Source organism: Salinivibrio sp. PR6 (assembly GCF_001995955.1).
Classification (GTDB): Bacteria; Pseudomonadota; Gammaproteobacteria; order Enterobacterales; family Vibrionaceae; genus Salinivibrio; species Salinivibrio siamensis.
In genome coordinates this window covers 1-45,881 of record NZ_MUFA01000023.1, presented here as the reverse complement: position 1 = coordinate 45,881, position 45,881 = coordinate 1, and the positions used below count along the sequence as shown (strand labels likewise).

Below are 45,881 nucleotides of genomic sequence, written 5' to 3'. Positions count from 1 at the left end.
GTATCGGTGAAGACCATTTGCAGAGAGCCTGTTAATGCGGCGGGCACCTTGATGCCTTCTAACGAATTAGGCACTGCAACCGCGCAATGTCATCAGGGCCATGACGTGAGTCAGTAAAAGGCCGAATGTAGAGCGGCAGTCCAAACCAAACTCAATACGCTTCGCGGATGCTTGACGAACGGGGGAATCCATGTAGCCCTGTTAAGGTGTGAGCAACGCAATATCAAAGCCGCCGCATGCCACATTAAACACATAAGCCAACGCATAGTAAAAACGCCACGCGTTGCGAATCACTCTTAAACAGCTTGTTAAGCTGAACCACTCTCGGAGAAGTAATTTAAGACTCCATCTCGAATAGCCTTGTGTTTGTTAGCTGATATATCAAGAAATGTACATAACGGCGGACTATCGAGACGATAGTTCAAAGACTTGTTTCGCTGTGTTATCCAATTAACCGAGATTCGCCACTCTTTTGTGTCAGCTTCGCTTGAGAAACGCTCTCGGCTTATACCATCAGCGACAATCACTGTTTCTGTGACAATCCCGATTGCAATTATACCTTTACCTTTCGCAAATAAAAAAACTATATCACCAATACGAGCTCTGGACATATGCTCAGGGTAATTAAAAGTTTCCCACGCCATTGCCACACCCAAAGAGAGCATTAATTCTTCGTGTAAATACCCACCATCAGATGTTCTTGTACCATTTCTTCGATCGCTGTTACATATAAAAAAATTTCTAGAGCCATTATCCAAACCCGTTAGATGGGATGATGATAAATCCGACATAACCGAGTTTAGGTGATTGTCTAATACCCTTACTTTGTTCTTAATACTAGATAGTTCAGATTCAATTTCATTTATTCCGTGAGATAATGAATCAAGTAACTCAGCTGTAAGTGGAGATGCTTTATTCCAAATAGACTCGAACCAGTCTTGCAATTTAGCAGGTTCTTTCCCGTCGAGAAAAAACCCAACCTCAATATTATTATTAATACCGTTATGGGTTAAGTTTGCGGAAGAAACAATAGCCTTTTCCCTATCGGCAATATAAACCTTAGCATGAAATTTAGGATAGCTAGGTAAAACTCGAATATCTATCCTTTTGCTACGTAACCAACGCAATGCTTCAAGACTTGTAGAACCGGAAATCAGATCAGCACTAGCAACTGACGTTAACAATCTCACTTTTAAATTATTAGCTAGAGCGAGAATTTTTGTATCGGTAAGATAAGCAGTAGCCACATCTACCGTTACTTCAGCATTCGATACGAGCTGTTCTAGTTCTAAATCATGCTTTCTTGGAGAACTATAATCCTCCGCAATAACTTTCATCATAATACCTCTCGAATTTGATGTGCAGCTTAACGCCGCGCTCTGCGGCAAATTTGGAGCGCAGCGTAAAATTTGTCCGACAGTAGCGCTTTGTTAGCATTATTTTAGTAGATACAAGTACGCAAAGCCGGCCGCACTCATCAAAACAGCATAAATACTAAGCATGGTAGCCATTCGTACGTAGCGATAATACTTTCTCTGTGTATAAAGGGCTCTTTCCAACTCAATTGTAATTTCTTCGAAATCGGCATATTCATGCCTAAGTTCATCTAAATCCTCTTCGAACGGACGCCGACCTGAAATATTACTAATGATATGAGGACCTAAAGTTATGGTGTAAATGGACGCCCAAAGTATTGCTGAGAAACTTAGCAAAATATTACTAGATGATTCGTCTCTAGGAAGAAAAACAGCACTCGAAATCATTAAGACGAACATGCCTATCGACGTTAAACGAAATTCTCTCAGGAGCCCCTCATACCGCTTTATAGTTGCATGGGCAGCCGTCCATTTCCATTGCAATGACCTTATTCTTTCTTCGTAATTCATTTCTTAGAGCCTCCTTTTTTAAGCAAAAGAGAGGCGGCAAAAACTGACAAGGAAACCCCGATAACACCAGAAAGCGATGCTGATTCAATATTGTTTTGAGAAAAATATGATCCAGCTATACCGATAGCGATACTTCCGAGCGAGAAAAATACCGTACTTAATATCGAATTTTGAGCTCTGTTAGATAGATAGTCATTTTCTTTTTCAAGTGAAGATTTGGTCTTTTCAAGAGCAGCACATCTAGAATCCGATTCTTTTAATGATTTTTTAAGATCGGTATTTTCTGCTTTCAAGTGCTCTACTTCCTTATTCAGGTGATCGCTTTGCAGGTAAACTTGGCTGACCCTGGCTATAAAAAGTGCTGACTCAGGACCCTGCTTAATAACATCCTTTATATTCAAGCCAGTGACCGATGAAGGATCTAAGCCCAAATCCTTTGCCATAAGCTCAATTGGCGACAAAGCCTGAGATGTTACTGATTTATTTTCTTCTTCTGACATGTCATCTCCATTGGATGGAATGCTAACATTGTATTAGCGCACACGCTCACTTCCCCAAAACCGTTATACGCGCCTTTTCTTTATTAACTTACTGTTATTACTGGAATTTATCGCTTTTACTGGCTGTTTTTTTTCCCCGCGAAAGTGTGCGTGCCGCCTATCACGGCTGGTGCATTCACACTATCCCCAAACCTAGTAATGTAACTCATTGATGAATATATTCTTTTATTTTACTGAACTGAGAAAGCGTGAATGGTTGATGAGAAAGCGTGCATCCTATTCGACTTGCTAACCGATAAGCTGGTTAACTATCCAGCCTTTCCCACGCTACCGCCCGCCGGTTTTGGGCACCCGATAGGCCATTTCCCTTTTTGTAGTAAGGATTAGCCTAACAGAGGCGTGATAACGTTTTCATTCCCTAATGTCCAAAATGTTAGCTAGCGCTAATTCTGTGAGATTGCTTCGAGGATTTGGCCAAGATCTTGCGGGCGTGTTGGTTGGGTCTAAAAAGCCAGTCGAGGCTGCCATTTTTTGTGGATGCTTCCAAAAAACGTGCAACTGGTGTTTTTTTACGCAAAATTAATCTTTATTTCACTAAATTTGTACAACAAAGTGTGATTAAGGTTGGTATAATTTTCACCACATTAATCCCCTGCACGCTCTGTCGGACATTTGTGCTGTGAATATAGACGTCAATAACCTCCTGCTCCAAAACGATATTTTACTCCTTTTTGTGGTTCTCGCCCTCGGCCTCGCAGTCGGAAAGATCAAAATTGGTAGTGTGCAACTCGGCGGATCCATCGGCGTGTTGTTCACCGCGATCATTTTTGGTAACGCGGGGTTCACCTTCTCGCCTGATACCCTCAGCATCGGCTTTATGCTGTTTATCTATTGCGTGGGCATTGAGGCGGGGCCTAACTTTTTTGGCGTCTTTTTCCGTGACGGAAAATCATACCTATTGCTTGCCTTGGCGGTGTTACTCAGTGCCATTGGCTTAACCCTGTTCTTCCAAAACCATTTGGGGCTGGATATCAGCATTGCCACCGGCATGATGGCCGGCGCGCTCACTGCCACCCCGGTATTGGTGGGCGCGAAAGATGCGCTTAACTCCGGCTTAACCGGCGCGGAAGGCGAACAGCTGGGGATGATGATTGATAACCTCAGTGTCGGCTATGCCATGGCCTACCTCACCGGCCTAGTGAGCTTGATTGTGCTGGCGAAATTGATGCCGAAGTTGCAGCGCCATAATCTTGAGCACTCCGCCCAACAGATTGCGATTGAGCGCGGCTTGGGCAGCGAATCACAGCGTAAGGTCTATTTACCCATTATTCGTGCGTATCGGGTCGGGCCTGAATTGATCGACTGGATTGATGGCCGCAACCTGCGTGAGCTGGGTATTTATCGCCAAACCGGCTGTTATATCGAGCGTATTCGCCGTAACGGCATTTTGGCTAACCCCGATGGGGATGCCATTTTGCAGCAAGGCGACGAGATTGCCTTGGTGGGCTATCCCGACAGCCATGCGCGGCTGGACCCCAGCTTCCGTAACGGTAAAGAAGTGTTTGACCGCGATTTGCTCGACTTGCGCATTGTCGAGGAAGAAATCGTGGTGAAAAACGACAGCGTGGCGCAGAAAAAGCTGTCGGATTTAAACCTGTCTGAATACGGCTGCTTTTTAAACCGAGTGGTGCGCGCTCAGGTTGAGATGCCGATGGACCAAGGAATTATCCTCAACAAAGGCGATGTGCTGCAAATCAGTGGTGAGAAAAGCCGCGTAAAAGGCTTGGCCGACCGCATCGGCTTTATTTCGATTCATAGTCAGATGTCGGATTTGCTCGCCTTTTGCTGCTTCTTTATTTTGGGGCTGGGCTTGGGGATGATCACCCTCACCTTCGGCCAAGTGACCTTTGGCCTGGGTAATGCCGCTGGCTTGCTGTTGGCGGGGATCAGCCTCGGCTTTTTACGTGCCAACCACCCCACTTTCGGCTATGTGCCCCAAGGGGCGCTGAATATGGTGAAAGATCTTGGCCTCATGACCTTTATGGCTGGCATTGGACTGAGTGCCGGTAGCCGGCTATTTGATTACATCGCAGACATGGGCTTTTCGGTGATCTTGGCCAGCATTGTGATCAGTGTTATTCCAGTGATTGTCGCCTATTTGATTGGCGCGTATGTGCTGAAAATGAACCGCGCGCTCTTGTTTGGCGCGATCATCGGGGCAAGAACCTGTGCGCCGGCGATGGATATGATCAACGAGCATGCTCGCAGCACTATTCCTGCCTTGGGCTACGCGGGCACTTATGCGATTGCCAACGTTATTTTGACCTTAGCCGGCACCTTGATGATTATTTTGGTGTAACGTCACGCTGGAGACGGTCGCTGAGTCAGCCAAAATTCAGTTTATTAAACCTATAATAAAGGCGTCCACCTCGGACGCTTTTTTGTTTTACAGGGGCTTTTATGCAGGTTCTTATTATTGAAGATGACTCGATTTTAAGTCATCACCTGAACACCGAACTCAGTGAACTCGGCCACCATGTTCGCTGTGCCAGCACTGCCAGCGAAGGGCTTTATTACGCTGACCAATACCCCAATGATATTGCCATTGTTGACCTCGGTTTGCCCGATCAAGATGGGATTAGCCTAATTCGTGATATTCGCGCCAAAGGGCTGCGCCTGCCGATTTTGGTGCTCACGGCGCGCGCCAATTGGCAAGATAAAGTCACGGGGTTAGATGCTGGTGCCGATGACTATTTGGTAAAGCCGTTTCAAAAGCCGGAACTGGTGGCGCGACTAAACGCATTGGTGCGTCGCAGTGCCGGTTTTGTGAAGCCCACTATCACCGCTGGCGATATCGAGTTAGATTTGTTGGCGAAATCGGTCACCGTCAACGGGCAAGCGCTAGAGCTCACCGCCTTTGAGTATGATTTGTTTGAGTACCTGATTCGTCACAGTCGCGAAGTGATCTCGAAGCAACGCTTGCTCGATGTGCTGTATCATGACCAAGATGGCGACCCTAACACCATTGAGGTGATGATCAGTCGTCTACGTAAAAAGCTGATCCAAACCGGACACGACAACCCCATCTCGACCGTGCGTGGCCAAGGCTACCTGTTCGAGATCCAAGCTGAGTAAACCATGAAATTAGGCCAATTTACCCTTTGCCAATGTCGCCCCCGACTGCGCACCCGCGTACTCGCCACCTCCATTGGCATTATTCTCCTTTTCTCGATTGCGCTCGCGGCCTTGATTAATAAGCTGTATCAGCAAAATTCAATGGCGGCTTACTCGCGCGATCTGGCCTCACAAATTCCGATGGTGATGGCGCAGCTCAGTAAAGACGGGCTGATCCGCGCTGACCAGCTGACAGCTTGGATTCAATCGCTTGACCCGTCCAGCAGCGATTATATGTCGGTGCTATGTACACCCGATAACCACACGCTGTGGACCTCACGCGATGTGCAAGCGTTTAATATCGACGATATCTGCACACATATTCCTAACGAAGCGAAAAAGCCGCAGTACCTTTCCATTGCTGGCTTTAACGTGGTGGCGCAACGGCTTTCATCAGAAAAACAACCCGGTGATAGCGAAAATCGGCTGTTTGTGCTGCGCAACGTCGACAAACAAAAACAACAGTTAGCCGATTTAGAAGCAGAGACCTGGTTTTACATCAGCCTGCTGTTTGTCTCGGCGTCGGCACTCGTGGTCGCCGCCTGTCATTGGAGCTTTTCTCCACTGCGCCGCTTGGCCAGAGAGCTGATCGCGATTACTGAATCACGCCAGCAAACACTGGATAACGATTACCCTGATGAGCTGCAAGATGTCACCCAAGCGCTTAACCGGATGATCACCCAGCGGGAAAAGCAAAAATCCCGTTATCGCCACGCCATGGATGATTTGGCACACAGCTTAAAAACGCGTTTATCCGCCACCAATGCCCTGCTCGATGATAATCATCTGTCGCGCGAGCAGCTGAATAAGCGGATTTTGGAGCAGGTCAGCCAGATGGATGACATGGTGCAATATCAGCTCAAACGCGCATTGGTGGGCCAATGTGGACTGAAACGCGAAGATAGCCCACTGACCGCACCGATTGATAGCCTGACCGGCATGTTAGATAAAGCCTATCGCGATAAACCCGTGAAAGTAGTGCGAGCGTTTGATGAAAGTGCCTCTTTACCGGTGCACCGCAGTGATTTGATGGAGTTACTCGGTAACTTGCTGGAAAACGCCTATCGGTTTTGCCTTGAAACGGTGCAAATCCGGCTCGACGATCACGGCGAAGTGTGGCAATTGGCGATTGAAGACGATGGCCCCGGGGTGCCAGAGCAATATCGGGAAAGCATATTCCAGCGCGGAGTACGCGCCGATCAGCTCAATCCTGGCACTGGCATCGGGTTAGCGGTGTGCGATGAAATCATTGCCAGTTACGATGGCAACATCCACGCCAGCGACTCCCCGCTGCAAGGGGCGGCCTTTGTGCTGACCATTCCTAAGCGCTAAGCCAGACGTCAGCTTAAGCGCGACGCCAATAAACCGGCCGGTGCTTTCGCACTGCCACCAGCAGCAAACAAAAAACGCAGCCCAAATCGTGGCTGCGTTTTTATGAGTAGGTAACAGGCGTGAATGCGTTTGCTCAGTGCCCGGTTTATTCTTCTTCCGGGTCGGCGAGCAAGTCGTCTTTGGCCGCCATCATGTACTGATACATCGACCAATAGGTCAGGCCTGCGGCGGCGTACAGCGCAATGTAACCTAACCATTCAATCCAAGGCGCGCCATGCCAAAGCAGCATGGTCAATGCAAACATTTGCGAGCCGGTTTTAAATTTACCCACCCATGAGACCGCGACGCTGGCACGTTTGCCGATTTCTGCCATCCACTCGCGCAGGGCTGAAATAATCACCTCACGCGCAATCATGGTTGCCGCCGGAATCGTGATCCAAATAGAGGCGTAGTGCTCAACAATCAGCACCATGGCAATCGCCACCATCACTTTGTCGGCGACGGGATCGAGAAAGGCACCAAAACGGGTCGATTGCTTTAAGCGACGCGCTAAATAGCCATCCAGCCAATCGGTGGCGCCAGCAATCACAAAAATCAATGCTGCCGCAAATGGCGCCCAAGCATAAGGTAGATAGTAGGCAACAACAAAGACCGGAATAAGCGCAATGCGCAAAAAGGTCAAAATGGTAGGTATATTTAGACGCATGCTCAGCTTTTTATTTTAGGATTAACTGGGTTATGGTGCCCCATTGCCACTAACCTTGCAATGAGGAATGAATTTTCTCTGCCAATGTGGCGCTGATCCCGGGCACCTTGGCGATTTCTTCAACACTGGCGTTTTTCAGCTCTTGAATACCGCCCAAGTATTTCAGCAAGGCCTGGCGACGTTTAGGGCCTACGCCATCAATTTGGGTGAGCACACTTTGCTTGCGCGCTTTGCCCCGTGCCGCGCGGTGTCCGGCAATGGCATGATCGTGGCTTTCATCTCGAATATGTTGGATAAGGTGCAATGCCGGTGAGTCGGCGGGCAGCGAAAACTCCTCGCCCGAGACCTTAATCAAGGTTTCAAGCCCCGGCTTACGGCTGGTACCTTTGGCCACCCCTAAAATGAGCGGGTTAACCGGCCAATCAGCAATCAGCGGCTCGAGCACCTCCCAAGCACGGCTAAGCTGGCCCTTACCCCCATCAATCACGATGATATCGGGGATTTTTTCTGGCTCGACTTGCTTGCTATAACGGCGCGTCAGTACCTGTGCCATCGCGGCATAATCATCACCACCGGTGATCCCTTCAATGTTGTAACGGCGATACTCTTTTTTCAGCGGCCCGTCTTGGTTGAACACCACGCAGGAGGCGACTGTTTTCTCGCCCATGGTGTGGCTGATATCAAAGCACTCCATCCGCTTAACCGGCTCTAAGCCCAGGGTTTCTTGCAGCGCTTGATAACGATTCTGGATGGTCATCCGATGGTTGATCTTGCTGGTCAAAGCGGTACGCGCATTGGTGTTGGCCAGCTTCAAAAAGCGAGCTCTGGCCCCGCGCGGGCGGCTTTGTAGGCGCACATTGCGACCGGCTATTTCACTCAAGGTATTCGATAGCCAACCCAGATCATCACCGATATCGTCAGAAATCAGAATATGGCTGGGGATGGTGCGCCCTTCCGCTTGCGCCAGGTAAAACTGGCTGACAAAACTTGAGACCACTTCACCAGGGTCGGTTTCTGCCGGCATCTTAGGAAAGTGGCTTCGACTGCCCAGCACTTTGCCTTGGCGCAGGAAGAGCACATGAATGCACGCCACCCCGTTTTCTAATGCAAAGCCGATAACGTCGATATCATCATCGCTGTCTTGCGAGACAAACTGCTGCTCTTGTACGCGGCGCAACGCTTGGATTTGGTCGCGGTATTCCGCCGCCTTTTCAAATTGCAGCTGTTGGCTGGCGGTTTCCATTTTGGCGACCAAGCTGTCGATCACTTCGCGGTCTTTGCCTTGTAAAAACATACGGGCAAAATTGACTTGCTCGGCGTAGTCATCATCACTAATCAGCCCTGGCACACAAGGGCCAGAGCAGCGACCAATTTGATACATCAAGCAAGGCCGGCTGCGGTTGGCATACACCGAGTCTTCACACTGGCGAACCGGGAATATTTTCTGCAATAGGTGCAGGCTTTTGCGCACTGCATTGGCATCAGGAAAGGGACCAAAGTATTCGCCCTTTTTCTTTTTCGCGCCGCGGTGGATCGCTAGCCGCGGATGCTCGTGAGCACTGAGGTAGATATAGGGATAAGATTTATCGTCTCGCAGCAATACATTGTATTTGGGGCGATGCTGCTTGATCAGGTTGTGCTCAAGGATCAGCGCTTCGGTTTCGGTGTGGGTCACCGTCACCTCTACATCGGCGATGTTACGCACCAAGGCTTTGGTTTTCTCACTGGAAACCTGAACCCGAAAGTAGCTGGCTAGGCGTTTGCTGAGATCTTTGGCCTTACCCACATAGATAATGTCACCCGCGGCGTTCATCATGCGATAAACGCCGGGCTGGTGAGGAACGGTTTTCAGAAAACTTTTGGCATCGAAGGTGTTCGGCACTGCGCGGTCTCGTACTACATTACTTCGCGTTACAAGGTTTCGGTATCTAACATACCGTGCCTGATGGCAAGGTGGGTCAATTCCACATCACCATTAATGCCCAACTTGCTGAATAAGCGATAACGGTAGCTGTTCACCGTTTTCGGGCTCAGGCTAAGCTGCTCGGATATGTCGGTGACTTTTTGTCCTTTGGTGATCATTAGCATGATCTGCAATTCACGCTCTGACAGCTCTTTGAAAGGATTATCTGAAGAGGCAGAGAACTGACTAAGCGCCATTTGCTGGGCAATGTCCGGTGAGATATAACGCTGGCCACTGTTGACCATGCGGATCGCGTTCACCACTTCATCGGCACCGGCGCCTTTGGTCAAATAACCCGCGGCTCCCGCTTGCATGACCTTGGTGGGGAACGGGTTTTCTGTATGGATCGTGAGCACGATAATCTTGGCGTCCGGCGAGTAACGAAGCAACTTGCGTGTCGCTTCCAACCCACCGATGCCTGGCATATTCATGTCCATTAGGACAATATCGGCGTGATTTTGCCGGCACCACTTGAGTGCAGCTTCACCGCTGTCGGCTTCCCCTACCACTTTTATGCCACGAACGTCTTCTAAAAGACGTCGAATCCCTGTGCGAACCAGCTCGTGATCATCTACAAGGAACACATTGATCAATCTTGTATCTCCACTTGGTTTGGTTCGCCAACATGCTGCCACAAGGCAACGGTTGGACTTCTCTTACGCATAGTACTTGAGTTTTACCACGGATGAAAAGCCAACAACAGAGCGGATGTAGGCAAATGCAAATATTCATACACTAAGCCGCCAAAAAACAGTCAACCTGACTGAATTATCACCAATTTGGTGACGTTCGAGGCAAGTTGACTGCAATAAACAGCGTAAAACCCGCTTTACGTGTCAGTAATTTTTAACACTTAGCGGTTTAAGCCGTTCAGGTTATGACAGACCCAAACACAAGTACTTCATTTCTAGGTATTCATCGAGTCCCCAGTGTGAGCCCTCACGGCCAAGACCCGATTGCTTCACCCCACCAAAGGGCGCGACCGCGGTCGAAATCAAGCCAGTGTTGATCCCTACCATGCCGTATTCCAGTGCTTCGGCCACACGGTGCACCCGGCTAATGTCTTTGGCATAAAAGTAAGACGCTAACCCAAATTCGGTGTCATTGGCCATGGCGATGGCGTCCGCTTCTTCTTCAAAAGAAAACAGCGGTGCCACGGGGCCGAAGGTCTCTTCTTTGGCTATCCGCATCGCTGGGGTCGCGTATTTAATCACCGCCGGTTGGGTGTAGTTTTCTCCCAGCTCAGGGCACGCGCCACCCAGCTCAATCGCCGCGCCTTTTTGCTTGGCATCGTCCAGGTGGGCATTCACTTTGTCCATTGCTCCCTTATTGATGAGTGGGCCGATGTCCACGCCGTCGTCGGTGCCTTTACCCACCTGCAATTGACTCACCGCCTGGATAAACTTTTCTGCAAAGGCTTCATACACGCCCGATTGCACGTAGATGCGGTTCACACAGACACAGGTTTGCCCTGCGTTACGAAACTTCGCCGCAATGGCCCCTTCAACCGCGGCATCAATATCGGCGTCATTAAACACAATGAAAGGCGCATTGCCGCCCAGCTCCAGCGAGAGCTTTTTAATGGTTGGGGCGCATTTTTCCATCAACTGTGCGCCGATTTCGGTCGAGCCGGTAAACGAGAGCTTACGGACACGTCTGTCAGCACATAAGGTATCACCGATGGGGCCCGACGCCCCGGTCACCACACTGATCACCCCAGCTGGCAGACCGGCTCGTAACGCGAGCTCACCGAGGGCCAGGGCCGATAGCGGCGTGTCACTGGCAGGCTTCACCACCATGGTACAACCCGCCGCCAATGCTGCGGCCGCTTTACGGGTAATCATCGCCGCTGGAAAGTTCCACGGGGTAATCGCCGCGGTCACGCCAATCGGCTGCTTGATCACTGAAATGCGTTTATCCGCTTGCTCCGCGGGAATGGTCGCGCCATACACTCGCTTCGCTTCTTCTGCAAACCACTGTAAAAACGAGGCCGCGTATTGGATCTCGCCCGCGGCTTCTTTTAGCGGCTTGCCTTGCTCAGCCGTCATGATTGCAGCTAAATCATCCTTGTGCTCGAGCATCAGCTCGTACCAGCGATAAAGCACGTCTGCCCGCGCTTTGGCGGTTAAATCTCGCCATTCGGGTAGCGCAGCATCCGCGGCATCAATGGCGCGGCTAGTTTCCTCCGCCCCCATATTAGGTACCGTCGCCAAGTGCTCTCCGTTCGCAGGATTGGTCACTGCGCGGGTTTGTTGGCTGTCGGCATCGACCCACTTCCCATTGATCAGTGCCTGTGTTTTTAAAAGCTCAGGATCCTGCAAATGCATAGTGGCTCCTTATTGGTTGAGGAAAAGATAATCTTTGAGGAAAAAGATGGTCATAGCGTGATAATGGCACCTTGCCAGCTAAGACACAGTACGACAAGATAAGGCGCAATACTGTTAATAATAAGCCAGTAAAGCCATCTTGCCTACGTGATTAGTCAGTGGCGAGCTTGTCAGTGAAGACAATGAGTGACTCGGTTCGTTGCTAATCAGACAGTCACGCTCGGTTTTACAACATAAGGCTTACCTTCAGGTGCAAACACAGCTGGCCTCTCAAACCGATAAAGGATGCTCTATGCGTATTTTTAGCCAGTTCGACAACGGGAATATTCGCGTTGTTAACGATGACGACATCAACAACATTCAACTTGCCATTCACCACGACAATCAGTCTGAGTTTTATCAGTGGTTCCACTTTCGCTTAGAGGCGCAAGTGAATCAGGCTCACACACTGCATATTCAGCAACTGGCAGGCTCGGCCTACCCTGAAGGCTGGAAAGATTATCAGGCGGTCGCCTCTTACGATCGCGATACCTGGTTCCGCGTCCCCACCGAATTTGACGGCGATACACTGACCATTAACGTAACGCCGCAACATGGCTCGATGTATTTCGCCTACTTCGCGCCGTATAGCTATGAGCGCCACCTGGATTTAATTCACCAAGCGCAGACCTATCCACAATGTCAGCTAGAAACCCTCGGCCAAACCTTAGATGGGCGCGATATTAGCCTACTGAAAATTCGCGCTGATTTAGGGGAATCCGTCCAACCGAAAACACCGATTTGGCTGATTGCTCGCCAACACCCAGGCGAAACCATGGCGGAATGGTTTATCGAGGGGCTGCTCGACCGATTGCTTGACGACACCGACACCACTGCCCGTGCGCTGTTGGAAAAGGCCGACGTTTACGTGGTGCCCAATATGAACCCCGACGGCAGCGTGCGCGGCCACTTGCGTACCAATGCGGTGGGCGCCAACTTGAACCGAGAATGGCAAGCCCCTACGCTTGAGCGCAGCCCCGAGGTGTATCATGTTCGTGCGCGTATGGAGCAAACAGGGGTGAAAATGTGCCTCGATATCCACGGTGATGAGGCCATCCCATATAACTTTGTTGCCGGTTGCGAGGGGATCCCTTCTTACGATGCGCGTATGGCGGATTTAGAGGACAGGTTTAAGCGTGCCCTGCTCACCGTGACGCCAGAATTCCAAGACGAGCACGGCTATGACAAAGACGCACCTGGCAAGGCCAATCTGACCGTGGGCTCAAACTGGATTGGTGAGCGCTTTAAATGCTTGTCGTACACAGTTGAAATGCCATTTAAAGATCATAACGACCAACCGGACCCGGATTTTGGTTGGTCACCTGCGCGCAGCCAAGCCTTCGGTCGCGATATGCTCAGTGCCATCCTCAATGTGGTGGATGCACTCTAGCGCGCACTGAATCAATAACACCTCATGAAAGCCGGTGCCGTGTCATCGGCTTTTTCTATTTGAGTGATTGATAAATTCAACTTGGGCGAGCGACGTCACCCGCTTATATTAGACACAAATAATTCAACGAGGAAACCCAATGACAACCTTGACCTCACGCTGCCCTCACTGCCAAGCCATGAACCGTATTCCAAGCGAGCGGGTGAATGACGCGCCCAAATGCGGCAAGTGTCAGTCTGATGTGCTGGACGGTAAACCGATTGAGGGCACCAGCGAAAACTTTAACGCGTTGCTAAATAGCGATGTGCCTGTCGTGGTCGATTTTTGGGCCCCGTGGTGTGGCCCATGCCAAAGCTTCGCGCCTGCCTTTGCAGCAGTGGCCGAGCAAGAAGAAGGCCGCGCACGTTTTGTTAAAATCGATACCGAAGCGCAGCAAGCATTGGCGGCGCAATATCGAATTCGTAGCATTCCGACGCTAATGGTATTTAAAAACGGCGAGCGCGTTGACGTACTCAACGGTGCCCTGCCACAAAATGCCTTTAGCGACTGGTTGAGCCAGCACCTTAGCTAATCGCTATTCGCTATCCGCTAACCGCTAACCACTATTTCACATTAATAGCGCGGCGCTACACTTTTAGCGCCGCGCCTTGTTTTACCGCGCGGATCGCCACATTGGTATTGATGTCTTTGACCATCGCCAAGGTTTGTAGCTGGCGCATAAAGGCTTCATAGTGCGGTAAATCTCGCGTCACCACTTCCAATAAATAGTCATAAGTACCTGAGATCACGTGGCCGTTGATGACTTCATCCATTTCCACCAATGCGTGCTCGAAGGTAACAATCGCCTCTTCTCGGTGATTGCTCAAACTCACGTTGACAAAAAAGGTCATGTTAAGCCCAATTCGCTGGCGATCGAGCGTAACCTGATAGGACGCTATCACCCCATCGGCTTCCAGCTTTTTGATTCGTCTTGCACAAGGCGAAAACGACAACCCAACGGCATCAGCGATTTCCGCCGTGGTGCGGCGCGCATCGTCTTGTAACAGCGCCAGAATGGCTTTGTCTTTACTGTCCAAACCCTCTCCTTGGTAATTTTAATCAATTATTCACTAATAGCCGATGATAACCACCAATAGAGGATGAAACTACCCATTAATTTGCCACCAATCCCTCCCTTGACGCTGCCACACTAACTGCATCCATTATCAAGGAAGTGATCAACCATGCCTGCCACCTCTCAACGTTTATTAGGCCTCGCCGCCATGCTTGTCACCGTGACCATTTGGGCGAGCCTGTTTATCTCCTTGCGTCAGGCCAGCCAGTCGGTGTTAACCAGTGGCGATATTGCCCTACTGCGCTTTTTGCCTGCGGCCCTGCTATTTGGTTGGCTGAGCCGTCATCGTGTGCGCCATATTTTTGCCGTGCCCAAACGTTATCTGTTTGCGATTGCCTTCGGGGCGGGTTTACCGTTTTATCTGCTCGCCGCCACAGGTATGCAGTTTGCCCCTGTCGCCGATGGCGCCTCGTTAATTCCTGGGATCTTGCCACTGTTTGTCTCCGCCATTGCTTGGAGCGTTTATGGCGAGTCGCTCTCGGTGGGACGACGATTAGGGATTGGATTGATCGTGATCGGCATTGGCGCATTTTTGTGGCATTCGCTGTTCTTCTCACCGTGGAGCGTCACCCAAGGCCATTTGATTTTGCTCGCAGCCAGCATCAGTTGGGCGTGGTTTACCATTGGCGTACGTGTCACGGGCTTAAATGCCGCAGAAGCCGGAGCGGTATTAGCGATGTCAGCCGTCTTGCTGCTGCCCGTAGGCGCGATGAGCGGGCTTATCTCATTTAATCTGCTTCAAGCGCCTTTCGGTGAGCTGGGCTACCATGTACTGGCGCAAGGCTTGGGCGTGGGGATCATTGCCAATTACAGCTATGCGTTTGCGATTCGCCGTTTGGGCGCAGAAATGAGTGCCGCAATAGGCGCATTCACGCCTGTGGTGGCGGCGCTGATCGCGATCCCCGTCTTCTCAGAAACCGTCAGTGCGCTTACCGTGGTAGCGATGGCGTTGATTGTATTGGGTGCGGTGCTCGCCAGTGAGGGGATAAAGTGGCGTCGCACACAAACAAAAAGCGGCCCGCAGGCCGCTTAATCGATGACTCGGCGTAAACGCTATCCGATTATAGATAGTCGCCACGACGCAAGGCATCGATACGTTTTTCTAGCGGTGGGTGAGTCATAAATAGCTCACTCAGCGTTTTCTTACCGTTGATGCCAAATGCCATCATTGAGCCTTCTAGTTTCGGCTCGTGGCTGACTTTCAAACGCTCCAGCGCAGCAATCATTTTCTGCTTGCCTACCAGCTGCGCCGAGCCTGCATCCGCGCGGAACTCGCGATGACGGCTAAACCACATGGTCAGGATGCTGGCCAGGATACCAAACACGATTTCTAGCACTGACGAGACGAGGAAATACATCATCCAGTTGCCGCCACCTTCGCCTTCTTCGTCACTGTTCATGCCACTCACCGCACCGGCGATAACGCGGGCAATAAAGATCACGAAGGTGTTCACTACCCCTTGCATCAAGGTCATGGTGACCATGTCGCCATTGGCAATGTGGCTGATTTCGTGCGCCAGCACGGCTTCGGCCTCATCACGGGTCATGTTTTGCAGCAGGCCACTTGATACCGCCACCACAGAGTCGTTGCGTTTCGCCCCCGTCGCAAAGGCGTTGATGTCAGGCGAGTTATATACCGCCACGGTTGGCATACCAATGCCAGCGCGCTGCGCCTGTTGACTGACAGTATTCATTAGCCAGTGCTCGGTTTCATTGCGTGGATGCTCAATCACTTGCGCCCCCACCGAGCGCAATGCCATTGATTTTGACATCAGCAACGATATAAACGAGCCGCCAAAACCAAATACCGCTGCCAGTACCAGCAACCCAGATAAGCTCCCCGGTTGCATGCCTGTCACGGCATAAATGATATTCAGCACAATGCTAAATACGACCAGTACCGCAAGGTTGGTAGCGAGAAATAATCCTAAGCGTTTCATGGTGTGTCTCCGTCGCTTAAACCCAGTGTTTAGCGCTTATTTGTTGTAATGATAAAAATAGTATGGGCATTAATGATAAAAACAATCCTTTGATGCAATTTGTTACGAATAAATCCCAGTCGTCGCTTGTGGCGCCCGTACCATCCAGCTCTCTGCACCGACCAGTTAGTGTGGCACGTTATTTCGATCTGATCTAAACAAATTGTGATATCGCGCAACTCTTAATTTTTAACAATCCATTCAAACATTTAACAAGCATCGAGGCAGAAAAGCCCAATAAAAAAGACAAAAACAACCCAATATAGACTTTGGTCGAGTTGTCATCGCGGTTTACTCAGGCTAATTTATGCGCAGCTGTTTAAAACTATGACGCTGATGCACTGCGTAAGACAATAAAGTAATGGGCAGTCGGCGGTCATATCAACCATTAAGTTTATAACCACCCAGTGTGGACAACCTAACCTTAACAACGCAACGCGTTATCAATGGAGTGAGACCATGGCAGAGCAAGAAAACTACCGAGTCGCTATCGACATCTTAACCTGTCATCTCGGCATGAGCTTCGATGAAGCCTGCTCAGAGCTTGGGTTAGCGTCGGATGACGCGACAGCGGCGCGCCAAATGGCCGAGGTTCAGCAAAGCCTAATGGGTGTTCGAGACGACCAGAAGTAATTGTCTACCCGCATTGACTACCTGAATAGACAAAAAGCCAGCACAGCGCTGGCTTTTTTGATCGCTACATTCTCGCAATATGTTTACAACGGCTCAATATCTAAATGGCTCGCGCATTGTGCTGGCGAGGCATCGGCAGCAAACGGCAAGTGCCCCAGACAGGGTGCATCTAAATGCGCATCAAGATAACGCACCATTTCGTCACTGTTCTGCGCCTTGGGATCAACGGCGTTTGCCACCCATCCGGCTAACCTAAGCCCGCGTGCGCGAATGGCCTCTGCGGTGAGTAAAGCATGGTTTAAACAGCCAAGTTTAATCCCCACCACCATGATCACTGGCAGTTGGTGGGCAACCACCCAATCGGCCAGCGTTTCAGTCTCACTGAGTGGCACTTGCCAGCCTCCAGCCCCTTCGACCAATACCGGACTAGCCTGCTGTTTTAAATGCGAGAGCCCATCGCTCAGCACCTGGGTGTCGATGGGCTTGTTGGCTAACACCGCCGCCCAGTGCGGCGAGCACGGCGTTTCTAACAACACTGGATTGATAGCGGCATACGGCAATGCGATCGCACTGGCGCGCTGTAAAGTGACAGCGTCACTATTTAGTTGGTGATCAGGCGCTAAATCGGCACCAGCAGCGACAGGCTTGTAGCCCACCGCTTGATAACCTTGTTTGATAAAAGCGTGCAACAGCGCCGCCGTGGTATAGGTTTTCCCCACTTCCGTGTCGGTGCCGGTAATAAAATAACTGTCATGCATGGTGGTTAATCACTATGTAGCCAATCTGATAGGTCGCCGGTAAGGTGTTGGCGGCGAGTGCAAAACGCTGATACGCCTTTTCTACCGCGCTAAACTGCGCTCTTGTCGCCAGCCCTTGTTGCCCCGCACCTTGGGGGCGATAAGTGGCGCCAATGCCTTTTAAGCTTTTCATCACCGCATGGGCATTAGCAAAGGTGAGCTGTTCGCTTTCTTGCAACACGGTTGCGTGCCTAAGCCCGGCGCGTTGGGTCGCCTGTTGTAATCCAGATAACGTGATAAAGCGGTTCACCCGTGACGTGCCGCATGCTTGTTGCCACGCGCTGTCGAGTTCACACAGTGATCCGGTGAGCAGTGTCGAAACAAGGATTTTCCCGCCGGGTTTAACAACCCGACGCAGCTCCGCCAATGGCACATGCAAATCGTCACACCATTGCAGCGCTAACGAGCTAAAGGCCAGATCGACACTGTTATCGGCCAGCGGCAAATGCTCCGCATCAGCTTGTACGCCTAGCATGGCATCGCCGCAGCGCGCTTTTGCCGTCGCAAGCATAGGGGCGCTGAGATCCAGTCCAATCACTGTCTTGGCGTGAGTCATCCACTGCTGAGTGAAATAGCCGGTGCCACAGCCGACATCTAAGACGGTGCCATGTCGGATAGCCTTCTGCTCTGACTCAGCCAATGCCATCAACCGATGGCCGACACGGCGCTGCAGCGTTGCACTGTCATCATAATGGGGCGCGGCTCGGCCAAACGCTCTGGCAATCGCTTGTTTATCGGCGACGGTCATGCTGTCACCCCACACGCTTTGTGGCTCGCTAATACCGGCTTAAGTGCCTCGATCAGTGCGGTGATATCTGTTTTTTGATGCTGTGCCGACAAGCTGATCCGCAGACGTGCAGTGTTGGCAGGTACAGTCGGTGGCCGAATTGCTCCCACCCGAATGTGCGCCTTCATCAAAGCCTGATTTACCTGCTGTAACGCTGCCAAATCGCCGATAATCAGCGGCTTGATCGGGCTAGGCGTCGCGAGCAGTTGCGGGAAGGGCTGCCTATTACCAGCGGGCGGTTCGAAAGCAGACGTCGTCTCTAACCAGTCGTGGAGGCCTTGCGCTAGCTGTTCAGCATGAGCGCTGAGTGTTTCTCGTCGCCAGTGCTCTGTTCGTACCAGCCTAATCGCATCTTCAATGAGTGCCGCTTGCGCAGGTGGCATGGCGGTCGAATACACATAATGGCGCGCAAACTGACGCAAATAATCAATAATGGTGGGAGAAGCCAGCACTGCCGCCCCAGCGATGCCCAGGGCTTTTCCAAATGTCACGATTAAAATATCCGGCCGTGCGCCACGACTGATACTGCCCTCACCTTCTTGCCCTAACACGCCAATCCCATGCGCATCATCCAGTACCCAGAGCGCCCCCGATTGGTTGGCAATCGCGGCAAGGCTTTCGGTTGGCGATACATCACCATCCATGCTGAATACCCCTTCCGAGACAATCAGCGATGCGGAAGGCTGGATTTGCTTTGCGAGCAGTTGGCGAAGGTGTGCCATGTCGTTATGACGAAAACGGCGCTGTTTGGCAGGGCTCAATACGCCAGCCTCCATCAAGGAGGCATGGTTGAGTTTGTCTTGAAACAAGACATCGTCTTTACCTAGCAGCGTAAAGAGCAAGGCTTGGTTGGCGGCAAAACCACTGTTAAACAATATCGCTTGCGGGTAACCGAGCCAGTCACACAGCTGATCACAAAGGGATTGATGCGCCGCGGTAAAACCAGATACCACCGGCGAGGCCGTTGCACCCACACCCCAGCGTTCAAGGTGCTGCTGCGCCCTTTTCACCAGTCGCGGGTCTTGCGCAAGGCCCAAGTAATCATTTCCCGCAAAGTTGCGCCATGACTCGGCGACGGCATTGTCACCACTTTGCCGCCATAAGCCTTGTTGCTGGCGTGCGGCCAGCTCGCCTTGGTAACGACGGGTCAGCGCTGATGTTGTATCAGTCATGGGGACTTAGACACTGGCGTCGTAGAACAAATCGCCCTCTTGCGGGCGCGCTGCCACTCGCTCGGCCACTTGCTCAAGTAAGTCGTGCTCAGTGACTTGATCGGGTTTTTGGCTGACCGCTTCGCGATTAATACCCAGCTTTTTAAATAGCTGCATATCCGCGTCTTCATCCGGGTTTGGTGTGGTCAACAGCTTGCAGCCGTAGAATATCGAGTTGGCGCCAGCCATAAAGCACAAGGTTTGCATTTGCTCGTTCATGTCTTCGCGGCCGGCAGACAGCCGCACTGCTGACTTGGGCATCATGATCCGCGCCACCGCAATAATGCGGACGAAATCGAACGGGTCGACGTCATCGACGTTCTCAAGCGGTGTGCCTTTCACTTTGACCAGCATGTTGATCGGCACGCTTTCTGGGTGAGCCGGCATGTTGGCGAGTTCAACCAGCAAACCAGCGCGATCGCGAGCACTTTCGCCCAGCCCAATAATGCCGCCGGAACACACCTTCATCCCCGCGTCTCGCACATTAGATAAGGTATCGAGGCGTTCTTGATACGTCCGCGTGGTAATAATATTGCCGTAAAACTCAGGTGAGGTATCGAGATTGTGATTGTAGTAATCCAAACCCGCCTCGGACAAGGTCTTGGCTTGCTCCGCATCCAACATGCCCAGAGTCATACAGGTTTCCAACCCTAATCCTTTGACGCCTTGGATCATATCGAGCAAATACGGCATATCGCGTTGCTTGGGGTTTTTCCACGCCGCCCCCATGCAAAAGCGCGTCGCGCCTGAAGCTTTGGCTTTTTCTGCCGCTTCGAGCACGCGTTCCACTTCCATTAACCGCTCTTTCTCAACATCGGTGCGGTACCGCGCACTTTGCGGACAATACTTGCAATCTTCTGGACACGCGCCGGTTTTGATCGATAACAGTGTGCTGACTTGCACTTGGTTAGCAGGATGATATTCACGATGCACTTGCTGCGCTTCAAACAGCAAATCCATAAAGGGTTTATCGAACAATGCTTGCACTTCCTGTGCGGTCCAGTTGTGTCTTATTTCCACGCGGTTTTCCCCGTTGTTGTCGTTTTAATGCTTGGCTAGTCTACCCACAGACGTTACCCTGTCAACACAACAAGATTATACTGGTTTACATCTGATTTATTTATGAGCACAGACACCCATTTTGACCGTGAGCATATCTGGCATCCCTACACCTCAACGCTCGACCCTTTGCCTTGCTTGCCCGTCTCACACGCAAGCGGCGCCGAGCTACACCTTGAAGATGGCACTGTTCTGATTGATGGCATGTCATCGTGGTGGGCAGCCATTCACGGCTACAACCACCCTGCTTTGAACGCCGCAGCGCATCAGCAAATCGATAAAATGTCGCATGTGATGTTTGGCGGTCTTACCCACCAGCCTGCGGTATCGCTTTGTGAGCGCTTGGTCGCGCATTCACCCGCCCCGCTCACGCAAGTGTTTTTGGCCGATTCAGGATCGGTATCAGTAGAAGTCGCGCTTAAAATGGCGATGCAATATTGGCAGGGACGCGGCGAATCGCGCGCACAGTTTTTGACCTTGCGTCATGGCTATCATGGCGACACGTTCGCCGCCATGTCGGTGACGGACCCTGATAATTCGATGCACAAACTCTACAAAGGATTTCTGCCTCAGCATCATTTTGTGCCTTCCCCACAAAGCCGTTTTGACGGTGAGTGGAACCCTGACGACATACAGCCTATGCGCGAAGCACTCGCCGCCCATCACGGCCAACTGGCTGCCGTGATCTTAGAGCCCATCGTGCAAGGCGCAGGCGGTATGCGCTTTTATCACCCTGAATACCTGCGTCAAGTGCGCGCTCTGTGCGATGAGTTTGATGTGCTGCTGACTGTGGATGAAATTGCGACTGGCTTTGGCCGAACAGGAAAACTATTTGCCTGCGACCACGCAGGGATCAGCCCAGATATACTCTGCGTCGGCAAGGCACTGACCGGTGGATACATGACCTTGGCCGCCACGCTCACCACCCGCCATGTGGCCGATACGGTTTGTAGCGGTGATGCAGGCTGTTTTATGCACGGCCCCACCTTTATGGGCAATCCACTCGCCTGTGCCGTGGCCTGCGCCAGCATTGATACCTTGCTGGAAAGTGACTGGCCGCAGACCGTCACGCACATCGAGAAGCAGCTAAAAACCGGCTTAGCGCCTGCTCGTGCCCTCGAGTGTGTGGCGGACGTGCGTGTGCTTGGCGCAATTGGCGTGATAGAGCTGACCGACCCGGTGAGCCTGGCCGATATTCAGCCCTTAATGACCGCCCAAGGCATTTGGGTTCGCCCCTTCGGCAAACTGGTGTATGTGATGCCACCCTATTGCATCCGCGACGACCAACTCCACCAACTCACCCAAGGCATGATTACCGCAATTAAGCAGTTTTTTGGTGAGTAGAGAGTCGATGACGCACACACCGCCCCGTTGAGTAAGGGGCGGTGTTTTTCTTTTTGGGAAAGCGAGCAGTGCGGCTTTGTGCGTTACTCGTAGAGGTACCTTTCTTCCGGTTTGTCGGATGAGTAAGCGACCAATTCCCACTCAAAGCCGGCTTTATCATAGAAATACATCCGCTTGCGGTGGGTTTCGTGCGCCATTGATCCATTGGGCTGATACCCTTTTTCAAGTAGGCGCTCGCGGATGGTATCGATATCATCAATGATCAGACCAATATGATTCACACCTTGAGATTTATAGGTACTGCGTGGCTGTATGCTGGGCTCTGAACTTGGGTTGGGCTCTTGCAGCGCAAAATAGCAGTGCTCATTGCCCACATGCACCCAACGATATCCTTTTGGCGACTGGGCATCTTGGCGAACTTTAAAATCGGGGACAGCCACCGCCAAAAACGCTAACGCCGCATCCATGTCCACCACAGTAATATTGACGTGTTCGATTGTTGTCATCATTCATTCCCTTTATCCGTGCTATCGAAAACTGAGCTTGGAAAGCTAAACATCGAAGGCAAGGATAAAACCTCAAGATAACTTGAGGTCAACGAACGAAAACAACATCAGTCGTCTGGGGGAACACTTAAGTCATGCTGCGGTGTAGGTATAGATCCAGTCGTCGTAAAACACTCCGCCGATAGAGAAGGCATCGGGGTCAATACGGCTGAGTTGAAACCCCACCTTTTCTAGCACGCGCGCAGAGGAAAGATTACCGGCGGTTACCGTCGCGTTGATGATTCGCGCATCACCATGATGGATGGCAAAATCGGTGACGGCCTGCAAAGACTCTGTCCCATAGCCACGCCCGTGATAAGGCGGCAACAGTAAATAGCCGACTTCAGCGACACCCTGCTCAAGTAAAAAGCCGGTGACGCCGATTGGCGTTTGTGTCGCCGTCTCTACAATCACCAAACACAACCAGTGCTTAGCGTCAGGGGACCACGGCGTGAGCCGTTGCTCAAATCGGGTTTCAATCTCATCCAGTGGCATCGGGTCAAAACATTGCGCAATCACGGCATTGTCTGTGTGTAGGCGGTGGAACAGCGGCCAGTCCGCTTTGACCATTGGCCGCATGCTCAGGCGTGGGGTTGTCAGCGGAAACAGGCCCGTTTCCAATGTTGTATTTGTCATGATGCCTCACTCGGGGTACTGGCGACGTTGACTTTCGGTGCCGCAAAACCGCGGAAGATATTGTGCACGGAGAGCAGCGCGCACACACCCACTACCACACCAAGGTGCCATGCTTCGCTAACGCCCAAGCTCAATAGCGCCATACTCATCAACGCAGAAATAATCATCTGTCCACCACCGGAGAGCGCAGCGACGGTGCCGGCTTGATTAGAGTAAGGTTGCATCACCTGCGATTGGGCGCACGGCAGCGCAATCCCGTTGCCAAACACCATAAAGAACTGCCCAATCATCAGCAGTAACGGGTCCATCGGGGTGAGCCATAACCAAACCGCAGAAATGAGCTGCATCACGGGTGCCATCAACAGCATGCGCTTGGTGCCTAAACGCGGACGAATACGCGAAACTAGCGCACTCCCCAACAATAAGCCACATGTCGGAATAAGCGCCCACAGCGCATATTGATCCGAGGTCATACCGATGCGCTCTTGCATTAAAAATGGCATCAGCGACACCGTGGTGATCACCAAGGTAAAATTCACCCAGCTAATACTGGCGAAATAGAGAAAATACGGTGTTTTTAACAATGCACCATAACGGCCGAGAATCACCTTCACATTGGGCAACGGTGAACGAGTATGCATGCTTTCTTTAAACAGGAAAAACAGTACGCACCACACCAAGCTGGTGTACACCATCAGCAAAATAAAGATCGCCAGCCAGCCTAGATTGTGGTTAACGAACCCACCAATAACGGGCGCCACAATCGGGGTCAACGACGCCACCATAATCAAATATGACATGGCTTGCGGTAGTTGATCCCCAGAATACGAGTCACGGGTAAAGGCACGCGAAAGCACGGCACAGCAGCCGGTCCCCATTCCTTGGATGCAGCGGCCAATGACTAGGCCAGTGAAGCTGGCGCTAAAACTCACCATCACGGTTAAGCCAATCAGTGAAAGCAACACACCGGCTAACAACACGCGGCGACGGCCAAGCGCATCTGAGATAGGCCCATAGATAAACTGTGATGGTCCAAAGCCAAGTAGATAGGCAGAGATTAGCAGTTGGACATTGTCCATACTGAGGTTGAAATCTCGGGCGATCCAGGGCAAAGACGGAAATACTAAGCCCATGCTGAATTGCCCAATGCTGACGGTCAGGCATGCCAGCAATACGGGCGACCAATTAAATGGGCGACTAGCCGATTGCATCCAGTTTCCTATGCGTTTTATTGATGTGGGGAGGTAGACGTCGCGATCCTAGCACATTGTGGATCACCGATAGATCACTATGGTAACAGTAATAACTGTATGAGTGGTAAACAAATAGTGACGTTTGGCCATCGGCCAGCGTTGCACTGGCCGATTTCACTGGGTGACAATAAATTAAAACGCAGGCTCTATGGTGCCATTAAAGGTATCTTGCAAAAACTGACGTGTTTTGTCGGACTGGAATAACGCGAGTAATCGCTGATACGTCGGGTTATCTTGATCGTCTTTGCGTGCGGCCACCACCATAACGGCGAGAGGCGCATCTTTAGATTCCAAGAAAATGCCCTGCTCGCTTGGATCGAGCCCTGATGACATCACATAATTCATGGTAATCGCCGCGGCATCGACATCTTGCAAACTGCGAGGCAGCTGTGCCGCTTCTACTTCCACAAATTCGAGCTGTTTAGGGTTGGATTGAACATCTTGCAGCGTGGCTTTAAAGCCAACATTGTCAGCCAACGTAATCAATCCTGCGTCTTCCAGCAATAACAGCGCGCGACCCGCATTTGTGGGATCATTGGGGATCGCAATTTGTGCGCCATTCGCTAACGCCTCGACCTTGTCGACTTTGTCAGAATAAATCCCCATCCGCATTAAGATTGAGCGACCAATCGCTACCAACTCGCTATCGTGGTTTTGGTTGAAATTGTCGAGAAACGGCTGATGCTGATAACTGTTTAAATCCAAACTACCATCCGCTAACCCTGCATTAGGCGAGATGTAATCAGAGAACTCTACGACTTCAACATCAATCCCTTCTTCTTTCGCTTGCTCAGCCACCGATTCAACCACTTGCGCGTGGGGACCGACCGTTGCGCCAATTTTAATGGTTTCAGTTTGGTCGGAACACCCTGAGAGGAATACCGCCGCGAGAAGTATCGCGAGACTTGCGCTGAGTTGTTTTATCTTCATTCCCTTTACCTTGCTAATTGGCCATTTAGACATCTAGAATGCCACATGGGTGATTAATGTCAATACGATTAGCTTGATACAAGGGCCGGCTTGATCGCATCCATTGCCCTACGCGTAATGGAAGGCATGTTAAATCGATAGAAGGAGGCATGAGTATGACTAAGCTGTTTCCTTTGCCCCTGTTTTTGTTGCCGGGAGGCAGAGCCAAACTGCGCATTTTTGAACCTCGTTATTTACGCCTCGTCCGTGAGTGCTCAGCGAATCAAGAAGGATTTGTGCTGGCAATGATGCAGGGAAAGCGTCTGTACAAGTACGGCACCTTAGTCGACATCGTCGATTTCGAAACACTGCCCGACGGCTTGCTGGGGATCACGATTGCTGGTCGCCAGCGGGTAGAAATTATGTCGACGGACCAAGAAGCGGACAAACTTTGGGTAGGCGATGTGCGCGCACTCAATGATTGGCCTCATGATGAGCATTTGGGTGAGGCGCAAGCCGACGACAAAGCGCGTATCGCCACAGGGCTCAAACACGTCTTTGCCGCTCACCCTGAACACGCAGAACAATATGAAGCGCCTCATTTCGAAGATTTAACCTGGAGCTGTCAGCGCTGGCTCGAAATTTTGCCGCTTTCTAATGCGCAAAAACAATGGTTTATTGCTCAAGAGTCAGCAGAAGAAGCGAAACAATTTATCAGTCAGCTGCTCGAAGAGGAAGTCGAGTGATCCAATCACTGCTACCCACGTACTGGTAGCCAAATGGACGGCTACGACAGATAGGACTCAACTATGACTGCGCCACAAACCATGTATACTGAGACCACCATTTCCAGACGGGACACGCGTGCCAACATGACTGACGTGACGAAGGAAGAGTTGTCTGCATTATTATTGAAAGTCTCGGAAGACCGTGACCGTGTTGCTTTCGAGCGCCTGTTTCGGTTTTTTGGCCCTAAGATTCGCTCTTACGGCTCCAAGCATCTCCGTGCTGACGGGCAAGCGATGGAGCTTGTGCAGGAAACCATGTTGGTTGTGTGGCGAAAAGCGCATTTGTACAACGCCGATAAAGGCGCAGCGACGACGTGGGTCTTTACCATCATGCGTAACATTAGCTTCGATATGTTGCGTAAGGTGCAATCGAACCGGGAAGACAACTTCAGTGATGATATTTGGCCCGTGCTCGAATCTGGCCAGCAAGACAATGAGTCGGATGCTGGTGCGCAATATATGATGGATCAAGAGTTGCTGTCGTTCATTGATGAGTTACCCGACGTGCAACAACAAGTGGTGAGAGGCGTATATCTGAAACAACTTACTCACCAAGAGTTGTCAGAACAGTTAAACGTGCCGTTGGGCACCGTAAAATCCCGATTGCGTTTAGGTCTGGAAAAGCTCCGCAATCACCTGGAGGTTAAACAATGATTAAATATCACCCATCGACCGACTTACTTGACGCGTTTGCCGCTGGCAAACTGCCCACCTCGATGGCGATTGCGTTGTCAGCACATGTTGAGCTCTGCCAGGAATGCCAGGCATATGTCGCCGCTGCAGAAGCCTCGCTTGCAGATTCAGCGTTCGACGAGGAAGAAATAACCGTTGCTGATTGGGATTATGCGGCTGAAGACGAAATGCTTGCTGCCATTTTCGAAGATGCGGCGGCCAATGATGGTGCCGTCGATGCGCAAACACCAGTCCGTGCAATACAAATAAGTGTGAGTAACAAAACCTACACGTTGCCACGCGCGCTACAGCGCTTTAGCGACTCTAACTGGTCATCATTTGGCAAAGTTCAGCGCGCCCGGTTGAACCTTGATGAAGGGGCAACACGTGCCAGTTTCCTCCATATTGATGAAGGCGGCTCGGTGCCTGCGCACACGCACAAAGGCTATGAGTTAACCCTTTTGCTTGATGGTACGTTCGAGGACGAAAGTGGCGAATACGTACCGGGTGATTTTATTTTGCTCGATAGTCGCCATCATCATACGCCATTCACCAAACAAGGGTGTTTGTGCTACACGGTGGCCGATGCACCGCTTTATTTCACCAAAGGTGTGAGCAAATTACTCAATACCGTGGGACATGCGATTTACTAAAAAATTCTGTGTTAGTTGTTATCCTTCTGGCGGCTGCGAAGCCGCCTTTTTTTATGCTAAAGAGGCAACGGAATGCGTGCTTTTGCTCGGCGATGCTCTCCATTATCGCCATTAATCTCGTGGCGGTAACAGAATAATTACACCTGGTAAACCTTTACTTAATGACAACTCTCCGGCTCAGTCCTACATAACTAGTGCAAAGTAGTAATTTTCCCTTTACATCGGGTGAATCAAACTGGTTTAATTCGTCACTTCTAACGATTCATTAACAGCCATTGATAATAAACACAGTGAAGTGAGAGTCACATGAGTCAAACACAACTCGCCAGTGTCAGCCGAGGCAACTCGTTGGTACTTCAAATCCTTGTCGGTATTCTTGCCGGTGGTGTCCTAGCATACCTGTCTCCTGAGTGGGCAGCGAATGCAGGACTGTTCGGACAACTCTTTGTCAGCGCGTTGAAAGCCGTTGCCCCCATTTTGGTCTTCGTTTTAGTGGCGGCTTCTATTGCTAACCAAAAACAAGGGCAGCGCGCCAATATGCGCCCTATTATTGGTCTGTACCTTGTCGGTACGCTTGCTGCCTCGCTGACGGCAGTCACCATGAGCTTCTTGTTCCCCACGACCCTGGAATTTGCGACCACAGATGCCAGCATCACACCACCTGAAGGGATTGGCCAGGTATTGAATACGCTGCTTTTCAATATCGTGGATAATCCCGTTAGCGCATTGATGAACGGCAACTATATCGGGATCCTAGCCTGGGCGATTGGTTTAGGGATTGCCCTACACCATGCATCAAACGAAACCAAACGCGTGTTTTCCGACGTGTCAGAAGGCGTGTCGATGATCGTGCGCTTTGTGATCCGTTTTGCACCTTTGGGTATCTTCGGCTTGGTCGCGAGCACACTGGCTAAAAGTGGTTTTGATGCTCTCGCGGGCTATGTACACCTTCTCGGTGTGCTATTGGGTAGTATGTTCACCATCGCACTCGTGGTTAACCCAGCGATTGTGTACTTCAAAACAGGTCAAAACCCATACCCACTGGTTTTAAAATGCCTACGTGAAAGTGGCATAACCGCCTTCTTTACCCGTAGTTCAGCGGCTAACATCCCGGTGAATATGCAACTGTGCCGCCGCCTTGATTTGGATGAAGACACCTACTCAGTGTCTATTCCACTGGGTGCAACCATCAACATGGGCGGTGCGGCGATCACCATTACGGTATTAACGTTAGCGGCGGTTCATACGCTAGGCATTGAGGTGGACATCGCTACTGCGGTGCTACTAAGTATTGTCGCGGCGGTATCGGCCTGTGGTGCATCCGGTGTGGCCGGCGGCTCACTGCTGCTGATCCCACTGGCCTGTAACTTGTTTGGGATCCCACAAGAGATTGCCATGCAAGTTGTGGGAATTGGCTTTACCATTGGCGTCTTGCAAGATTCCGCAGAAACAGGGCTCAACAGCTCAACGGATGTGGTATTTACCGCGGCAGCTTGCATGGCCGAAGAAAGAAAAAATAGTTAACATGGCTATTTAAAGAAACACTTTCAAAAAAGCAGGTGCACGTCACCTGCTTTTTTTATCGCTGGCCTAGGCGCTTAGGCCGTCATTGACTGTCGTCTTTCCAGTGTGCCACACCGCGCGACACTACCCCTCCAGAACCTTCATCAGTAAGTTGCCATCGTACATGGCTTGTTTGACCATCGCGGCGCCCGGCATGGTGGCCTGGGTATAAAAATAGCTTTCTTCCAACACGAGGTGCTTACTATACAGTGGGATGGTTTGCGTCTTTAAGCACTCCATGATCGCCGGATAAAGCACGCTCTTGGCACGATTAAACTCGCCGCCGAAGAGTATTTTTTCTGGGTTGAATAAATTCACCACAATCGCGATAGCCGTACCCAGATGATGCCCCAACTCCGTGATCACCTGATGCGCGAGTCCATCGCCTGCCACTGCCGCATCACAGATTGCTTCTATGGTTAACGGTTTCCCCTGTAACTGGCTCGCGTGCCCCTCATCGAGCAGCGTCTGTACCTGTTCATACACGGCAGAAAGACTGGCGACCGTTTCCAGGCAACCATAGTTACCGCAAAAACAGCGTTTACCAAAAGGCTTAACCTGAATATGACCAAGCTCGCCCACATTGCCAACACGCCCCTGGAGTACCTTTCCCTCCAGCATGATCCCCGCGCCGACGCCATTGTGAACCGCAACCAGTACCGCGCTATCGGATTCTTTTGCGTTGCCAAATAACTTCTCTGCCAACGCCCACGAGCGTGTATCATTGCCCACAAATACGGGCAGCCCGGTCTCACGATGCAACACGGGCCCCAGCGGCATATGGTCAACCTCAAAATGCGGCATTTGGATCACTGTACCTTGGGCGCTGTTCACCAAGCCCGGGAGCGAGACCGCAATGCTGGTAACACGATCAACCGTTTGTTGGTGGCGTGAGAAAAAGGCTTTTACGTATTCAACCACCGTGGAAAGCAAGGCATCCTGCGCCATGACATCAATTTCATGGCGTTCTTGAATAAGGATTTCACTACTCAGTGAGTGCAATGCCATAGTAAGATAACCACGACCAAGGCGCATCGATAAGAACTGCCAGCCTTCATTGTCCAGCACCAGACCAACAGCGGGGCGGCCACGCATGCTGGTGCCCTGTATTTGTGTTTCTTTGACCAAGTGCGCGTCCATCAACTCTCGGACAATTTTGGTAATACTGGCAGGCGCCAATTGACTGCGCTTCGAAAGCTCAATCCGAGAAATCGGCGCAAAGCGGTCGATCAAATTATAAATCGTGCCCGCATTTTTACGCTTAATGTGGTCGATATGTCCCGGCTGCCCAATAATCATGCCTTGTCCTATAACTGCTTGGCCATGGTGATACCCTGATATCACCTATCTCCGTGAATTTTTTTACTTCGCGAACTAATTGTGAAGCAGCAAGCTGTTACCCCGTGATGTGGGTCACTTTAGATCGATGAAATCGCGTACAAACTCACAAAACCCGCTTAAACAGTAACGCTGTTCAAAGGCTAATCACGCGTGAAAAAACAAGATCTCAGTCGTATTCATTGGCATAATGTGGCGCTTTATATCTATCGCTATAAACCATCATGTACCGAGTCAACGAAATATTTGAAACCATTCAGGGCGAAGGCACGTTTACAGGGGTTCCCTCTGTCTTTGTTCGCTTACAAGGTTGTCCTGTCGGTTGCGCCTGGTGCGATACCAAGCAAACTTGGGAAACCGATGAGAAAGATCAGAAAGACAAAATTTTTATTATTGATAAATCTGAGGATTCTCCCGCTTGGTGCTGGCTTGATGGCAATGCGATTACCGCCGACATTTTAAGCCGCTACCACGCGCGCCATATTGTGATTACCGGTGGCGAACCTTGTCTTTATGACTTAAGGCCGTTAACCCATGCGCTAGAAGCGGCAGGTTGCCAATGCCAAATAGAAACGAGCGGCACCTACCCTATCCACGCATCCGCCAATACGTGGGTCACTGTGTCTCCGAAAATCAATATGCGAGGGAAGTTGCCAGTGCTTAAGGAAGCGATGGCGCGGGCGAATGAGGTAAAGCACCCGGTCGGCACAGAAAAGGACATCGATCAGCTTGATGCGCTACTCGCCACCTGCCCACCGGCTGATACAGCAACGATTGCATTACAGCCCGTGAGCCAAAAAGCGCGCGCGACCCAGCTGTGCATTGATACATGCATTCAGCGAGGCTGGCGCCTATCGATACAGACACATAAGTATCTGTCGATTGCCTGAGCATGGAGAGCAACGGCTTGGGTCGCCGTTACTCAAAACCGCGTGACTCGCGCAGCGCCACGACACTCAGTCACCGTAATAGGTACAGCCAGCGGTGCAGGTCTCTTTCACCATCACTTTACTGAGTAAGGGTAAATTTGGCTTAACTTGTTGCCAAATCCACTGTGCGAGTACTTCGCTGGTCGGATTCTCTAGCCCTTCAATCTCATTGAGATAATAATGATCAAGGCGGTTATAGATAGGCTTAAACGCCGCTTTGATTTCCGCAAAATCAATTACCCAACCTGTGTGAGGATCCACCTCACCTTCTACGTACAAACGCACGATAAAAGAGTGTCCATGTAAGCGACCACACTTATGTCCCTCAGGGACATTAGGAAGGTGGTGTGCCGCTTCAAAGGTGAACTCTTTAAACAACTCGGTGGTCATTTTATCTCTTCCAACAACAATAAGAGGCCGCATGCTACTCAAATTAGCCGGATGACTCAATCGCATTCCTCACTGGCTAAGCGCACGTAACATTCCAACCTAGCATTCAGCCAACAATGCGGACTCGTGTCTCACTAACGGGACGATTTACGTCGATGAAATCACACATTTTATATGGGGACTCCCTTACTTGCGCACTCTGGGTTTAACATAGTGGCTACAGGCTATAACTGATAACTCTATAACTTAATAACAAATGGTTGACTCATGCGCATGACCCTTGCGAGCAAAATTCTTCTTGCTCTTTTTCTTGTTTTCGCTCTGGTGCTCGTCACGTCCTTGGCCTACCAATCTCATCAGCAAAAGGCACTGATGACATCGATTGTTAGTCAGCAAACGCTCGATAAAGCCTCTAACTACTTTGATAGCCTTAACATGTTGATGTTGACGGGCACCATTAGCCAACGAAATACCTTACGAGAAAAAATGCTTTCTCATGAAGGTATTGAAGAGGCGCGTGTGATCCGCTCCGACGCTATTACTCGCTTTTTTGGCCCCGGTAACCCCGAACAATCGCCGCAAGATGCGATTGATCAGCGTGCCCTAGACGGTGAAACCATCGTTGAAACCGTCGACAGCAATGGCGAAAAAGGACTCGTGGTTGCCCTACCAATGAAAGCAAGCAGCGACTACCGCGGTACTAACTGTCTGCAGTGCCACGTGGCGGAAGAAGGGACGGTGCTGGGGGTGATTCGCCTTGAGTACGATCTCGAGCCGCTTTACGGCACCATAGATAAAGAAATGCTCATTACTGCCGGGATCATGGGAAGCATTGCTGTGATCGGTTTTCTGATCTCATTAACGGTGATCCGTCGGTGGGTAGTGTCTCCGCTCAAGCGGGTCTCTGCGTTCATGAAACGTACCAGCCATGATAAAAATCTGGCCGAGCGTCTCAACGATACCCGAGGCGATGAAATCGGTGAACTATGTGATAGCTGTGACCAGCTACTTGATAACTTCTCTGCCAGCTTGCAACAAGTTCAGCGTACCTCTGAGACGCTTTCAGCCGAGGCGATGAACTTGATTCGCGTCTCTAGCCATACCGACCAATTAGCGGATAGCCAGCGTCACGAAACCAATGATATGTCATCAGCGATCGATAATGTTCAACAACACCAACATGATATCCAAAACCGCACCCAAGAGGCCGCGCAGCTGAGTGAATCAGCGGCCACCAGCGCCAACCAAGGCAGTGATCTCGCTAACGTTGCCGCCAATGATATTCGCAAGTTAGTCGAAGATATAAGCCAGGTGCGCAGCCAAATTTTGGATGTGAATCAACAAAGCCAGCAAGTGACCACTATTCTGGGGGTGATTCGTGAAATTGCCGAACAAACCAACTTGCTCGCGTTAAATGCCGCTATCGAAGCCGCGCGTGCTGGCGAACAAGGCCGTGGTTTTGCGGTGGTTGCTGAAGAAGTGCGTAACCTTGCCAGCCGCAGCCACGACGCAACCGGAGAAATCCAGACCATTATCGAAAACCTGTGTGCAGGTAGCGAAGCCTCAGCACAAGCGGTGGAAGCAACCAGTGACAGTGCTAATCAGCGAGGCGAAACCGTTATGGCTCTCTCTGAGGCGCTCGGCAATATCGCCGAGCAAGTCACCACCGTGAATAACAACGCGGACGATATTAGCCAACAAAGCGAACACCAAGCACAAATGACCGATGCCCTCCTCTCTCAAGTTGGCCGAATCCAAAGCCATGCTAACGATACCGCCAGCAATGCCAATGAGGTCAAAGCTATCAGCGCGAATCTTGAGCAACTGGTTGAGCAGTTAGAGGGATTAATTGGTCAATTTAAGCTCTCAGACTCGCTCAAGTCTTGAAGCTATACAGGATACAGGTAAACTTGCTAGCCTAACTTGCAAAATGACTGATGCGGTTGTCACTGAATAACCGCGTTACCCTAAACGGAGATAGAAGCGAATTATGACATACGCGCCTGTAGTAGACGTCCTGCGCGGCAAGGCGGCAGTCGACACTGAAGTGACTGTGCGTGGATGGGTCCGGTCACGCCGAGATTCCAAAGCCGGTATTTCTTTTCTTGCCATTTACGATGGCTCTTGTTTTGACCCTATTCAGGCCGTGGTCCCTAATGAGCTGGATAATTATCAGCAAGACGTTCTTCGCTTGACCGCTGGCTGCTCAGTTGAAGTCACGGGTAACGTGGTAGAGTCGCCAGGAAAAGGCCAAGCCTATGAGCTGCAAGCCACAGCCGTAAAAGTCGTCGGTTGGGTAGATGACCCTGATACCTATCCAATGGCGAAAACACGTCATTCTATCGAATACTTGCGTGAAGTGGCCCATTTGCGCCCACGCTCAAACGTGATTGGTGCGGTGGCGCGGGTTCGCCACACCTTGTCACAAGCGATCCACCGCTTTTTCCATGAGCAAGGCTATTACTGGATGTCTGCGCCATTGATCACCGCCTCAGACTGTGAAGGTGCTGGCGAGATGTTCCGCGTCTCTACCTTAGACTTGGCCAATGTGCCCAAAACCGAGCAAGGCGACGTCGACTTTGACCAAGACTTTTTTGGCAAAGAAGCCTTCTTGACCGTATCGGGTCAGTTAAACGCTGAAACCTATGCCTGTGCGTTGAGCAAAGTCTACACCTTCGGTCCAACCTTCCGCGCGGAGAATTCAAACACCAGCCGTCACTTGGCGGAGTTTTGGATGGTTGAGCCAGAAGTGGCCTTTGCCGACCTGGATGATTCGGCGGCCTTGGCAGAAGCCATGCTTAAGTACGTGTTCAAAGCCGTGCTTGAAGAGCGCCAAGACGACATGAAATTCTTTGAGCAACGCATTAACAAAGACGTGCTCACGCGTCTGGAAAAATTTGTTAATGCAGATTTTGCCCAAGTGGATTACACCGATGCGGTCACCATCTTGCAAAACAGCGGCCAAACATTCGAATTCCCAGTTGAATGGGGAATCGATTTAGCGTCTGAACACGAGCGTTATCTTGCAGAAGAGCACTTTAATGCGCCGGTGGTCGTTAAAAACTACCCGAAAGACATTAAAGCCTTCTACATGCGCATGAACGATGACGGCAAAACCGTTGCCGCGATGGACGTGTTAGCACCGGGTATTGGCGAAATTATCGGTGGCTCTCAACGTGAAGAGCGTCTTGATGTACTTGACCAACGCTTAGAAGAAATGGGCCTTGAGAAAGAAGATTTCTGGTGGTACCGCGATCTGCGCCGCTATGGCACAGTCCCTCATTCAGGATTTGGTTTGGGCTTTGAGCGCCTCGTTTCCTACGTAACCGGAATGAGCAACATTCGCGATGTGATCCCTTTCCCTCGCTCACCACGCAATGCCAACTTCTAAATCGGTTTGCTATTCAAAAGGCTGCATATTGCAGCCTTTTTCTTGTGTTTTTTCCGCGTAAAAACTGCTTTTACAGCATAAACCAATACAAAACACATGACTGGTCCGCTTGTCCTTCGGTTTCTATTCTTCTCGACAAGTGTTATAAAAAAGCCAGTTTGACTTTCATTCATCATAACCATGGACGACACCAATGTTTGAGAAAATCTCTGCCGCTCCCGCTGATCCTATTCTAGGACTGACTGAAGAATATAAAGCTGACCCCCGTGAAGACAAAATCAATCTCGGGGTAGGCGTCTACAAAAACGAGCATGGCGAAACGCCGGTACTCCCTTCTGTCAAAAAAGCCGAAGCGTTACTTCTCGACAGAGAAAGCACCAAGTCTTACTTAAGCATTCCTGGCACGGCCGAATATGGCCTCGCGGTGCAACAACTGCTGTTCGGTGAGCAAGCTGACGTTATCAACGACAAACGCGCGCAAACCGCACACTCACCAGGTGGAACCGGTGCGCTTCGCTTGGCTGGCGAGTTTATTAAACGTCATCTTGGCGATGTCACGGTTTGGATCAGCAATCCAACTTGGGCAAATCATAAGGGCGTATTTACTGCCGCTGGCCTTCCTTTAGCTGAATACAGCTATTACGATGCGGCGAAAAACGATAAAGACTTTGCAGCCATGGTCGCTGACCTTGAGAAAGCAAGCTCAGGTGATGTTGTTCTCCTTCATGGCTGCTGCCATAACCCGACTGGCATCGACCCTACCGAGCAAGAGTGGCAAACCCTCGCTGAACTCTGTCAGCGTAAAGGCCTGCTGCCGATGTTCGACTTTGCTTATCAAGGCTTTGCCACTGGTGTCGAAGAGGATGCTGCCGGCTTACGTATTTTTACTCAGGTATGTCCTGAGCTGCTTATCGCGAGCTCATTTTCGAAAAACTTTGGTTTGTATAATGAGCGAGTGGGCGCCTTTACGCTCGTTGGCCGTAATCAAGAAGAAGCCACCAAAGCGTTTAGTCAGGTGAAAACCATTGCCCGCGTTATTTACTCTAACCCACCCGCTCACGGCGCCGCCGTAGTGACCACCATCTTGAACGACGCGACGCTCAAGGCGCAGTGGTTGCAAGAGCTAGCAGACATGCGCGATCGCATCAAAACCATGCGTACCGAATTTGTCAAAACATTGAAAGCGCAAGGTGTGTCGCGTGACTTTAGCTTTATCGAGCAGCAAAACGGCATGTTCTCGTTCTCTGGGCTCAATAAAGACCAAGTCAATGCACTAAAAGCCGATCATGGCGTGTATATCGTCGGCTCAGGCCGTTTAAATGTGGCAGGCATGACGCACACCAACATGGTGCCACTTTGCACTGCCATCGCAAAGGTTTTAGACTAAGCACCGCTGTCTTAAAACTGAAACAAAAGGGCCGCAAGGCCCTTTTTTTATGGGCTCCGTCCAGAAAGAAACAATTTATTAACATAATTATTAATAGAAAGCCTGAAACCACTACACTAAAACCAACAAGGCTTTTATCAACTGTGACCAAAAAAGATAAAGACTATGAGCAATAATGAAGTTGTATTTGGTGACGATGAGCGCCTCGTCTCGACCACTGATAAACGCGGGGTGATTACCTACTGTAACCCGGAGTTTATTCGGATCGCTGGCTACGATGAAGAGGAACTGACGGGCGCGCCTCACAATATTATTCGTCACGCCGATATGCCCAAAGCGGCATTTGCGGATATGTGGCGAGCTTTAAAAGCTAACCAACCTTGGCGAGGTATCGTCAAAAACCGCTGTAAAAACGGCGATTATTATTGGGTAGACGCGTATGTCACCCCCATTTACGACCGAGGCCAAGTCACCGGCTATCAGTCCGTCAGGGTGAAGCCTGATCCTGCCGTCAAACATCGCGCCGCGCAAATCTACCAAACCCTGTGTCGGGCAGAGAAAAACGGCAAGTCGATGAAGCAGTTATCGGTTGCCGATATTCCTGCGGCATTGAAGTACACATTAATGGGGTTGGGATTGGTCGCCGCACCTGTGTCGCTTATTTTCGATAGCGCCATATCGGGCTGGGATGTGGCGGGCGCCATTGCGATGCCTTTGGTGCTTGGTACCCTCTTCCGTGACGAGCTCTTTACCTTGCCAACCCTCGCGCGCGGCGTGCAAGCCAATTACGACAGTATCAGCCGCTATATTTACTCGGGGACTGGGCTCAGTTCGGTGGTTGACTACAAGGTGAAAATGCTCAATGCCCGCATACGCACTATTCTTGGACGTATGCTCGATGCTTCACTGTCACTGAATCAATTTTCGGATGAGTTGAGTGCATTATCAACACGCGTGTCTAATGCTATCAATAAGCAAAGCCACCAGATTTCCTCGATTGCCAGTAACATTGATCATGCCTCTGAATCGGCAAACAGGGTATCTGATAACGCCCAGCAAAGTGTTGAACTATTGCACTCGGTCCAGCAGCAAAGCAAAGAAACCGAATCCTTGTTACAGCAGACAGGCGAGCAATTAAAAAGCCTCTCTCAACAATCTGAAAACTCCCTCACCGCGACGCAACAGCTGTCTGCCACCGCAGATCGAGTGACCGAGTCAATGAGTGAGATCAGTGGGATTGCCGAGCAGACTAACTTGCTAGCGCTGAATGCGGCAATTGAAGCGGCACGCGCTGGAGAGCAAGGCCGAGGCTTCGCCGTTGTTGCCGATGAAGTGCGGGCGCTTTCCAGTCGGACGCAAACAGCCACGGAGCAAATCCAGTCTTCAATCCAAGACATGCACAACACTATTTCGCATTGGCAAAACCAGATTCACGAAAGCCACGAACAAACACAAGCGTGTGTTGATACCACGGACCACAGTATTGCAAGCCTGCACTCGGTCAGAAATGCGATAGAGGATGTGGTCGGCCGCACGAATGAAACACACCACTCTGCCCAAGCGCAATTAGAGAGTTTCACCGCCGTTAGCAAAGAGATCCATGATATCGAATCGGTTTCTCAGCAAAACCTCAACGAGGTCAATGATGTTTCCGAGGCAAGCCGTCAGCTGCGAGATAAAGTGCGTCAGTTCCATGATATTGCGAGGCAGTTTGAGTAAACCAAACCGCTAACGCCTCCACGCTAACCGCCCTAAAAAAGCCCCAGTCTGTTACCAGAGTGGGGCTTTTTGAACATCTGCCGTCTGAGCATGGGCGTTATTGAATCCCGTGCAAAAACTCAGCCCGTGTTGCGGCATTCTTCTTAAACAAGCCACCGAGTGCGGTGGTGGTCGTCTCACTATTGGCATCCATGACACCTCGAGATTTCACGCAATAATGCGTCGCTTCGATACGCACCGCGACGTCCTCGGTTTCCAGCAGCGTTTGCAATGCCACCAACACCTGACGTGTTAGTCGCTCTTGCACTTGCGGACGTTGAGAGAAGAAACGCACAATCCGGTTTATCTTGGACAGACCAAGCACTTTGTGGTTAGGAAGGTAGGCGACGGTTGCCCGACCATCAATGGTAACAAGGTGATGCTCGCAGGTGCTGGTCACTGAAATGTCCTTAACGCGCACCATCTCATCGCAACCCATCTTGTTCTCAATCATGGTGACTTTGGGGAATTGCGCGTAATCCAAGCCTGAGAAAATCTCATCGACATACATCTTCGCAATTCGCGCCGGTGTCTCGGCCAAACTATCATCGGTAAGGTCTAAATCGATCGACTGCAGAATTTCACGCATATGAAATTCAATTTTTTCTTTTCGTTCTTCAGAAGACATCGGAGATGTCGCCGTCATTGGGGTTTCAATACCGCGAGCAACCAACGCTTCCTGAACTTTCTTTGCAGCATCGCTCAATGCCATGATGGATTCCTTTTTGGGTCTGCCCTAGCCGTTCTTCTACTTACACACTGTAGCCAGTGTCGGATCAGTGCTGTCACTAAATAGAAGCATAACGTTAATATCCAAAAAATACACCTCGCGAATGCTGTGGTTTTACTGCCTGATGCCTTAGTGGACAGCCTCAATGGCAAAATTGTCAAGGAAAATGAACATCTTCGCTCAGAAATGATGTCGTCATGTGCGACCTACGCTGTCGCCAAGATGTCATCCTTCGTTATCTCGTCTTCTGAGTGAAACTAAACTGTCATTTTTATTTGGTAATCTCATCAGTTGATTTCCTGCGACTAACCAACCGTGGCGTCAGCCATACTCGCTCAGTGAATTGTGCTGGTGCAATAAACACCACCAAGACAAGATTTCAATAATAATAAGACACGCGATGGTATATCTTGCCCCCTCTACCGGGGGCTTTTTTTATCGCCCAACATAAAAGACATTGGCTTGACATAAACTCACATTTTTATTGGCATACTTGTTACTAACTTGGCTACGCTTGAATTGAAACCCACTGTTAGTGACTAAGGAGTCATTATGAAAAAACACGTGTTGATGGCAGTCATGCTCACTGCCGGGGTGACCGCTTGTAGTAACGGCCAGTATGCCGGCGGTGACGATGGCGGCGTGACAAGCTCTGGCGTTGCCCAGCAATGGCAACTGACCATGGTCGATCAACAGACTATCAGTGCGGAAGGAACCCCAACGCTTACCATTAATAAGGACATGGGTGTCAGCGGCTTTAGTGGCTGTAACCGTTATTTTGGTAACGCTGAACTGAATAGTAATCGCTTCAAAGTGGCGCCAATGGCCAGTACTAAGATGGCGTGTTCGTCCAGTGCGATGGAACTCGAACAAACCATGAGTCAGGTTCTAAGCCAATGGAGTGATGCAACAATACGTAATAATCATCTTATGCTCAGTAACGAGGCGCATACGTTATTATTCACCGCGGCTAACACGCAAAACACTGAGGAAGATCCCCTACTCAAAAGCCCTGTGGTTGATTCCCGCTTCAATAAAGGTGAAGAGTACTAACCTCGCGTCAGCGTTTATACCTTAGAAACATACAAGGGCGGTGCATCTGTACCGCTCTGGTTTTTTAAGGGTCAATGCTTTTATTGTCCTGCACCGGCGCGCTGATTTCCATCCAGTGCCACCCAGTATCATTGTCCGCTTTCGCACGGGTCAAGCCAATTTCACCATAAGCATGTAATCGCGAGGCAGTCATTTCTTTTTGATCGCTGACCGTTACCCCGCCAACAAATACCCTGACCTGATCTTCCGGCTCTCCTTCAAACTCTACCTTTAATCGTTTCACCGCTTTTACACACTCATCAGCCAATCGCTCTGCGCCTTCTGTGCGCGGCAAGATGGCAACAAACTGGCTACCGGTAAACCGACATACCAAATCACCGGGCCGTTTAAGCATCTCATCCAGTACCTGTGCAATTTGTCGGATCAACTGATCACCGGCAATGCGTCCATACTGGTTGTTGTAATTAGACAGGTGTTGGATCTCTACCACCATCAGGCTCAAAGGCGCTTCATCACGAAGTGCACGCTGGATCTCACGTTCGAGCTCCTGCTCAAACTGAGTGCGATTATGTAATCCCGTCAACCCATCACACTTGGTCATCGACTCCAGTCGACTATTGGCTTCTTTCAATGCGTGTGTTTTTTGATCAACTTGTACCTGAACACTGTAGGCACGAGACTGCAGGCGATAAAGCAGGTAGCAAATCACCAAAAATATGCCACTGCCAATGAGAAACGTCCACAACGGCACCCAGCTTTGCCTTGCCTGCATGTAGCTGACGGTCGGATAGCCAATCAGTTCCCACTCGCGACCCGCGAAGAAAATAGGCTTGGCGGGCTGTTGCGCCAGTGAGTCTTTCATTTGTGCCAATTCCACCCGCTGCGTATGAAGTACTTGGCGATGACTCGGGTCGGTCGCATCAATCAGGGTATAATTAATCCCATCATTAATGACGGTGTCGATCGCCAAATTAACCAAGGTATTCACATCAATCACCGCCACCAGAAACCCGCGTAAATCTCGCGTGTCTTCTCCACCCAGCTGCTCTGGATCTAATAAGATAGGCATGATCAACAAAAAGCCGCGTACATTGCCATAGGCGCGCTCGATAGTAGTAGCAGGGGTGGCGACAGGCACGCCGGTATTAAAGCTGGTTTTCAATGCCTGACGGGTGACTGGCGTGGAACCAAGATCGTAACCAATAACAGACGCTTCACTGTTCTCGCCAGAGGTGAATCTCAGCGGAAAATACATGTCACGCCGCTTAGCAGGGATCAGCTGATTGTTTGGGCTTAGTTCGACAATATTAAACCCTGACGACGGGTCACCCCTTTCTTCCATTCCCTGAACATAATGCCGACGCTGATGGTGCATCACGATATCCACCCACTCTATCGACTTAAAGCTTGGGTGGCGTTTCAGTACACCGGATGTCAGCGGCTGAAAATTACGCGCGTCCAGTCGGTGACCCGCGTCAAAATGATTCTTGACCGCGTAGAGCAGTTCAAGGCCAAGATTGACCTCGCGCGCCAACGCCATTGCGGCATTATTCACGTCTTTATGCAGCTCTTTACGAATCGCCTCTTGCTCTTTTTGATACAATAAATGGGCGGTTAAGGCTGCAAATCCCACACCGATCAGTGCGGTTAATACAATTACGCTCCATGCTCTTCGCGGCATCAGTGTCGTCCTTATAAAGAATAATCCACGTGATAAAACAGAAGGTTCACTGACTCTCTCCCTCTATAAGCGTAGTGGGCAGACTAATAAACGATCAAATTTTTAACAAAATGGCAGGACGTTTCGCGGGTCTGTCAAAAGGCGGCAAGAAATGCGACTCACTGTGTGTGCAGTGAGTCGCAGCCTAGACGTTATTTAAGCTTTAATTGGTTGGTGAGTGGGTCGTACTCACAACCAATATCATCAAATTTACTTTGCAACTGATCGTGGTCGAGGTCTAAATGCGCCATCAGTGCTTCCAAACTATCACACTCTAGACGCAGTCTTTCATTCACAATGCCATAGAAGATAGCACCATCTAATCGGCTTATATTGTGGATATCCATACCCTCTCCTTGCACTGAATTCACGCACTTTGAGTATAGATCCTAGACGAAAAACTGCCCAATCAAGCAATGACGAGCCGTGTCAAACTGATATTGGCCAACAGCATAAATCCAAAACCAACACTCACGCGCCAAAACACAGGCGATGTTTGTTTAAGCAGGTGCCAAATCTGTGCGGCCACCCCAAGCAAACCTAGGCCTGCACCAGCCATAATGGCATTGATGTCACTCGCTGCCGATGGGCTAACCGCTGACAACAGCGCGGCCATCATCATCACGCCCATAAAGGCTAATACACTGCTCACAGGGAGCAAGCGATCAAAAGCTTGCAATCGCGAGCGCGCACGCACTAACAAACTATGGCCAAGGCTCGCCCCAAGAATCACTAGTTGCAAGGCTCCCATCATCAGCATCCCGCCACCGTGCGTGGCAAGTATGACAATCCATGCAACAAAACCCAATAAGTTTGCGACATGAAGCAAAGGAATGGGACCGGAGTGACGTGTTTTGCCTGTTTTTGATCGAAACGCAAAAATCCCTAACAACAAAAAGGGTAAACTGGCGAACAATGTAAATGGAACTAAGATCAACCACGCAAAAACAGGCACCCAGAAAGCACGATGGAATCGGCCCCGCTGGCCTGGGCATATTTCTCCTTTCAATAGCGCCAGTGAGAGCACCAGCTGTGCCCCTAGAATTGCCGAGGCAACCGCAGGAGCAAGTAACGTATACATAGTGAAAAGCACCTTACGTATCTCAATAAAAAATGGTCAATTATTCGTTTCATTGCATTAAAAAGTTGGCTAGATCACATTGAATGCAAGAAACACAGTCAAAACAAACAACAAACTGGCATGTTTGCACGCTTATACCAACCTTTATGACAGAAAAAAATAACATGACCGCGCAGCAGGATAATACCAAAGCGGCGGACGCAACTGGAACCTTTGCACAGGCGGGAACAACAATGGGTGCAATGATGAGTGAAACCTTAGGCCATATTATCTACAAGCTGCAAATATCGTTCCTTGAGCTGTGGAGTGCTAAAAAGCACGCAAACAGCTTTAATAATACACGCAGCACTTATCTGCGCAGCCGCTTGTGCGTGTTGTGTTACGTATGGGCCGCCCTGACCATTGCATGGTCACCCGCTGATTTTTTGTTCCTCGCTGACAAAGCGGCCGCTGCGCAGCTCTCGCTACAACGCCTTTTGTTAGCGGGTATGCTTATTACCATTGGTTACGCGGTCAATCGCGCTAATAATCTCAAATCAGCAAAACTTGGCTTGGTCGCCATGGTGCTTGCTACCAACGCCTTTTATTTATCCGCCAGCCACACTTTAGGCTTTCCCACCGACAACGCGGCATTCTCTTACAGCTACACCTTGCTGCCCATTATTCAGATTGTCATGCTGACCATCTTCCCGCTCACAATGCGGGAAAGCATACTCTTGATGTCGATTACCCTGATTTGCCACTTATGGGTTGATTCATTCAGTGGCACCATGACCAGTCCAGATAATATTGCTTCGTATTGGCTACAAACCGTTATTGCGTTCATGGTGGTATGGTCACAGCTTTCTCAACTCCACATGATTTTGCGCCTTTACCGGCAGGCGACGCTGGACCCATTAACCGGTATCTATAACCGCCGAATGCTATTACAGCTGGCCATGCGCGCTCTGGCTGTTAGTGAAGAGCGGCACTCGCCATTCTCCGTCTTGCTGCTCGATTTGGATAAGTTCAAGCGAATTAATGACAAGTGGGGTCACTACGCAGGCGATGTGGTCTTGCAATCATTTACTCGCACCGTACAAGAGCGCTTGAGAAAGGCAGATATTTTCGGTCGCTTTGGTGGCGAGGAATTTATTGTCTTCCTCCCTAAATGTAATGGCGAAATCACCGCACAAATCGCCGAGCGTTTGCTGGGTGAAATTAGAGAGATGGATGTCTATATTGATGAAAGCCGTACTCCGTTGAAAGTCACCGCGTCGATAGGCCTTTCCACGCTACAACCAGGCGATACGCTTTCATCCTTGATAGAGCGCGCCGACAGTGCTCTCTACCAAGCAAAAGCCGAAGGGCGAAATTGCATACGTACTTACCAGCCAGGCAAACAGACGGGGTTTGACGCCAGAAACTCTGTCAGCCGTGACAATATCGATATGCCCACCGAAACATCGCTTTAGCGAAGCATTCGGTCGCAAAAAGACAATCAGAGACAGACAGGAGAAAGTACAGTCATCGCGAGACGCTCTGTTGGGTGGGCGGTGCCTTTTTCTCCGCGCCGAGTTAACGCTTAGGATGCCACCACAGACGTTTGGCGCTGGCTTTCGCGACGTCGGCGCATGACACGAGAAAGGCCAAATACCAGTCCCAATAAAATCGTGATAAGCACTAGGGCCGCGATCACCACGCCAGGCCATGCAAAGTGTTGCCAAGCTGCGATAAGATAAAACCCACCGAGACTACCACCAATATAATAATGCACCAGATATAAGGCTGTTGCCGTTGCTTTACCCTGCGCGGCTTGACGACTTACCCATCCATAAGCGAGTGAGTGAGTAAAGAACGCGCCACCGCTTACAATTAATAACCCCACCACCATCCAAAGCACCTGACTGCTCAAGGTCACTAAAACCCCCAGCATGGCCACCCCTGTTCCAAAAGCCATGCCTTTGATCGCGCCAAAGTGCAGCACCCAGCGCCCGCTCAATCGTGATGTCACCGTGCCGGCGAGGTAACAAACAAACACCGAAGACACCAAACTGACTGGCAATTGGTAAGGCGCAGCCACCAAGCGAAACGCCATCACCGAAAACAAATTCACGAATAATGCAAAGTTGACACCGCCAATCAGCATCGCCATCCACAATTTGGGGGTGCGAAGATGCGTGAGTACCCCGCGAGAATGGGTCAGTAAGGAGGTATTGCCAGGCGAAAAATAACGCTGACGAGGCAAAAGTTTACTCACGATGGCCACACCTACCAAGGAGAGCACGGCCATCGCCATCACCGCGCCATGCCAGCCCCACCAATCTGTCATCATCCCACCGAATACACGACCCGAGATCCCCCCCAGTGAGTTAGCACTGATATAGCTACCCACGGCAATTGCCAACGCCTCCGGTGAGAATTCTTCTGCCATATACGCGACCGCGACCGCGGCAAACCCACCCAGCGCAATACCGACTAAAGCCCGTAAACCGACGATGATCCAAAAAGAAGAGGTGCTGGCGATCATAAGGCCTATCACGGGAAGCATCCAAAGGCTCACCAGCATCACTGGACGCCGACCAATTCGCTCCGACAGCACGGCCCAAGGCACCAGTGAAAAAGAAAGACCTAAAGTGGTGGCCGCAAGTAGCCAGTTCGCCCGTGTTTCACTGATCCCATCGGCCGCGGCAAAGACAGGTAACATAGGTTGAAACAAGTAAAGGTTACAAAAAATCAAAAACGAGCCGAACGCGAGCGCAAACGCCGTCAGTCGGTAACGTGGTGAGCCAAGCTCTATCATAAAAACCTCACCAGTGGGCTAAGATGTGATCATGCTAACAACCGCTTTATAATTAATAAAAT

Annotated in this window: 43 protein-coding genes; 19 read left to right on the top strand and 24 right to left on the bottom strand. The window is 50.5% G+C overall.

All coding sequences use genetic code 11. From position 1 onward, the window contains the following. Positions 1 to 308: 308 nt before the first annotated feature. The 3 genes from BZG72_RS14385 to BZG72_RS14375 all read right to left on the bottom strand — a co-directional run bounded on the left by BZG72_RS14385 (position 309) and on the right by BZG72_RS14375 (position 2,386). The gene (locus BZG72_RS14385) at positions 309 to 1,340 is read right to left on the bottom strand and encodes a phospholipase D family protein (RefSeq protein ID WP_077667109.1); all 1,032 of its coding nucleotides are present in this window, start codon (positions 1,338 to 1,340) and stop codon (positions 309 to 311) included. A 96-nt stretch (positions 1,341 to 1,436) separates the two neighbouring features. After that, positions 1,437 to 1,886: a hypothetical protein gene (locus BZG72_RS14380; RefSeq protein ID WP_077667108.1), complete on the bottom strand. Its 450-nt coding sequence runs from the start codon at positions 1,884 to 1,886 to the stop codon at positions 1,437 to 1,439. Next, positions 1,883 to 2,386: a hypothetical protein gene (locus BZG72_RS14375; RefSeq protein ID WP_077667107.1), complete on the bottom strand. Its 504-nt coding sequence runs from the start codon at positions 2,384 to 2,386 to the stop codon at positions 1,883 to 1,885. The genes BZG72_RS14380 and BZG72_RS14375 overlap by 4 nt, the downstream gene beginning before the upstream one ends. A 679-nt stretch (positions 2,387 to 3,065) precedes the next feature. Between BZG72_RS14375 and BZG72_RS14370 the strand changes: the two genes are divergently transcribed. From BZG72_RS14370 to BZG72_RS14360, 3 genes are all read left to right on the top strand, one after another. Beyond that, the gene (locus BZG72_RS14370) at positions 3,066 to 4,745 is read left to right on the top strand and encodes an aspartate:alanine antiporter (RefSeq protein WP_046073105.1); all 1,680 of its coding nucleotides are present in this window, start codon (positions 3,066 to 3,068) and stop codon (positions 4,743 to 4,745) included. Positions 4,746 to 4,846: 101 nt separating this feature from the next. After that, complete coding sequence (locus BZG72_RS14365; RefSeq protein WP_046073104.1) at positions 4,847 to 5,521, top strand: response regulator; 675 nt, start codon at positions 4,847 to 4,849, stop codon at positions 5,519 to 5,521. Between the two features lie 3 nt (positions 5,522 to 5,524). Then, positions 5,525 to 6,892, top strand: coding sequence for an ATP-binding protein (locus BZG72_RS14360; RefSeq protein WP_077667106.1), 1,368 nt, complete (start codon positions 5,525 to 5,527; stop codon positions 6,890 to 6,892). A 145-nt stretch (positions 6,893 to 7,037) separates the two neighbouring features. Here BZG72_RS14360 and pgsA read toward each other — a convergent pair whose 3' ends face one another. From pgsA to BZG72_RS14340, 4 genes are all read right to left on the bottom strand, one after another. Then, the gene (gene pgsA / locus BZG72_RS14355) at positions 7,038 to 7,598 is read right to left on the bottom strand and encodes a CDP-diacylglycerol--glycerol-3-phosphate 3-phosphatidyltransferase (RefSeq protein ID WP_046073102.1); all 561 of its coding nucleotides are present in this window, start codon (positions 7,596 to 7,598) and stop codon (positions 7,038 to 7,040) included. Positions 7,599 to 7,647: 49 nt separating this feature from the next. Beyond that, on the bottom strand, positions 7,648 to 9,480 hold the full coding sequence (gene uvrC / locus BZG72_RS14350) for an excinuclease ABC subunit UvrC (RefSeq protein ID WP_077639094.1): 1,833 nt from the start codon (positions 9,478 to 9,480) through the stop codon (positions 7,648 to 7,650). A gap of 29 nt (positions 9,481 to 9,509) precedes the next feature. Further along, entirely contained in the window at positions 9,510 to 10,154 is a 645-nt protein-coding gene (gene uvrY, locus BZG72_RS14345; protein WP_046073101.1) for a UvrY/SirA/GacA family response regulator transcription factor, read from the bottom strand. Between the two features lie 282 nt (positions 10,155 to 10,436). Further along, positions 10,437 to 11,888: an NAD-dependent succinate-semialdehyde dehydrogenase gene (locus tag BZG72_RS14340; protein WP_077607120.1), complete on the bottom strand. Its 1,452-nt coding sequence runs from the start codon at positions 11,886 to 11,888 to the stop codon at positions 10,437 to 10,439. Positions 11,889 to 12,180: 292 nt separating this feature from the next. On the opposite strand from BZG72_RS14340, the gene BZG72_RS14335 reads away from it, so the two are divergent. Together BZG72_RS14335 and trxC are read left to right on the top strand one after the other, a co-directional pair. Then, the gene (locus tag BZG72_RS14335) at positions 12,181 to 13,317 is read left to right on the top strand and encodes a M14 family metallopeptidase (protein WP_077667105.1); all 1,137 of its coding nucleotides are present in this window, start codon (positions 12,181 to 12,183) and stop codon (positions 13,315 to 13,317) included. A 139-nt stretch (positions 13,318 to 13,456) separates the two neighbouring features. Beyond that, the gene (gene trxC / locus BZG72_RS14330; RefSeq protein WP_077607121.1) at positions 13,457 to 13,888 is read left to right on the top strand and encodes a thioredoxin TrxC; all 432 of its coding nucleotides are present in this window, start codon (positions 13,457 to 13,459) and stop codon (positions 13,886 to 13,888) included. 55 nt (positions 13,889 to 13,943) lie between these two features. Here trxC and BZG72_RS14325 read toward each other — a convergent pair whose 3' ends face one another. Next, complete coding sequence (locus BZG72_RS14325) at positions 13,944 to 14,393, bottom strand: Lrp/AsnC family transcriptional regulator (RefSeq protein WP_074212533.1); 450 nt, start codon at positions 14,391 to 14,393, stop codon at positions 13,944 to 13,946. Positions 14,394 to 14,540: 147 nt separating this feature from the next. Between BZG72_RS14325 and BZG72_RS14320 the strand changes: the two genes are divergently transcribed. Further along, positions 14,541 to 15,464, top strand: a complete 924-nt coding sequence (locus BZG72_RS14320; RefSeq protein ID WP_077667104.1) for a DMT family transporter — start codon at positions 14,541 to 14,543, stop codon at positions 15,462 to 15,464. 28 nt (positions 15,465 to 15,492) lie between these two features. On the opposite strand, the gene htpX is transcribed toward BZG72_RS14320, so the two are convergent. Continuing rightward, positions 15,493 to 16,371 carry a protease HtpX gene (htpX, locus tag BZG72_RS14315; protein WP_046073095.1) on the bottom strand — a complete coding sequence of 293 codons (879 nt, stop codon included), beginning with the start codon at positions 16,369 to 16,371 and terminating at the stop codon, positions 15,493 to 15,495. A gap of 498 nt (positions 16,372 to 16,869) precedes the next feature. Here htpX and BZG72_RS16340 point away from each other — a divergent pair, with 498 nt between their 5' ends. After that, positions 16,870 to 17,043 (top strand): hypothetical protein, encoded by a 174-nt coding sequence (locus tag BZG72_RS16340; RefSeq protein WP_046073094.1) that lies wholly within the window; start codon positions 16,870 to 16,872, stop codon positions 17,041 to 17,043. Between the two features lie 83 nt (positions 17,044 to 17,126). Here the strand turns inward: BZG72_RS16340 and bioD are convergent, their stop codons facing one another. The 4 genes from bioD to bioB are packed head-to-tail and all read right to left on the bottom strand — an operon-like array spanning position 17,127 to position 20,858. Continuing rightward, complete coding sequence (gene bioD, locus BZG72_RS14310; RefSeq protein ID WP_077667103.1) at positions 17,127 to 17,801, bottom strand: dethiobiotin synthase; 675 nt, start codon at positions 17,799 to 17,801, stop codon at positions 17,127 to 17,129. Further along, a complete protein-coding gene (bioC, locus tag BZG72_RS14305; RefSeq protein ID WP_077667102.1) occupies positions 17,794 to 18,588 on the bottom strand; it encodes a malonyl-ACP O-methyltransferase BioC in 795 nt (264 codons plus the stop codon). The genes bioD and bioC overlap by 8 nt, the downstream gene beginning before the upstream one ends. Then, on the bottom strand, positions 18,585 to 19,799 hold the full coding sequence (locus BZG72_RS14300; protein WP_077667101.1) for an 8-amino-7-oxononanoate synthase: 1,215 nt from the start codon (positions 19,797 to 19,799) through the stop codon (positions 18,585 to 18,587). Before BZG72_RS14300 ends, bioC begins: the two co-directional genes overlap by 4 nt. A gap of 6 nt (positions 19,800 to 19,805) precedes the next feature. Next, positions 19,806 to 20,858, bottom strand: a complete 1,053-nt coding sequence (gene bioB / locus BZG72_RS14295) for a biotin synthase BioB (RefSeq protein ID WP_077639099.1) — start codon at positions 20,856 to 20,858, stop codon at positions 19,806 to 19,808. A 102-nt stretch (positions 20,859 to 20,960) separates the two neighbouring features. Between bioB and bioA the strand changes: the two genes are divergently transcribed. Beyond that, the gene (gene bioA, locus BZG72_RS14290) at positions 20,961 to 22,241 is read left to right on the top strand and encodes an adenosylmethionine--8-amino-7-oxononanoate transaminase (protein ID WP_077667100.1); all 1,281 of its coding nucleotides are present in this window, start codon (positions 20,961 to 20,963) and stop codon (positions 22,239 to 22,241) included. Between the two features lie 83 nt (positions 22,242 to 22,324). Here bioA and BZG72_RS14285 read toward each other — a convergent pair whose 3' ends face one another. The 4 genes from BZG72_RS14285 to BZG72_RS14270 all read right to left on the bottom strand — a co-directional run bounded on the left by BZG72_RS14285 (position 22,325) and on the right by BZG72_RS14270 (position 25,605). Continuing rightward, positions 22,325 to 22,750 (bottom strand): VOC family protein, encoded by a 426-nt coding sequence (locus BZG72_RS14285; protein ID WP_241832558.1) that lies wholly within the window; start codon positions 22,748 to 22,750, stop codon positions 22,325 to 22,327. 129 nt (positions 22,751 to 22,879) lie between these two features. Continuing rightward, positions 22,880 to 23,422, bottom strand: a complete 543-nt coding sequence (locus BZG72_RS14280) for a GNAT family N-acetyltransferase (RefSeq protein ID WP_077667098.1) — start codon at positions 23,420 to 23,422, stop codon at positions 22,880 to 22,882. Then, positions 23,419 to 24,633, bottom strand: a complete 1,215-nt coding sequence (locus BZG72_RS14275; protein WP_046073087.1) for a multidrug effflux MFS transporter — start codon at positions 24,631 to 24,633, stop codon at positions 23,419 to 23,421. Before BZG72_RS14275 ends, BZG72_RS14280 begins: the two co-directional genes overlap by 4 nt. A 174-nt stretch (positions 24,634 to 24,807) precedes the next feature. Continuing rightward, on the bottom strand, positions 24,808 to 25,605 hold the full coding sequence (locus tag BZG72_RS14270) for a MetQ/NlpA family ABC transporter substrate-binding protein (RefSeq protein ID WP_077579057.1): 798 nt from the start codon (positions 25,603 to 25,605) through the stop codon (positions 24,808 to 24,810). A gap of 155 nt (positions 25,606 to 25,760) precedes the next feature. Between BZG72_RS14270 and BZG72_RS14265 the strand changes: the two genes are divergently transcribed. The 4 genes from BZG72_RS14265 to sstT all read left to right on the top strand — a co-directional run bounded on the left by BZG72_RS14265 (position 25,761) and on the right by sstT (position 29,221). Continuing rightward, positions 25,761 to 26,330 carry an LON peptidase substrate-binding domain-containing protein gene (locus BZG72_RS14265; RefSeq protein ID WP_108743075.1) on the top strand — a complete coding sequence of 190 codons (570 nt, stop codon included), beginning with the start codon at positions 25,761 to 25,763 and terminating at the stop codon, positions 26,328 to 26,330. Positions 26,331 to 26,456: 126 nt separating this feature from the next. Beyond that, on the top strand, positions 26,457 to 27,026 hold the full coding sequence (locus tag BZG72_RS14260; protein WP_108743076.1) for a sigma-70 family RNA polymerase sigma factor: 570 nt from the start codon (positions 26,457 to 26,459) through the stop codon (positions 27,024 to 27,026). Further along, entirely contained in the window at positions 27,023 to 27,697 is a 675-nt protein-coding gene (locus tag BZG72_RS14255) for a ChrR family anti-sigma-E factor (RefSeq protein WP_077667096.1), read from the top strand. The genes BZG72_RS14260 and BZG72_RS14255 overlap by 4 nt, the downstream gene beginning before the upstream one ends. Positions 27,698 to 28,003: 306 nt before the next feature. Beyond that, positions 28,004 to 29,221: a serine/threonine transporter SstT gene (gene sstT, locus BZG72_RS14250; protein ID WP_046073082.1), complete on the top strand. Its 1,218-nt coding sequence runs from the start codon at positions 28,004 to 28,006 to the stop codon at positions 29,219 to 29,221. Positions 29,222 to 29,344: 123 nt separating this feature from the next. Here sstT and mlc read toward each other — a convergent pair whose 3' ends face one another. Continuing rightward, positions 29,345 to 30,559 (bottom strand): sugar metabolism global transcriptional regulator Mlc, encoded by a 1,215-nt coding sequence (gene mlc, locus BZG72_RS14245; protein ID WP_077579053.1) that lies wholly within the window; start codon positions 30,557 to 30,559, stop codon positions 29,345 to 29,347. A 263-nt stretch (positions 30,560 to 30,822) separates the two neighbouring features. Between mlc and queE the strand changes: the two genes are divergently transcribed. Continuing rightward, the gene (queE, locus tag BZG72_RS14240; RefSeq protein WP_077607131.1) at positions 30,823 to 31,488 is read left to right on the top strand and encodes a 7-carboxy-7-deazaguanine synthase QueE; all 666 of its coding nucleotides are present in this window, start codon (positions 30,823 to 30,825) and stop codon (positions 31,486 to 31,488) included. Between the two features lie 66 nt (positions 31,489 to 31,554). On the opposite strand, the gene queD is transcribed toward queE, so the two are convergent. Next, positions 31,555 to 31,917 carry a 6-carboxytetrahydropterin synthase QueD gene (queD, locus tag BZG72_RS14235; RefSeq protein ID WP_046073079.1) on the bottom strand — a complete coding sequence of 121 codons (363 nt, stop codon included), beginning with the start codon at positions 31,915 to 31,917 and terminating at the stop codon, positions 31,555 to 31,557. A 267-nt stretch (positions 31,918 to 32,184) separates the two neighbouring features. On the opposite strand from queD, the gene BZG72_RS14230 reads away from it, so the two are divergent. The 4 genes from BZG72_RS14230 to BZG72_RS14210 all read left to right on the top strand — a co-directional run bounded on the left by BZG72_RS14230 (position 32,185) and on the right by BZG72_RS14210 (position 38,414). After that, entirely contained in the window at positions 32,185 to 33,804 is a 1,620-nt protein-coding gene (locus BZG72_RS14230; RefSeq protein ID WP_046073078.1) for a methyl-accepting chemotaxis protein, read from the top strand. Between the two features lie 103 nt (positions 33,805 to 33,907). Next, a complete protein-coding gene (gene asnS, locus BZG72_RS14225; RefSeq protein WP_046073077.1) occupies positions 33,908 to 35,308 on the top strand; it encodes an asparagine--tRNA ligase in 1,401 nt (466 codons plus the stop codon). A gap of 193 nt (positions 35,309 to 35,501) precedes the next feature. Further along, positions 35,502 to 36,695, top strand: coding sequence for an amino acid aminotransferase (locus BZG72_RS14215; RefSeq protein WP_077579051.1), 1,194 nt, complete (start codon positions 35,502 to 35,504; stop codon positions 36,693 to 36,695). A 165-nt stretch (positions 36,696 to 36,860) separates the two neighbouring features. After that, positions 36,861 to 38,414, top strand: a complete 1,554-nt coding sequence (locus BZG72_RS14210) for a methyl-accepting chemotaxis protein (protein ID WP_077667095.1) — start codon at positions 36,861 to 36,863, stop codon at positions 38,412 to 38,414. 97 nt (positions 38,415 to 38,511) lie between these two features. Here the strand turns inward: BZG72_RS14210 and folE are convergent, their stop codons facing one another. Then, positions 38,512 to 39,168: a GTP cyclohydrolase I FolE gene (gene folE, locus BZG72_RS14205; protein ID WP_046073073.1), complete on the bottom strand. Its 657-nt coding sequence runs from the start codon at positions 39,166 to 39,168 to the stop codon at positions 38,512 to 38,514. Between the two features lie 567 nt (positions 39,169 to 39,735). Between folE and BZG72_RS14200 the strand changes: the two genes are divergently transcribed. Further along, on the top strand, positions 39,736 to 40,236 hold the full coding sequence (locus tag BZG72_RS14200) for an META domain-containing protein (RefSeq protein WP_077667094.1): 501 nt from the start codon (positions 39,736 to 39,738) through the stop codon (positions 40,234 to 40,236). A gap of 64 nt (positions 40,237 to 40,300) precedes the next feature. On the opposite strand, the gene BZG72_RS14195 is transcribed toward BZG72_RS14200, so the two are convergent. The 3 genes from BZG72_RS14195 to BZG72_RS14185 all read right to left on the bottom strand — a co-directional run bounded on the left by BZG72_RS14195 (position 40,301) and on the right by BZG72_RS14185 (position 43,037). Next, entirely contained in the window at positions 40,301 to 41,917 is a 1,617-nt protein-coding gene (locus tag BZG72_RS14195; RefSeq protein ID WP_077667093.1) for a CHASE domain-containing protein, read from the bottom strand. 191 nt (positions 41,918 to 42,108) lie between these two features. Further along, positions 42,109 to 42,303: a DUF4250 domain-containing protein gene (locus BZG72_RS14190; protein WP_046073071.1), complete on the bottom strand. Its 195-nt coding sequence runs from the start codon at positions 42,301 to 42,303 to the stop codon at positions 42,109 to 42,111. 62 nt (positions 42,304 to 42,365) lie between these two features. Further along, on the bottom strand, positions 42,366 to 43,037 hold the full coding sequence (locus BZG72_RS14185; protein WP_046073070.1) for a hypothetical protein: 672 nt from the start codon (positions 43,035 to 43,037) through the stop codon (positions 42,366 to 42,368). A 146-nt stretch (positions 43,038 to 43,183) separates the two neighbouring features. Between BZG72_RS14185 and BZG72_RS14180 the strand changes: the two genes are divergently transcribed. Next, positions 43,184 to 44,491 carry a GGDEF domain-containing protein gene (locus tag BZG72_RS14180; protein ID WP_158075484.1) on the top strand — a complete coding sequence of 436 codons (1,308 nt, stop codon included), beginning with the start codon at positions 43,184 to 43,186 and terminating at the stop codon, positions 44,489 to 44,491. Positions 44,492 to 44,601: 110 nt separating this feature from the next. On the opposite strand, the gene BZG72_RS14175 is transcribed toward BZG72_RS14180, so the two are convergent. Then, positions 44,602 to 45,819: an MFS transporter gene (locus BZG72_RS14175; protein ID WP_077667092.1), complete on the bottom strand. Its 1,218-nt coding sequence runs from the start codon at positions 45,817 to 45,819 to the stop codon at positions 44,602 to 44,604. Positions 45,820 to 45,881 lie beyond the last annotated feature (62 nt).

Excerpts from the sequence above, each read along its gene's own strand:
- BZG72_RS14385 (WP_077667109.1), bottom strand. The coding sequence starts at position 1,340 with ATGATGAAAGTTATTGCGGAGGATTATAGTTCTCCAAGAAAGCATGAT.
- BZG72_RS14380 (WP_077667108.1), bottom strand. The coding sequence starts at position 1,886 with ATGAATTACGAAGAAAGAATAAGGTCATTGCAATGGAAATGGACGGCT.
- BZG72_RS14375 (WP_077667107.1), bottom strand. The coding sequence starts at position 2,386 with ATGTCAGAAGAAGAAAATAAATCAGTAACATCTCAGGCTTTGTCGCCA.
- BZG72_RS14365 (WP_046073104.1), top strand. The coding sequence starts at position 4,847 with ATGCAGGTTCTTATTATTGAAGATGACTCGATTTTAAGTCATCACCTG.
- BZG72_RS14360 (WP_077667106.1), top strand. The coding sequence starts at position 5,525 with ATGAAATTAGGCCAATTTACCCTTTGCCAATGTCGCCCCCGACTGCGC.
- pgsA (WP_046073102.1), bottom strand. The coding sequence starts at position 7,598 with ATGCGTCTAAATATACCTACCATTTTGACCTTTTTGCGCATTGCGCTT.
- BZG72_RS14340 (WP_077607120.1), bottom strand. The coding sequence starts at position 11,888 with ATGCATTTGCAGGATCCTGAGCTTTTAAAAACACAGGCACTGATCAAT.
- BZG72_RS14335 (WP_077667105.1), top strand. The coding sequence starts at position 12,181 with ATGCGTATTTTTAGCCAGTTCGACAACGGGAATATTCGCGTTGTTAAC.
- trxC (WP_077607121.1), top strand. The coding sequence starts at position 13,457 with ATGACAACCTTGACCTCACGCTGCCCTCACTGCCAAGCCATGAACCGT.
- BZG72_RS14320 (WP_077667104.1), top strand. The coding sequence starts at position 14,541 with ATGCCTGCCACCTCTCAACGTTTATTAGGCCTCGCCGCCATGCTTGTC.
- htpX (WP_046073095.1), bottom strand. The coding sequence starts at position 16,371 with ATGAAACGCTTAGGATTATTTCTCGCTACCAACCTTGCGGTACTGGTC.
- BZG72_RS16340 (WP_046073094.1), top strand. The coding sequence starts at position 16,870 with ATGGCAGAGCAAGAAAACTACCGAGTCGCTATCGACATCTTAACCTGT.
- bioD (WP_077667103.1), bottom strand. The coding sequence starts at position 17,801 with ATGCATGACAGTTATTTTATTACCGGCACCGACACGGAAGTGGGGAAA.
- bioC (WP_077667102.1), bottom strand. The coding sequence starts at position 18,588 with ATGACCGTCGCCGATAAACAAGCGATTGCCAGAGCGTTTGGCCGAGCC.
- BZG72_RS14300 (WP_077667101.1), bottom strand. The coding sequence starts at position 19,799 with ATGACTGATACAACATCAGCGCTGACCCGTCGTTACCAAGGCGAGCTG.
- bioA (WP_077667100.1), top strand. The coding sequence starts at position 20,961 with ATGAGCACAGACACCCATTTTGACCGTGAGCATATCTGGCATCCCTAC.
- BZG72_RS14285 (WP_241832558.1), bottom strand. The coding sequence starts at position 22,750 with ATGATGACAACAATCGAACACGTCAATATTACTGTGGTGGACATGGAT.
- BZG72_RS14280 (WP_077667098.1), bottom strand. The coding sequence starts at position 23,422 with ATGACAAATACAACATTGGAAACGGGCCTGTTTCCGCTGACAACCCCA.
- BZG72_RS14275 (WP_046073087.1), bottom strand. The coding sequence starts at position 24,633 with ATGCAATCGGCTAGTCGCCCATTTAATTGGTCGCCCGTATTGCTGGCA.
- BZG72_RS14270 (WP_077579057.1), bottom strand. The coding sequence starts at position 25,605 with ATGAAGATAAAACAACTCAGCGCAAGTCTCGCGATACTTCTCGCGGCG.
- BZG72_RS14265 (WP_108743075.1), top strand. The coding sequence starts at position 25,761 with ATGACTAAGCTGTTTCCTTTGCCCCTGTTTTTGTTGCCGGGAGGCAGA.
- BZG72_RS14260 (WP_108743076.1), top strand. The coding sequence starts at position 26,457 with ATGACTGACGTGACGAAGGAAGAGTTGTCTGCATTATTATTGAAAGTC.
- BZG72_RS14255 (WP_077667096.1), top strand. The coding sequence starts at position 27,023 with ATGATTAAATATCACCCATCGACCGACTTACTTGACGCGTTTGCCGCT.
- sstT (WP_046073082.1), top strand. The coding sequence starts at position 28,004 with ATGAGTCAAACACAACTCGCCAGTGTCAGCCGAGGCAACTCGTTGGTA.
- mlc (WP_077579053.1), bottom strand. The coding sequence starts at position 30,559 with ATGATTATTGGGCAGCCGGGACATATCGACCACATTAAGCGTAAAAAT.
- queE (WP_077607131.1), top strand. The coding sequence starts at position 30,823 with ATGTACCGAGTCAACGAAATATTTGAAACCATTCAGGGCGAAGGCACG.
- queD (WP_046073079.1), bottom strand. The coding sequence starts at position 31,917 with ATGACCACCGAGTTGTTTAAAGAGTTCACCTTTGAAGCGGCACACCAC.
- BZG72_RS14230 (WP_046073078.1), top strand. The coding sequence starts at position 32,185 with ATGCGCATGACCCTTGCGAGCAAAATTCTTCTTGCTCTTTTTCTTGTT.
- asnS (WP_046073077.1), top strand. The coding sequence starts at position 33,908 with ATGACATACGCGCCTGTAGTAGACGTCCTGCGCGGCAAGGCGGCAGTC.
- BZG72_RS14215 (WP_077579051.1), top strand. The coding sequence starts at position 35,502 with ATGTTTGAGAAAATCTCTGCCGCTCCCGCTGATCCTATTCTAGGACTG.
- BZG72_RS14210 (WP_077667095.1), top strand. The coding sequence starts at position 36,861 with ATGAGCAATAATGAAGTTGTATTTGGTGACGATGAGCGCCTCGTCTCG.
- BZG72_RS14200 (WP_077667094.1), top strand. The coding sequence starts at position 39,736 with ATGAAAAAACACGTGTTGATGGCAGTCATGCTCACTGCCGGGGTGACC.
- BZG72_RS14195 (WP_077667093.1), bottom strand. The coding sequence starts at position 41,917 with ATGCCGCGAAGAGCATGGAGCGTAATTGTATTAACCGCACTGATCGGT.
- BZG72_RS14190 (WP_046073071.1), bottom strand. The coding sequence starts at position 42,303 with ATGGATATCCACAATATAAGCCGATTAGATGGTGCTATCTTCTATGGC.
- BZG72_RS14185 (WP_046073070.1), bottom strand. The coding sequence starts at position 43,037 with ATGTATACGTTACTTGCTCCTGCGGTTGCCTCGGCAATTCTAGGGGCA.
- BZG72_RS14180 (WP_158075484.1), top strand. The coding sequence starts at position 43,184 with ATGACAGAAAAAAATAACATGACCGCGCAGCAGGATAATACCAAAGCG.
- BZG72_RS14175 (WP_077667092.1), bottom strand. The coding sequence starts at position 45,819 with ATGATAGAGCTTGGCTCACCACGTTACCGACTGACGGCGTTTGCGCTC.